31 protein-coding genes and 2 pseudogenes are annotated in these 41,462 nt (G+C 69.7%); 9 read left to right on the plus strand and 24 right to left on the minus strand.

Annotated elements, in window-relative coordinates; translation table 11 throughout:
* Positions 1-177 precede the first annotated feature (177 nt).
* The 5 genes from ACWD5Q_RS29990 to ACWD5Q_RS30010 all read left to right on the plus strand — a co-directional run bounded on the left by ACWD5Q_RS29990 (position 178) and on the right by ACWD5Q_RS30010 (position 5,204).
* A complete protein-coding gene (locus ACWD5Q_RS29990) occupies positions 178-1,173 on the plus strand; it encodes a polyphosphate kinase 2 family protein (RefSeq protein ID WP_451430203.1) in 996 nt (331 codons plus the stop codon).
* Positions 1,174-1,409: 236 nt separating this feature from the next.
* On the plus strand, positions 1,410-2,276 hold the full coding sequence (locus ACWD5Q_RS29995) for an alpha/beta fold hydrolase (RefSeq protein ID WP_451430204.1): 867 nt from the start codon (positions 1,410-1,412) through the stop codon (positions 2,274-2,276).
* 211 nt (positions 2,277-2,487) lie between these two features.
* On the plus strand, positions 2,488-3,093 hold the full coding sequence (locus tag ACWD5Q_RS30000) for a TetR/AcrR family transcriptional regulator (RefSeq protein WP_451430205.1): 606 nt from the start codon (positions 2,488-2,490) through the stop codon (positions 3,091-3,093).
* Between the two features lie 125 nt (positions 3,094-3,218).
* Positions 3,219-4,697, plus strand: coding sequence for an AlkA N-terminal domain-containing protein (locus tag ACWD5Q_RS30005; protein ID WP_451430206.1), 1,479 nt, complete (start codon positions 3,219-3,221; stop codon positions 4,695-4,697).
* A gap of 9 nt (positions 4,698-4,706) precedes the next feature.
* Positions 4,707-5,204, plus strand: coding sequence for a methylated-DNA--[protein]-cysteine S-methyltransferase (locus tag ACWD5Q_RS30010; protein WP_451430207.1), 498 nt, complete (start codon positions 4,707-4,709; stop codon positions 5,202-5,204).
* A 31-nt stretch (positions 5,205-5,235) separates the two neighbouring features.
* On the opposite strand, the gene ACWD5Q_RS30015 is transcribed toward ACWD5Q_RS30010, so the two are convergent.
* The 8 genes from ACWD5Q_RS30015 to ACWD5Q_RS30050 form a co-directional block, all read right to left on the minus strand.
* A complete protein-coding gene (locus ACWD5Q_RS30015) occupies positions 5,236-5,961 on the minus strand; it encodes an SIR2 family NAD-dependent protein deacylase (protein WP_451430208.1) in 726 nt (241 codons plus the stop codon).
* A gap of 77 nt (positions 5,962-6,038) precedes the next feature.
* A complete protein-coding gene (locus tag ACWD5Q_RS30020; RefSeq protein WP_451430209.1) occupies positions 6,039-6,947 on the minus strand; it encodes an alpha/beta hydrolase in 909 nt (302 codons plus the stop codon).
* 108 nt (positions 6,948-7,055) lie between these two features.
* Complete coding sequence (locus ACWD5Q_RS30025) at positions 7,056-7,538, minus strand: DUF6841 family protein (RefSeq protein WP_451430210.1); 483 nt, start codon at positions 7,536-7,538, stop codon at positions 7,056-7,058.
* Positions 7,535-8,374 (minus strand): MBL fold metallo-hydrolase, encoded by an 840-nt coding sequence (locus ACWD5Q_RS30030; RefSeq protein WP_451430211.1) that lies wholly within the window; start codon positions 8,372-8,374, stop codon positions 7,535-7,537. Before ACWD5Q_RS30030 ends, ACWD5Q_RS30025 begins: the two co-directional genes overlap by 4 nt.
* Before the next feature lie 82 nt (positions 8,375-8,456).
* A complete protein-coding gene (locus tag ACWD5Q_RS30035) occupies positions 8,457-9,368 on the minus strand; it encodes a zinc-dependent alcohol dehydrogenase family protein (RefSeq protein ID WP_451430212.1) in 912 nt (303 codons plus the stop codon).
* 375 nt (positions 9,369-9,743) lie between these two features.
* Positions 9,744-10,592, minus strand: a complete 849-nt coding sequence (locus ACWD5Q_RS30040; protein ID WP_451430213.1) for an MBL fold metallo-hydrolase — start codon at positions 10,590-10,592, stop codon at positions 9,744-9,746.
* 201 nt (positions 10,593-10,793) lie between these two features.
* Entirely contained in the window at positions 10,794-11,285 is a 492-nt protein-coding gene (locus ACWD5Q_RS30045; protein WP_451430214.1) for an NUDIX domain-containing protein, read from the minus strand.
* 108 nt (positions 11,286-11,393) lie between these two features.
* The gene (locus tag ACWD5Q_RS30050; protein WP_451430215.1) at positions 11,394-12,464 is read right to left on the minus strand and encodes an ADP-ribosylglycohydrolase family protein; all 1,071 of its coding nucleotides are present in this window, start codon (positions 12,462-12,464) and stop codon (positions 11,394-11,396) included.
* A gap of 195 nt (positions 12,465-12,659) precedes the next feature.
* Between ACWD5Q_RS30050 and ACWD5Q_RS30055 the strand changes: the two genes are divergently transcribed.
* Positions 12,660-13,778 (plus strand): glycerate kinase, encoded by a 1,119-nt coding sequence (locus ACWD5Q_RS30055; RefSeq protein WP_451430231.1) that lies wholly within the window; start codon positions 12,660-12,662, stop codon positions 13,776-13,778.
* 63 nt (positions 13,779-13,841) lie between these two features.
* Here the strand turns inward: ACWD5Q_RS30055 and pssA are convergent, their stop codons facing one another.
* From pssA to ACWD5Q_RS30100, 9 genes are all read right to left on the minus strand, one after another.
* Positions 13,842-14,663, minus strand: a complete 822-nt coding sequence (gene pssA / locus ACWD5Q_RS30060) for a CDP-diacylglycerol--serine O-phosphatidyltransferase (protein ID WP_451430232.1) — start codon at positions 14,661-14,663, stop codon at positions 13,842-13,844.
* Positions 14,664-14,685: 22 nt separating this feature from the next.
* The gene (locus ACWD5Q_RS30065; RefSeq protein ID WP_451430233.1) at positions 14,686-15,342 is read right to left on the minus strand and encodes a phosphatidylserine decarboxylase; all 657 of its coding nucleotides are present in this window, start codon (positions 15,340-15,342) and stop codon (positions 14,686-14,688) included.
* Positions 15,343-15,511: 169 nt separating this feature from the next.
* On the minus strand, positions 15,512-16,717 hold the full coding sequence (locus tag ACWD5Q_RS30070) for an acyl-CoA dehydrogenase family protein (protein ID WP_451430216.1): 1,206 nt from the start codon (positions 16,715-16,717) through the stop codon (positions 15,512-15,514).
* A 2-nt stretch (positions 16,718-16,719) separates the two neighbouring features.
* Complete coding sequence (locus ACWD5Q_RS30075; RefSeq protein WP_451430217.1) at positions 16,720-17,286, minus strand: MaoC family dehydratase; 567 nt, start codon at positions 17,284-17,286, stop codon at positions 16,720-16,722.
* 5 nt (positions 17,287-17,291) lie between these two features.
* Entirely contained in the window at positions 17,292-18,251 is a 960-nt protein-coding gene (locus tag ACWD5Q_RS30080; RefSeq protein ID WP_451430218.1) for an HpcH/HpaI aldolase/citrate lyase family protein, read from the minus strand.
* Positions 18,248-20,296, minus strand: a complete 2,049-nt coding sequence (locus ACWD5Q_RS30085; protein ID WP_451430219.1) for a protein meaA — start codon at positions 20,294-20,296, stop codon at positions 18,248-18,250. Before ACWD5Q_RS30085 ends, ACWD5Q_RS30080 begins: the two co-directional genes overlap by 4 nt.
* An 18-nt stretch (positions 20,297-20,314) precedes the next feature.
* Complete coding sequence (gene ccrA, locus ACWD5Q_RS30090; RefSeq protein ID WP_451430220.1) at positions 20,315-21,652, minus strand: crotonyl-CoA carboxylase/reductase; 1,338 nt, start codon at positions 21,650-21,652, stop codon at positions 20,315-20,317.
* 433 nt (positions 21,653-22,085) lie between these two features.
* Entirely contained in the window at positions 22,086-22,898 is an 813-nt protein-coding gene (locus ACWD5Q_RS30095; protein ID WP_451430221.1) for a TetR family transcriptional regulator, read from the minus strand.
* Between the two features lie 136 nt (positions 22,899-23,034).
* Positions 23,035-24,840 (minus strand): 3-hydroxyacyl-CoA dehydrogenase family protein, encoded by a 1,806-nt coding sequence (locus tag ACWD5Q_RS30100; RefSeq protein ID WP_451430222.1) that lies wholly within the window; start codon positions 24,838-24,840, stop codon positions 23,035-23,037.
* Between the two features lie 392 nt (positions 24,841-25,232).
* Between ACWD5Q_RS30100 and ACWD5Q_RS30105 the strand changes: the two genes are divergently transcribed.
* The gene (locus ACWD5Q_RS30105; protein ID WP_451430223.1) at positions 25,233-25,808 is read left to right on the plus strand and encodes an adenylosuccinate lyase; all 576 of its coding nucleotides are present in this window, start codon (positions 25,233-25,235) and stop codon (positions 25,806-25,808) included.
* A gap of 37 nt (positions 25,809-25,845) precedes the next feature.
* On the opposite strand, the gene ACWD5Q_RS30110 is transcribed toward ACWD5Q_RS30105, so the two are convergent.
* From ACWD5Q_RS30110 to ACWD5Q_RS30125, 4 genes and pseudogenes are all read right to left on the minus strand, one after another.
* Positions 25,846-26,379 carry an N-acetyltransferase family protein gene (locus ACWD5Q_RS30110; protein ID WP_451430224.1) on the minus strand — a complete coding sequence of 178 codons (534 nt, stop codon included), beginning with the start codon at positions 26,377-26,379 and terminating at the stop codon, positions 25,846-25,848.
* A gap of 40 nt (positions 26,380-26,419) precedes the next feature.
* On the minus strand, positions 26,420-26,818 hold the full coding sequence (locus tag ACWD5Q_RS30115) for a RidA family protein (RefSeq protein ID WP_451430225.1): 399 nt from the start codon (positions 26,816-26,818) through the stop codon (positions 26,420-26,422).
* A 55-nt stretch (positions 26,819-26,873) separates the two neighbouring features.
* Positions 26,874-28,451: an alpha/beta hydrolase gene (locus ACWD5Q_RS30120; RefSeq protein ID WP_451430226.1), complete on the minus strand. Its 1,578-nt coding sequence runs from the start codon at positions 28,449-28,451 to the stop codon at positions 26,874-26,876.
* 145 nt (positions 28,452-28,596) lie between these two features.
* A pseudogene (locus ACWD5Q_RS30125) lies at positions 28,597-29,528 on the minus strand (radical SAM protein); the annotation flags it as partial.
* A 369-nt stretch (positions 29,529-29,897) separates the two neighbouring features.
* On the opposite strand from ACWD5Q_RS30125, the gene ACWD5Q_RS30130 reads away from it, so the two are divergent.
* Positions 29,898-36,170, plus strand: coding sequence for an AAA family ATPase (locus ACWD5Q_RS30130; protein ID WP_451430227.1), 6,273 nt, complete (start codon positions 29,898-29,900; stop codon positions 36,168-36,170).
* Entirely contained in the window at positions 36,076-36,912 is an 837-nt protein-coding gene (locus ACWD5Q_RS30135) for a hypothetical protein (RefSeq protein ID WP_451430228.1), read from the plus strand. Before ACWD5Q_RS30130 ends, ACWD5Q_RS30135 begins: the two co-directional genes overlap by 95 nt.
* Before the next feature lie 240 nt (positions 36,913-37,152).
* Here the strand turns inward: ACWD5Q_RS30135 and ACWD5Q_RS30140 are convergent.
* The 3 genes and pseudogenes from ACWD5Q_RS30140 to ACWD5Q_RS30150 form a co-directional block, all read right to left on the minus strand.
* Positions 37,153-37,425: pseudogene (locus ACWD5Q_RS30140) on the minus strand (integrase core domain-containing protein); the annotation flags it as partial.
* Between the two features lie 434 nt (positions 37,426-37,859).
* Positions 37,860-39,509 (minus strand): zinc finger domain-containing protein, encoded by a 1,650-nt coding sequence (locus ACWD5Q_RS30145; protein ID WP_451430229.1) that lies wholly within the window; start codon positions 39,507-39,509, stop codon positions 37,860-37,862.
* An 874-nt stretch (positions 39,510-40,383) separates the two neighbouring features.
* On the minus strand, positions 40,384-41,331 hold the full coding sequence (locus ACWD5Q_RS30150) for a Shedu immune nuclease family protein (RefSeq protein WP_451430230.1): 948 nt from the start codon (positions 41,329-41,331) through the stop codon (positions 40,384-40,386).
* Positions 41,332-41,462 lie beyond the last annotated feature (131 nt).

The raw sequence follows: 41,462 nt of genomic DNA on the forward strand, positions 1-41,462 counted from the left end.
TATCAGGGGCTTCACGCATACCTGACGCCGGGTCACCACCCCGCGCACGCTGGGCGATCACGCACCGCAACCATCACGTTGCTGAGAAGACCTCACTGCCCTGATGAATGCTGCTGACGAGGCGAAATGGGCGCAGAGGGGGATCGGTGGACCGGGGGATGAAAGGAGAAGGGACGAATGGGCGATGGTGATGACAGAGCCGAGCGCATAGCAGAGTTCATCAGCCCTCTGAGGGTCGAGCCTGGAACCAAGGTGCGTCTGCCGAAGGATTTCGACCCTGGCTTCAAGGCGGGTATTCGTAAGAAGAAGGAGGGCGTCGAGCTGCTCCGCAGCGGTATCGAGCTGCTGGCCGACTATCAGCGCCGACTGGCGGCCCAGGACACCTACGGGGTCCTTGTGTGTCTGCAGTCACTGGATGCCGGTGGCAAGGACGGAACCATCCGTCATGTCATGAGCGGCGTCAACCCGCAGGGGGTGCGCGTGGTCAGCTTCAAGGTGCCCTCGGACGAGGAGCTCGACCATGACTACCTGTGGCGCCATGTCTGTCATCTGCCCCAGCGCGGAGAGATCGGCATCTTCAACCGCTCCCACTACGAAGAAGTGCTGGTGGTGCGCGTGCATCCGGAATACCTGCGACGCGAGAAGCTGCCTGACGCGGCAGGCGGCCCGACTGTGTGGGAGAGACGCTACCGAGAGATCAACGACTGGGAGCGCTACCTGACCGACAACGGTTTCAGGATCGTGAAGCTGTTCCTGAACCTGTCGTGGGAAGAGCAGCGTGTCCGTTTCCTGAAGCGGATAGACGTTCCCGAGCGGAACTGGAAGTTTTCGTCGGCCGACGTCCGCGAACGCGCCCGGTGGGACGACTACCAGCGGGCGTTCTCACAGATGCTGTCCGCCACCAGCACGGACTGGGCGCCCTGGTACGTGGTACCTGCCGATCACAAGTGGTTCGCACGCCTGTGCGCGAGTGCGGTACTGGCACACACCTTGATCGACATCGCCCCCCAGTACCCGCACGTCAGTGGGCAGACACGCCGCGAACTGGCCCAGGTCAGGCGAGAGCTGGAACACCAGGCACCCGAGGGAGCGCCTCCGGACCCCTGGGCGGCGGCAGCCGAGCCGACCAAGAAGCGCAAGAAGAAAGGGCGGGGCGCCGGCAGGAAGAGCTGAGCGGGCCAGGGGCCGAAGGATCCAGAGGGTCTTGAAGGACGGCGGGCCGGTCGGAGGCACGTAGCCGACATCGACGGGTCCTGGGACATGCCCACCAGCAGCAGCCGTCCCGCGTGGCCGGGGGCCGCGTCCGCCTGTTGAGCGGCACACGCGGATGCGGGTCTAAGCTGCTTGTTGAGCACAGCTCAATAAGCGGCATGGGTCCTGCCCGACCGCGCTGACCAGGAGGAATCCTCATGGCCGCACCCCGGCGCAGCTTGGAAGAACTGACGATCGACGTCGGTCCGTACCGATACGACGCCCTTGCCGCCGGTCCGCGCGACGGCGAGTTCGTCCTGCTTCTGCACGGCTGGCCCGAGTTCGCCAGCTCCTGGACCGAGGAGCTGCACGCTCTCGCCGAGTCCGGGTACCGGGCCGTCGCCGTCGACCAGCGCGGCTACTCGCCCGGAGCCCGCCCGACAGAGATCTCCGACTACTTCGTGGACCACCTGGTGGAGGACGCGCTGGCGTTCGCCGACGCGCAGGGCGCGGACCGGTTCCACCTTGTCGCCCACGACTGGGGCGGAATGGTCGCCTGGGCCCTGGCCACCGCCCACCCCGGGCGTCTGAGGTCCCTGACCGTGCTCGCCACCCCCCACCCCCGCGCACTGAACGGGGCTGCGGCGGCCGATGAGGGGCAGTATCACCGCCTCGACTACGTGCGCTTCTTCCGTCAGCCCGGCCACGTCGCCGAAGCGGCCCTGCTCGCCGACGGCGGGGCCCGGCTGCGCCGCGCCTATGACAACCGCATCCCGGAGCACCTGGTTGAGGACAACGTCCGCCGTCTGTCCGAGCCCGGGGCGCTCACTCCCACCCTGAACTGGTACCGCGCCGTCGACGACGATTTCACGGTCCCCGCCGGCCGCATCGCCGTCCCCACCCTGTACATCTGGGGAAGCGAGGACGGCGCCCTGGGCCGCGAAGCAGCACAGAACACCAAGGACTTCATCGACGCTCCGTACCGCTTCGAAATCCTCGAGGGGGCCAGCCACTGGCTGCCGGAGGAGGTGCCCGACCAGGTCATCCCTCTCATCCGGGAACACCTGGCGGCCCACAAACGGTGAGAGGAGCGACGAGCGCGTCTGGCAGCCGCCCCTTCAGGACATACCGACAGGACATCGGACGATGCCTGACCACCCGGTGATCGGGTCACCCGGGAGCGAGATTCCCCCGGGTGACCCGGCTGCGTTGCCTGTCGGGGCACCAGCCGGACCGCACCCCGCACGATGACCACAGCCGGTGATCATCCCGCCCACCCACTCCGGACCGGTGACCATGCCCGACAAACGAGCCACCCGTCTCCACCCCGAAGAACGCCGGGCGCAGCTGGTGAGCATCGGGCTGCAGATGCTCACCGAACAGTCCCTGGACGAGCTGTCCACCGATGAGGTCGCCCGCCGGGCAGGGATCTCCCGCGGCCTGCTCTTCCACTACTTCGCGAACAAACGGGAATTCCACCAGGCCATCGTCCGCACGGCGTGCGATGAGCTGATCGCCGCCACCGCCCCCGACCCCTCGCTGGATGCGGAAGCGTGGCTCGATGCCGCCATGACCGGCTTCGTCGATCACGTGCTGGGGAACCGCACCGGCTACCTCTCCCTCGTCCGAGGTGCCCCCGTCAACAACCCGGCGGTCCGGGACATCGTCGACGAGACCCGCAGAACACTTGCCGACCGAGTCCTGGAATACCACCGCCGTGCCGGCCTGCCCGACAGGCCCCACCTGGCCGCCATCGCTCAGGCATGGATGGCCTTCGCCGAGGAGGCAGCCGTCAGCTGGCCACTCCATGAACCCGGAATTCGTGAGGGACTCAACGACTTCCTCAAGCGCGGCCTCGTCGCCCTGCTCACCCTCCCCGTCGGCGGCGGTGCACCGGGATGATGCGCACCAGATCAACGGCCCGGCCCGACCCTGGTGCCCGGGGCGATCGGGAGAGCGGCAGGTCGGCCCACCTTCATGTCGGATTTCCGCCAGCCCGGCCCCCGTCCATGGCCGATGCTGGAGACATGCGGAACGGGATGCACACCGACAGGGAGCGCTGCGTACGCGCCGTCCAGTCCAAGGACGCGCGCTTCGACGGCTGGTTCTTCACCGCCGTCCTGACCACACGGATCTACTGCCGTCCCAGCTGCCCGGTCGTGCCGCCGAAACCGGAGAACATGACGTTCTACCCGAGCGCGGCCGCCTGCCAGCAGGCCGGATTCCGGGCGTGCAAGCGGTGCCGCCCCGACACCAGCCCCGGCTCGCCCGCCTGGAACGAGCGCGCCGACCTCGTCGCTCGCGCCATGCGGCTGATCGCCGACGGCGTCGTCGACCGCGAGGGGGTCCCCGGACTCGCCCGCCGCCTCGGCTACAGCACCCGCCAGATCGAGCGCCAGCTCCTCGCCGAGCTGGGCGCGGGACCCCTTGCCCTGGCCCGGGCCCAGCGCGCCCAGACCGCCCGGCTGCTCATCGAGACGACCCCCCTGCCGATGGCGGAGATCGCGTTCGCGGCCGGCTTCTCCTCGATCCGCACCTTCAACGACACCGTCCGCGAGGTCTTCGCCCTCTCCCCGGGCGAACTGCGCGGCCGTCTGCCCAGGAACACGGTGAGCGCCCCCGGAGCCCTGAGCCTGCGCCTGCCCTTCCGGGCCCCGCTCAACCCCGACAACCTCTTCGGTCACCTCGCCGCGACCGCCGTCCCCGGCGTGGAGGAGTGGCGCGACGGCGCCTACCGCCGCACGCTCCGGCTGCCGTTCGGGCACGGAATCGTGGCCCTGACCCCGCGGCCCGACCACATCGCGTGCCGTCTCACCCTCAGTGACCTGCGCGACCTGCCCGTCGCCATCAGCCGCTGCCGACGGATGCTCGACCTGGACGCCGACCCGGTCGCGATCGATGACCTGCTGCGTACGGATCCACTGCTCGCGCCGCTGGTCGACAAGGCGCCCGGCCGCCGGGTGCCGCGCACCGTCGACGAGGCCGAGTTCGCCGTACGGGCCGTGCTGGGCCAGCAGGTCTCCACGGCCGCCGCCCGCACCCACGCCGCCCGCCTGGTCACCGCGCACGGCGAACCGGTCGAGGACCCCGAGGGCGGCCTCACCCATCTCTTCCCGGCGCCCGAGGCACTGGCCGCGCTTGATCCGCAGTCGCTCGCGATGCCGCGCACCCGCCGCACCACGTTCACCACGCTGGTCCGTCAACTCGCCGACGGAACCCTCCACTTGGGTGTCGAGAGCGACTGGGAGGAGAGCCGGGCCCGGCTGCTCTCACTGCCCGGCTTCGGCCCCTGGACGGTCGATGTGATCGCGATGCGAGCCCTCGGCGACCCCGACGCGTTCCTGCCGACCGATCTCGGTATCCGGCGTGCCGCACAGGAGCTGGGCCTGCCGTCCACCCCGGCGGCGCTCACGGCCCGCGCGGCGGCCTGGCGGCCCTGGCGGGCGTACGCGGTCCAGTACCTGTGGGCGACCGACAGCCACCCGATCAACTTCCTCCCGGTGTAAGGACGTTCCATGAAGCAGCACACCGTCATCGACAGCCCGTACGGCCCGCTCACCCTCGTCGCCGACGACGGCGTGCTGTGCGGCCTGTACATGGCCGACCAGCGCCACCGCCCGCCCGAGGAGACCTTCGGCGACCGCGACGAGGCGCCCTTCGGCGAGGCGCCCTTCCGCGAGGCGGCCGACCAGCTTGCGGCCTACTTCGCGGGCGAGCTGAAGGAGTTCACCGTCGAACTGCGCCTGGACGGAACCCCGTTCCAGCGCAGCGTCTGGGAGCAGCTACGGCTGATCCCCTACGGCGAGACCCGCTCGTACGGTGAACTGGCCGACGCCCTCGGCAACCCGGGCGCCTCACGCGCGGTCGGACTCGCCAACGGCCGGAACCCCATCGGCATCATCGTGCCCTGCCATCGCGTCGTCGGCGCGAACGGCAGCCTGACCGGCTACGGCGGCGGCCTGGACCGTAAGCAGCGCCTGCTGGACTTCGAGAGCGGTACGGCCCTGTTCTGACGGGAGGGCGTTCCGCGACCGCTGCCCGTGTCTAAGCGGCCAGTGTGCCGAGCAGGGCCGGCAGTGCGGTGCCGATGGGGTCACGTACGATCTCGTCGGCCCGGTCGTCGTACGGTGTGGGGTCGGCGTTGACGATGATCAGCCGGGCGCCGTGGTCGGCGGCGAGGCCCGCGAGTCCGGCGGCGGGCTGGACCTGGAGGCTCGTACCGACGGCGATGAAGACCTGGCAGGCCTTGCTGATGGCGACCGCCTCACCGAGGACGACCGGGTCGAGGCGCTCCCCGAACATCACGGTCGCCGACTTCAGGATCCCGCCGCACTCCAGGCACGGCGGATCCTCCTCGCCGGCCTCGACCCGGGCGAGGGCGTCCTCCATCGGCCCGCGCGCGTGACACTTCGTACAGACGAAACTGCGCGCGGTGCCGTGCAGCTCCAGCACCTTGCGGGCGGGCAGGCCGGCGCGCTGGTGCAGCCCGTCCACGTTCTGTGTGATCACCCGGACCGGCACCCCGGACCGCTCCAGGTCGGCCACGGCCCTGTGCGCGGCGTTCGGCTCGGCCTTCAGCGTCCGGTTCTTGCGCCGCATCTGCCAGGAGCGCCGCCGGATCTCCGGATCGGCCATGTAGTACGCGTAGGTGACGAGCTTCTGGGCCTCCGGATCCCGTCGCCACAGCCCGCTGGGCCCGCGATAGTCAGGGATGCCGGAATCGGTGGAAACACCTGCGCCACTGAGGATGGCGACGAGAGGCCTGCTCATAGGCCGAGGGTAGGACGCCTGCCTGCTCAGGGCCAACGGATAAGGCTGCGCGCCGGTCCCTGAGCGGGCGTCGACTCTCATCCCGGTCCGGCCAGATGCTCGCGGAACCACTCGGTGGCGGCGGCACTCGTCGTGCCGAAGGCCGCGACGTAGGCGTCGAAGTGGTCACCGGCGTACATCGCCAGCCGCTTGGGCTGGAGGGCACGCTCATACGCGGCGAGGCCGAGGTCACTGAGCGTGATCGTGTCCGCCGTCGCCAGGACCATGAGCAGCGGCGTCGGGGAAACGCGCGCGACCCATGCCCCAGGCTCGTACATCTGTGCCTTGCGCGTGGACCGCAGCGTGATGTGGTCGGGTTCTTCGATGTCCGCGGGCAGGGGGAAACGGGCGTTGAACTCGTCCATGGCCGGGGAGTGGTAGGCGGCCTGCACCTGTGCATCGAGGCTGTTGAGGAGCTGATACTCGGGCTGACGACCTGCCAGTTGAGCGCGTTCGTCCTCGTCGAACCGCTCCTCGAGCGCCCGTTTCCGGTCGGGGGGCACCCGGCGGAGGCCCTGCTCGTAGCCGCTGATGGTCGGGACTTGTGCGACTGCGGCTTTGATCCGTCTGTCGGTTGCCGCCAGGACGATCGAGTGGCCGCCGCCATAGCTCGAACCCCAGATCCCGATCCGATGGACATCGACGTCGTCGAGGGTCTCCAGGAAGGAGACGGCCCGTCGCCAGTCCGCGAGCTGCTGCCAAGGGTCGATGTCGCCACGCGGCTCGCCACCGCTGAGACCGAAGCCACGGTGATCGTGGACAAGAACGACGAACCCCGCGCGACTGAAGCGTTCCGCATAGCCCTGCAAGCCACGGTATTTCACGCCGGCGAAGCCGTGCGCCATCGTGATCGCCGGAAAGGGGCCGTTGCCCGTGGGCGGGCGGAACACCCAGGCGTGCAGGCGTACGGCGTCTGCGGTGGGCACGAATACTTCCTCGAAGCTCATCAGCCGTTCACCTCGTGTGCGGCCGCGACCCTGGTCACGAAGGCGGTGAGGATGCGTGCCACGGCCGCGGGTTGCTCGACGTGGGGCCGGTGCCCGGCCCCCGGGACGTCACGCTCCTCCCGTCCGCCACACCGCATCCAGGGAATCGGCCGTCGTCGGCACGTACTGGATGCCGACGACCCGCCACCCCGCGAAATCCCGGGCCACCTCGAAATGAACGGCGAGCCGCTCGATTTCGCTGTCGTCCGAACGACGACGTGACCAGATCACGTCGATCGCCGCCCCGGCGTCGTGGTACACCGTCACCCTCCTGTCCGGCACGGCGGTGTAGGAATATCCCTGCGCCCGCAACGCGGTCTGGCTGCGCCCCAGCCAGCCGCTGACGGCGTCGCCGTCGAGGAGCCACGTCCGGGTCGCCGGCGTGCTGATGTGCAACGGCACGGCCCAGTAGTCCAGGATGAACTCCGGACCGCGGGAGATCGCACCGCTTCCCACTCCCACCCAGGTCGGCAGGTAGTCGTCGAAGAACCAGCGCGCGACCTCGGTGCGGACACCGTCGCCAGGGGCGCCGTCCACGTCACTGCCGTTCATGACAGGAGTGCCAGCGCGCTGTACCAGACCGGGCTCACATTGAGCCGATCCGGATAGAGCCGCAGCATCTGGTCGTAGAACTCACGCGGACTCGGTCTGTCCGCCAACAGGCGCTGTGCATCGAGCAGATAGTCGCGGGTCTGTTCCAGGATCGACGGGTCATCGGGCAGGTCTCTGTTCTTGTGTCCCGCGACGACCGCGCGCGGGCGCAGCGCCGCGACGGTGTCAAGTGCGGTGAGCCACTTCTCGATTCCGCCGCCGACGCTTTCCAGCAGGTACTGGTGAACGCCGTTGTACGCGACATCGCCGGCCACGACGAGGCCGATCGACGGCACGTGTAGGACGGTGGTGTCGTCGGTGTCGGTGTGGCCGGTCTCCACGGCCAGCAGGCGGTGGCCCTCCAGGTCGAACCCCTCCGCGGGAATCACCTGGTACACCACGGGACTGTCCGGAATGAGCCCGGGAAAGTCCGCATCCCATGTTTCTTCGCGCCCCTTGGTCGCCTGCTGGCGCATCAGCCGGATCGTGCCCTCGGTCGCGTACGGCACGGCGTCGCGGAAACGTCGCATCAGCAGATCGGTGCCGAACCAGTGGTCGCCGTGCCCATGGGTGGCGTAGATGTGAGCCAGTCGTCTGCCCGAGTGTTCGATCCAGTCGCCGACCGCGCGCACCTGTCCGAAGGTGAACGGCGGGTCGACCAGGACCGCGTCCGTCTCGCCCAGGATCAGCGTCGATGCCAGGGGCGAGGACACGATCGGGCCTCCGTCGGGCAACCGCATGGACCGTTGACGTCGCACCCCGTCGGAGACCAGCACCTCGTAGCGCAGCTCCGTCACGTCACACCTCCTGGTTCTCCGACCGCTCGGCGGGCAGGCGCCGGACGGGGACCAGACCCGGGTGAGACCGGACCGGTCCTCGCTATGCCCTTCCGGGTACGAGGAGCACCTTCCCCTGCCGGCCCTTCTGCTCCGCCTGGGCCACGGCGTCACCGATCTCGTCGAGAGCGTAGGTACGTCCGGGGGAGGTCTCGAGGACTCCCTCACGCATCAGCGTCACGATGTCCTCCCCCAACTGCTGCCGTTCCGCGTCGGTGAGCCGGGGCAGCCAGTAGCCGAGCCAGTAGACCTCCAGAATGCGGCGGCCCGCCAGAATGGTGCGAGGATCCTCACCGACCCGGATCGGCTCGCCCGTCAGTGAGCCGTACACCAGCATGCGTCCGTCCTCGTGGAGCGCCTTGAACATCTGGGTTCCGGTTTCTCCGACCACGGGATCGAGGGCGTACTTGACGCCTTCGGGCCCCACGATGTCGCGGACCTGTTCGTCGATCGGCCCCTCGGTGGACACGATGACGGCGTCGGCACCGAGGCGTTCCAGTTCGGCTGCCGATTCGCGTCTGCGGACGACGTTCACGGTGCGGATGCCCTCGCGTTGGGCCAGCCTGATGATCATGCGTCCCAGTTCGGACCCTGCCGCGGACTGGAGGAGCCACTCACCTCTGGGGACCGCCAGCACCCGGCGGACCATGAGGATCGCGGAGGCCGGATTGATGACGAAGGAGGCCACTTGCTCATCGGGGATCTCGTCGGGTACCGGGAACAGGTCACCCGCGGGGACGACGGCATACTCCGCCCAGTTTCCCCCGGTGCCATTGACCACCGACAGCCGCTGTCCGGTGGACACGTTCTTCACTCCCGGCCCGACGGCGTCCACGACTCCGACGCCTTCGAACCCGACCGGCGCGGGAAACCGGGCTTCGACGCCCGCGTAGTATCCCCGGACGTACAGGAGATCGGACGGGTTCACCGGAGTCGCCAGAATACGAACCCTCACGTGCCCGTCCTCAGGTTCAGGGAGGGGTACGTCGTCGGTTTCAAGAACCTCGGACGGCTCGCCATGGTGAGCGAATCGGATAGCTCTCATCAGCTCTCATTCCTCAACCACTCCCTGCGCGCCCCTCGCGCAGAGGGCACGACGATCCTGCCGGCAGATCTGCTTGCTGTTGAGGCCCGGAGTTTCGCGGAGATCGACGATCGAATTCCGTCGGATGCGTAAGGTTCGTCGGGGTTATCGCAGTTGCGGCACCGTGGCGGCGCCTGCAAGGCGGCCCTGTTCCGCGATCGTAACCCGCACATCTCGCCGGCGCATGCCGGAGGCGCCGGTCGGCAGCGCCGAAGCGGCAGTGCGTCGCTGGTCAACGTGCTCGGGTCAGCCTTTGGCGGACCTCGCCGAGCCCCAGAGCACACCCTGGTTGACCCGGGTCGCGTGGAGTTCCAGCATGCCGCGGTAGAGCTCCAGGGCGGTTGTGGTGCGCTCGGCGACCGTCTCGAAGTCGTGAAGGTACGTCCGGGTCTCGGCGATGGTCCGTGGGGAGTCGGGGGCGCCCGGGCGCTTGTGTCCTGCGACGACCGCCCGCGGGTCCAGCGCGGCGATGGTGTCCAGGGCGCGGAGCCAGGCTTGGCGGCCCTCGGGGGGCGATTCGGCGAGGTAGAGGTGGACATCGTTGTAGACGGCGTCGCCGGCCACGACCAAGCCGATGGACGGCACGTGCAGGCAGGTGGTGTCGTCGGTGTCGGTGTGCCCGAGTTCCACCACGACGAGTCCGTCGCCCTCCAACTCCAGCCGGTCGCCGGCCAGCGGCTCAGCCGTGACGAGCGGGTCGGGGATCTGGCCGGGGAAGCGCGTGTTCCAGAACGACGCGCCGAACTCCGGCGCCATGTGCTTCTTCATCTGTGCCACCACGGCCGGTGTGGCGACGGCACGGGCACGCGGGAAGCGTTCGAGCAGTGTTCCCAGCCCGAACCAGTGGTCACCGTGCCCATGGGTGACGAAGACCGTGGTGAGGTTCTTACCGCTCGCGGCGACCCAGTCCGCCAGGTGGCGGGCCTGCTCCCTGGTCAGCAGCGCGTCGACCAGCACCGCGTCGCGCTCGCCCGTGATCAGGGTCGCCGTGATCGGCGACCACATGCGGCGGGGCAGGCCGGGCGGCAGGTCCTCGAGCTCCGTGGGGATCGACCGTGCCGTGTGGACACTCCAGCTCAGCGATGTTCCGGGCATGTTCGCTTCCTCGGGCTCCTGGTCGTCACCGCGCGCCGCCGTCGGCACGCTGCTCCAGGTCCCTGAGTCCCCGAGTGCCTGCGGAGCACCCCCCTCAAACCCGTCCCGCGCGACTCCTTCGCACACGTGCGCACGTTCGAGACCTGGGACGGTCAACCGGTGAGGCTGCCGGGGCAACCGGCGCGGAGCCCGGAGCCCGGGTCAGCCGACGCGGTGGCCGTCCTCCAGTTCCGCCGTGTTCGAGCCCGCGTCGAGGACGTCGAGGCCGGCCAGGACGCGGCGGCCCAGCGCGCCCGGCATATGGTCGATGATCTTCTCGCGCGAGACGAGGCGCCAGGACAGCAACTCCTCCTCCTGGAGGCGGATCGCCTTGAGGTCCTCCTCGCCGAGGACTCCGCCGTCGTAGAGATACGCCACCAGCGGCGGCCGTGCCGTCCCGGGCACCCAGTCCACGGCGATCAGCCGGCCCGGCTCCACATCGAGGCCGATCTCCTCCAGCGTCTCGCGACGCGCGCCCTGGCGCGGGGTCTCGCCGTCGTCCGACTCGATCGTGCCGCCCGGAAGCGCCCAGCCCTCACGGTAGTTGGGCTCGACGAGCAGGACCCGCCCGGCGGTGTCGCGGAACAGGACGGCGGCTCCCGCGAGGACACGGGGCAGGCCTGCGATGTACGTGGCGAAGTCTGGAGTGGTCACTCAGGAAGAGTAACCAGCCGCCGGGCCGCCCCTTCGGCACGTGGTCCGCCGGTCCCGCCGGCCCGCGGGCGGACGGGGGGGCCGCCGGAGACCGGGCAGCGGTACGGCTCACGGGGCGTCGGCCTCCGCCAGCCGTAGCGTCCGGTCCGCCAGTTCGCTGATACGGACGCCGTCGAAGCCGAAGACGGCGCTGCGGACCGTGTCCTCCAAGGGGTCCTTCCACTGCGCCGGGATCGCCTGAGCGCCCCTGAGGACGCCCGCGACCGAACCCGCGGTGGCGCCGTTGGAGTCGGTGTCCAGGCCGCTGCGGACGGTCAGCGCGATGGTCCGGGTGAAGTCGCCGTCGCCGTACAGGAGTCCGGCGGTGATGACCGCCGCGTTCGGGACGGTGTGGAGCCAGCCGAGCCCGGCCGTCTCCGCCATGACCGTGTCGAGCGTCTCCTCCCAGCTCAGCCGGGCCTCGTGCAGCGAGATAACCCGGCGTACGGTGCGGGCGAGGCGGCTGCTCGCGGGGATCAGCTCCAGCGCCGAGTCCAGGGCGCGGCGGACCGTGGGCGCGGTGAACGCCGCCGAGATCAGCGCGGCCGCGAACATCGCGCCGTAGACCCCGTTGCCGCTGTGCGACAGAACGGCGTCCCGGCGGGCCAGCGCGGCGGCCCGGCGCGGGGCACCCGGGCTGGTCCAGCCGTGGATGTCGGCGCGGATCAGCGCGCCGATCCACTCCTGGTAGGGGTTGTCGTACGTGGCCGTGAGCGGCGGCTTGAGACCGCCCGCGAGATTGCGGTACGCGGCCCGCTCGGCGGTGAACGTCTGCAGATACGGCAACCGCAGCAGCCACAGGGCGCCCACCTGCTCGGTGGTGAAGCCGAAGCCGTGCGTCTCCAGCAGGTCGAGGCCGAGGATCGCGTAGTCGACGTCGTCGTCGCGGCAACTGCCGTGGACGCGTCCGCGTACGCACTGGCGCCACTCGGGGCGCAGTTCCAGGCGGTCGGTCTCGGTGGCGGGCTCGGGGAGGTAGTCGGTGAGCGGCAGGGCGGAGGCCTCCCGCAGATAGCGGTCGATGCGCTCATGCGTCCACAGGTCGCCCCGCTCGACCGGCTTGCCGAGCATGTTGCCCGAGATCCGGCCCAGCCAGCCCCCGAGGATCCGGTCGGCGAGCTCGGTGCCCACATGGGTCATGGTTTCTGTCTACCCGATTCCTCCGGTGTTGTGCCGGGTTCCGCGAGCCGGACGGGGCATGGCGGTGGCGGTGTGCTCCGGTTAGGGTCGCAGCGGCGCGACTGCCTTGACGTGCGCAAGGCCTGAAGAGCAAGGGGAGTGCAGGTGGCGGACGCTGCAGTGAACGACACCCGGACGGCGCAGCGGACCCAGCGGGTGCTCATCGCCGCGGACAAGTTCAAGGGGTCGCTGACGGCCGTGCAGGTCGCGGCGCGGGTGACCACGGGGCTGCGCAGAGCCGTGCCGGGCCTCGAGGTCGAGGCGCTGCCCGTGGCCGACGGGGGCGACGGGACCGTGGACGCGGCCGTGGCGGCCGGGTTCGAGCGGCGTGAGGTACGGGTCGCAGGCCCCCTCGGCCAGGAGGTGACGGCGGCGTTCGCGCTGCGCGGTGACACCGCGGTCGTGGAGATGGCCGAGGCGAGCGGGCTCCAGCGGCTGCCCGCCGGGGTCTTCGCGCCGCTGACCGCGTCCACGTACGGCTCCGGGGAGCTGCTGCGGGCCGCGCTAGACGCCGGGGCGCGGACGATCGTGTTCGGGGTCGGCGGGAGCGCGACGACGGACGGGGGCGCGGGGATGCTGTCCGCGCTCGGGGCGCGGTTCCTGGACGCGGAGGGAGCGCCGGTGGCGCCGGGCGGCGGCGGACTGGCGCGGCTCGCGCGCGCCGATCTGTCGGGCCTGGATTCCAGGCTGTCCTCGGTGGACCTGGTGCTCGCCAGCGACGTGGACAACCCGCTGACCGGTCCGAAGGGGGCACCCGCGGTCTACGGTCCGCAGAAGGGCGCCTCACCGGCCGACGTGGAGGCCCTGGACAGGGCGCTCGCGCACTACGCGAAGATGCTGGAGGGGGCGATCGGTCCGGGTGCGGCGCAGTACGCGGCGTCGCCGGGCGCGGGCGCCGCGGGCGGCATCGGGTACGGCGCGCTGGTCCTCGGGGCGCGTTTCCGGCCCGGTATCGAGGTCATGCTGGAGGTCCTGGGCTTCGCGCCGGCGCTGGCGCGGGCCTCCCTGGTGATCACGGGTGAGGGCTCGCTGGACGAGCAGACGCTGCACGGGAAGGCTCCGGCGGGGGTCGCCGCGGCGGCCCGTGAGGCCGGCACGGAGGTCGTGGCGGTGTGCGGGCGGCTGGCCCTGCCGCCGGAGGCGCTGGGGCGGGCCGGGATCCGCCGCGCGTATCCGCTGACGGAGGCCGAACCGGACCTCGCGCGGTGCATCGCGGACGCGGGGCCGATCCTGGAGCGGGTGGCGGAACGGATCGCCCGGGACTTCTTGGCCTGAACCCGCATACGCGAAGGGTCCCCGAACCGGATGGTTCGGGGACCCTTCGGGGTCGTGCGGCCGTTACGGCAACTGCGTGGCGCGCGCCTCACGGCGGTTGTCGCGGAAGTTGTTCACCCGGCGCGCCGTCGCGAAGAGCGGGATCACCGCGCCCATGACCAGCTGCAGCGCGCAGCCCGTCTGGAGGAGCAGCTGGCCGCTCGGGGCGTCGAAGGCCCAGGCCGCCAGGAGGCCCATCGACAGGACGATCCAGGCCAGCATCGCCCCCGCGAGCGGACCCCGCGGCTTCGGGTACTCCACCCGGCTCACCATCAGCCACGCGGTGCCGAGGATCGCCAGCAGGGTGGCGAAGAACGGCAGCTCCAGGAGGACGATCGAGACCACCGTCAGCGCGCCGAAGGGTGAGGGCATGCCCTGGAACATGCCGTCCTTCATCGTCACGCAGGAGAACCTCGCGAGCCTGAGCACCACCGCGAGCAGCACCACGATCGCTCCGACCGCGGCCACCCGCTGGTGTGCGTCGTCCGCCACCATGCCGTAGACCAGGACGAAGTACGCCGGGGCCAGACCGAAGCTGATCAGGTCCGAGAGGTTGTCCAGCTCGGCGCCCATGGGCGACGAACGGAGCTTACGGGCGACCAGGCCGTCGAACAGGTCGAAGACCGCCGCGCAGAGCATCAGGATCACGGCCGTGGCGGCGCTGTGCCGGGCCATGCCCGTCGACTCGTCGTTGCCCGTCAGGTGCGGGATCAGGATGCCGGTGGTGGTGAAGTACACCGCCATGAAGCCGCACGTCGCGTTGCCGAGGGTGAGGGTGTCCGCTATCGAGAGGCGCAGGGAGAGAGGCATCTCCTCCGCGTCGTCGGCCTCGTCGGCCTCCGGCACCCAGCCGGCCTTGGTATCGGAATCAATCACGGTCAAGACGAGTCACCCCAGCCACGGTCTTCTGGCCGACCTCGACCGCGACCTCCACGCCCTGTGGCAGGTAGAGGTCGACACGCGAGCCGAAGCGGATCAGACCGATACGGTCGCCCTGGTCGACCTTCGTGCCCTGCGGGATGTAGGGCACGATGCGACGGGCCACCGCGCCGGCGATCTGGATCATCTCGATGTCGCCGAGTTCGGTGTCGAAATGCCAGACTACGCGCTCGTTGTTCTCGCTCTCCTTGTTGAAAGCGGGAACAAAACCGCCCGGGATGTGCTCGACCGAGGTGACCGTGCCGGCGAGCGGCGCCCGGTTCACATGGACGTTGAGCGGACTCATGAAGATCGCGACGCGGGTGCGGCCGTCCTTCCACGGCATGATGCTCTGCACCACACCGTCGGCGGGCGAGATGACCAGGCCCTGGGCGATCTCGCGCTCCGGGTCGCGGAAGAACCACAGCATGCCGGCCGCGAGTGCGGTGGCGGGTACGGCCACGGCCTTGGCCGTGCCGGAACGGCGCGCCCGGGCCAGACTGAGTGCTGCGGTGGCAAGAGTCGGGAGAAGCCACGGCGATGCTCCGCGCGCGAGGCGTACGCCGGCCAGGCTGTCGCGTGGTGCAGAGGTTTGGCTGTGGGGCATGGATGACCTTCGTAGCGGATGATGCCGCGCTTCGACGGGGGACGGCGGCTTTTCGGCGATCGTACCGGGCGTGGACCGCAACTCGGCAAGCCAGGAAGCCGAGTCGGTGGTAGAGAGCGTTGACGGGGTGTGATCTTCTTCGCGAAGAAAACACCCCGTAGACGGACAACTAGCCTTGCAGTCGATACTCTTCGAGCAGTCGGCGGCCGATGATCATTTTCTGGATTTCGGCGGTACCTTCACCGATCAGTAGCATCGGGGCCTCGCGGTAGAGGCGCTCGATCTCGTACTCCTTGGAGAAGCCGTAGCCACCGTGGATGCGGAAGGCATCCTCCACGACTTCCTTGCAGTACTCGGAGGCGAGATACTTCGCCATGCCCGCCTCGAGGTCGTTTCGCTGACCTGAGTCCTTTTTGCGAGCTGCGTTCACCATCATGGCATGTGCGGCCTCGACCTTGGTGGCCATTTCCGCCAGTTTGAACTGGATGGCCTGGTGCTGGGCGATCGGCTTGCCGAAGGTGTGCCGCTGCTGCGCGTACGACACACCCAGCTCGAAGGCGCGCTGAGCGACACCGCAGCCACGCGCCGCTACATTCACCCGGCCGACCTCGACGCCGTCCATCATTTGGTAAAACCCTCGGCCGGTGACCCCGCCGAGCACCCGATTGGCCGGAATGCGCAGACCGTCCATGATGAGTTCCGTGGTGTCGACACCCTTGTAACCCATCTTGTCGATCTTCCCGGGGATGGTGAGGCCCGGGCGGACCTCGCCGAAGCCGGGCTCCTTCTCGACCAGGAAGGTCGTCATCGACTTGTGCGGTGCGGTGCCCTCGGGGTGTCCTTCGTCACTCCGGACGAGCACGGCCACGAGCGAGGACGTGCCGCCGTTCGTCAGCCACATCTTCTGGCCGGTCAGGACGTACTCGTCGCCGTCCTTGACCGCCTTGGACGTGATCGCCGACACATCGGAGCCGAGCGCGGGCTCGGACATCGAGAAGGCGCCGCGGATCTCACCGAGGGCCATCCTCGGCAGGAAGTGGTCCTTCTGCTCCTGTGTGCCGTGCTGCTTGAGCATGTACGCCACGATGAAGTGCGTGTTGATGATGCCGGAGACCGACATCCAGCCGCGGGCGATCTCCTCCACGCACAGGGCGTACGTCAGGAGCGACTCGCCCAGGCCCCCGTACTCCTCGGGGATCATCAGACCGAACAGGCCCAGCTCCTTGAGGCCGTCGACGATCTGCTGCGGGTACTCGTCGCGGTGCTCCAGCTCGGTCGCGACCGGGATGATCTCCTTGTCCACGAAGTCGCGGACGGTGGAGAGGATCTCCTCCTGGACGTCCGTGAGGCCGTGGGTCTGGGCGAGACGGCTCATCTCTACCTCTCCTGCTGCTTCAGCCCGGAACCCGGGGTGTCGCCCCGCGGGGGCGTCGTCTGAGGGTGGGGGGAGACGGACGGGCGGGCGGGCTGCTCGCCGCCGCGCTCCTTGATGTACGTCTCGGTCGGCACCATCACCTTGCGGCGGAACACGCACACCAGCGTGCCGTCCTGCTTGTAGCCCTTGGTCTCGACATGGACGATGCCGCGGTCGTTCTTCGACTTCGACGGCCACTTGTCGAGCACGGTCGTCTCGCCGTAGACCGTGTCGCCGTGGAAGGTCGGCGCCACGTGCTTGAGCGACTCGATCTCCAGGTTGGCGATCGCCTTGCCGGAGACGTCCGGGACGGACATGCCGAGCAGCAGCGAGTAGATGTAATTGCCCACGACGACGTTCTTGCCGAAGTCCGTCGTCTTCTCCGCATAGTTCGCGTCCATGTGGAGCGGGTGGTGGTTCATGGTCAGAAGGCAGAACAGGTGGTCGTCGTACTCGGTGACCGTCTTGCCGGGCCAGTGCTTGTACGTCGCCCCGACCTCGAACTCCTCGTAGGTCCGTCCGAACTGCATGGCCCTCACGCCTCCGGGGTCTCGAACGCGCTGGCGCGCCGCAGGCCGGCCGCCCGGCCCTTGCCCGCGATGACCAGCGCCATCTTGCGGCTCGCCTCGTCGATCATCTCGTCGCCGAGCATCGCGGAGCCCTTCTTGCCGCCGGCCTCGGACGTGTAGTAGTCGTACGCGTCCAGGATCAGCTCGGCGTGGTCGTAATCCTCCTGAGAGGGCGAGAACACCTCGTTGGCGGCGTCCACCTGACCCGGGTGGAGCACCCACTTGCCGTCGAAGCCGAGCGCGGCGGCGCGGCCGGCGACCTCGCGGAAGCCGTCCACGTTGCGGATCTGCAGGTAGGGGCCGTCGATCGCCTGGAGGTTGTTGGCGCGGGCGGCCATCAGGATCTTCATCAGGATGTAGTGGTAGGCGTCCGCCGGGTAGCCGGGCGGCTGCTCGCCCACGACCAGCGACTTCATGTTGATCGACGCCATGAAGTCGGCCGGGCCGAAGATGATCGTCTCGATGCGCGGGGAGGCCTGCGCGATCTCGTTGACGTTGTTGAGGCCCTGCGCGTTCTCGATCTGCGCCTCGATGCCGATGCGGCCGACCTCGAAGCCCATCGTCTTCTCGATCTGGGTCAGCAGCAGGTCGAGCGCGACGACCTGCTGGGCGTTCTGCACCTTCGGCAGCATGATGCAGTCGAGGTTCGGGCCCGCGCCCTCGACCACCGTGACGACGTCGCGGTACGTCCACTCGGTCGTCCAGTCGTTCACCCGCACGACCCGTGTCTTGCCCGTCCAGTCGCCCTCGTTGAGGAACTTGACGATGGTGTGCCGCGCCCCGGGCTTCGCGAGCGGCGCGCACGCGTCCTCCAGGTCCAGGAAGACCTGGTCGGCGGGGAGGCCCTGCGCCTTCTCCAGGAAGCGGGGGTTGCTTCCCGGGACCGCCAGACAGGAGCGGCGGGGACGCAGACGGTTGACTGTCATGCGGGGACCTCCAGGGGGTCGAGCTTGTTGGCTGTGCGGATCTCGTCGACGATACGGCCGATGATCCCGGTGATGTCGAAGTCCTTCGGGGTGAAGACCGCGGCCACTCCGGCGGCCCTGAGCTGTTCGGCGTCGGCGTTCGGGATGATCCCGCCGGCGATGACCGGGATGTCGGCCGCGCCGGCCTCCCGGAGCCGCTCCAGCACGTCCGGCACCAGTTGGGTGTGCGAGCCGGAGAGGATCGACAGCCCGACCGCGTGCACGTCCTCCGCGAGGGCGGCGTCCACGATCTGTTCGGGCGTCAGCCGGATGCCCTGGTAGACCACCTCGAACCCGGCGTCGCGGGCCCGCACGGCGATCTGCTCGGCGCCGTTGGAGTGCCCGTCCAGGCCCGGCTTGCCCACCAGGAAGCGGAGCTTGCCGACACCGAGGTCCCGGGCCGTCGCCTCCACCCTGCGGCGCACCTGGGCGAGCGCGGTCCCCTCCTCGGCGGCCACCGCGACCGGCGCCGACGACACGCCGGTCGGCGCGCGGAACTCGCCGAACACCTCGCGCAGGGCCCCGGCCCACTCACCGGTCGTGACACCGGCGCGGGCGCAGTCCAGGGTGGCCTCCATGAGGTTCTCGGTGCCCTGGGCCGCCTCCTTCAGCCGCTCCAGCGCCTTGCAGGGGCGCGGGTGGTTGAACGGCGGCTGGTAGCGGGTGTCCCGCCACGTCCGCAGCGAGGCGACGACGCGGGCCTCGACCGCCGGGTCGACCGTCTGGATCGCGGTGTCCAGGTCGGCCGTGAGCGGGTTCGGCTCGGTGGTCTCGAAGATGTTGACGCCGATGATCTTCTCCTGGCCGGACTCGATCCGGGCCCGGCGCTCGGCGTGGGACGCCACGAGCCGCGACTTGAGGTAGCCCGACTCGACGGCGGCCATGGCGCCGCCCATCTCCTGGATCCGCTCGATCTCGGCGAGGGACTCCTCGACCAGCCCGTTCACCGTGGCCTCGATGACCTTGGAGCCCTCGAAGATGTCGTCGTACTCCAGCAGATCGCTCTCGTGCGCGAGCACCTGCTGGATGCGCAGCGACCACTGCTGGTCCCAGGGCCGGGGCAGGCCCAGCGCCTCGTTCCAGGCCGGGAGCTGCACGGCACGCGCGCGTGCGTCCTTGGAGAGGGTCACGGCCAGCATCTCCAGCACGATCCGCTGGACGTTGTTCTCCGGCTGCGCCTCCGTCAGCCCCAGGGAGTTGACCTGGACGCCGTAGCGGAAGCGACGGTGCTTGGGATCCTCGATGCCGTACCGCTCACGCGTGATCGTGTCCCAGATCCGCCCGAACGCCCGCATCTTGCACATCTCCTCGACGAAGCGGACGCCCGCGTTCACGAAGAAGGAGATACGGCCGACGACATCGCCCATGCGCTCCTGCGGCACCTGGCCGCCGTCGCGCACCGCGTCGAGGACGGCGATCGCCGTGGACATCGCGTACGCGATCTCCTGCACCGGCGTGGCGCCCGCCTCCTGCAGGTGGTAGCTGCAGATGTTGATCGGGTTCCACTTGGGGATGTGGGAGACCGTGTACGCGATCATGTCCGTCGTCAGCCGGAGCGAGGGCCCGGGCGGGAAGACATGCGTACCGCGCGACAGGTACTCCTTGACGATGTCGTTCTGGGTCGTGCCCTGGAGCTGGGTGATGTCCGCCCCCTGCTCCTCCGCGACGACCTGGTAGAGCGCCAGCAGCCACATGGCCGTGGCGTTGATGGTCATCGAGGTGTTCATCTGCTCCAGGGGTATGTCCTGGAACAGCCGGCGCATGTCACCGAGATGCGCGACCGGGACCCCGACCCGGCCGACCTCGCCGCGGGCGAGGACGTGGTCGGCGTCGTAGCCGGTCTGTGTCGGCAGGTCGAATGCCACCGACAGGCCGGTCTGGCCCTTGGCGAGGTTGCGCCGGTACAGCTCGTTGGACGCCTCGGCCGTGGAGTGACCGGCATACGTGCGCATGAGCCACGGCCGGTCCTTCTGCCTCCGGGACTCGGAGGGCTGACGCTCGGTCATCTGTTACCTCCGTCGCCCTCAGATGTTCCGGAAGCGGTTGATGGCGTCGATGTGCCGGGCGCGCAGTTCCTCGTCGCGCACGCCCAGGCCCTCCTCGGGGGCGAGGCACAGGACGCCGACCTTGCCCTGGTGGAGGTTGCGGTGCACGTCGTAGGCGGCCTGGCCGGTCTCCTGGAGCGGGTAGACCCTGGAGAGCGTCGGGTGGATCTTGCCCTTCGCGACGAGCCGGTTGGCCTCCCAGGCCTCGCGGTAGTTGGCGAAGTGGGAGCCGATGATCTTCTTCAGCGACATCCACAGGTAGCGGTTGTCGTACTCGTGGTTGTAGCCCGAGGTCGAGGCGCAGGTGACGATCGTGCCGCCCTTGCGCGTGACGTACACCGAGGCACCGAAGGTCTCGCGGCCCGGGTGCTCGAACACGATGTCGACGTCCTCGCCGCCGGTCAGCTCGCGGATGCGCTTGCCGAAGCGCTTCCACTCCTTCGGGTCCTGGGTGTGCTCGTCCTTCCAGAACCGGTAGTCCTCGGCGTTGCGGTCGATGATCGCCTCGGCGCCCATCGAGCGGCAGATCTCCGCCTTGGCCGGCGAGGAGACGACACAGACCGGGTTGGCGCCGCCCGCGAGCGCGAACTGGGTCGCGTACGAGCCGAGACCGCCGCTCGCGCCCCAGATCAGCACGTTGTCGCCCTGCTTCATCTGGGCGCCGTTGCGGGAGACCAGTTGCCGGTAGGCGGTGGAGTTGACCAGGCCGGGCGCGGCGGCCTCCTCCCAGCTGAGGTGGCCGGGCTTGGGCATGAGCTGGTTGGACTTCACCAGCGCGACCTCCGCGAGGCCGCCGAAGTTGGTCTCGAAGCCCCAGATCCGCTGCTCCGGGTCGAGCATCGTGTCGTTGTGGCCGTCGGAGGACTCCAGTTCGACCGACAGGCAGTGCGCGACGACCTCGTCGCCCGGATTCCAGGCGTTCACGCCGGGGCCGGTGCGCAGGACCACGCCCGCGAGGTCGGACCCGATGATGTGGTACGGCAGGTCGTGGCGCCGGGTGAGTTCGGAGAGCTTGCCGTAGCGCTCCAGGAAACCGAAGGTCGGCAGCGGCTCGAAGATCGAGGTCCACACCGAGTTGTAGTTGACCGAGGAGGCCATCACGGCCACGAGGGCCTCGCCCGGTCCCAGCTCGGGCAGCGGGACATCGTCGATGTGCAGCGACTTGCGGGGATCCTTGTCGCGGGTGCTGAGCCCGGCGAACATCTCCGTCTCGTCCTTGTGCACGGTGACCGCGCGGTACGACTCGGGGAGCGGCAGAGCGGCGAAGTCGGCGGACGTGGCCGTCCCCGACTGAATCGCGTCCAGGATGTCCTTCACGGTATTGCCTCCGGCGAAAGAGCGTCTTGAGGGGCGACGCTGAGGGTTACGTCGGTGCTGCTGCTGGTGTGAGGGGTGCCGTCGGTTCGGCGCAGTGGTGCGGTGGCAGCGCTTTGTGGCGCGAGAGGGTGCCTGTGACGCAGGCGTCCGGGCGCACTCGCCTGGGAGAGGCTTGCGGGGACAGCCGGCGTACGAAAGGTCTCTGCACGCCGGCCGCCCGGACAACACCAACGTATGGCACGGCGTGTCACCCCGCAAGGCACTGGGTGCCAGATATCGATCTCAGATGAAATCTTTACGTAACAAATGAGCGATGATCGATCAAAGTTACCGACGAGTATGGGCAGGGCGGGCAAAAGGAACGGACCGGTGGCGGCATCAGGTGCCGCCACCGGTCCGTGGTGCGTCCGGCTGGGGAGGGGCTGACGAACGGCTAGGAGTGCTCCTTGAGCGCCTGCTCGATGGTCCGCATGACCTCGTCGAGCGGCGCGTCGGTCCTGGCCACCGCCACCAGCACCTCGCCCTGCGCGGTCACGGCGGCCGGAGCGGTCCGGGGCGCGGACCCCCGGCCGGCCCCGATCCCGGTGCCGAACGTCCTGCGCACGATCGCGAAGGCATGGTCGAGCTGGGCCTCGACGTCCCCCTGGCCGCCGGCCCGCAGCCAGCGCCGCAGGACGTGGTTGTGGGCGGTGACGACCGCCGACGCGGCGACCTCCGCCAGCAGCGGATCGTCGTTCGCGTCGTCGTCGTGCGCGTGCTCGTCGAAGTGGCCCAGCAGATAGCGGGTGAACAGGCGCTCGTAGCGGGCCACCGAGGCGATCTCCGCCTCCCGCAGGGTCGGCACCTCGCGGGTCAGCTTGTAGCGCTGGACGGAGATCTCCGGCTGGGCCGCGTACATCTTCATGACTTCCTTGATGCCCCGGCACACGGTGTCCAGCGGGTGCTCGTGCGCGGGCGCGGCGTTGAGCACCGCCTCCGCGCGGACCAGGGTGTCGTCGTGGTCGGGGAAGATGGCCTCTTCCTTGGAGCGGAAGTGGCGGAAGAAGGTGCGCCGGGCGACCCCGGCGGCCGCCGCGATCTCGTCGACGGTGGTCGCTTCGTACCCTTTCGCGGCGAACAGCTCCATCGCCGCGGCCGCCAGTTCTCGGCGCATCTTGAGCCGCTGGGCGGCGGCGCGGCTGCCTGCGGCACTCTCCGGTGCGTCGGGCGTAGCTGGTGTACGTGAGGACCTGGCGGGCTGGGGCATGACCCGAACGTACTGCATGTGCCCAGGATGGCGCGCATGCCCCGGGTTCCCCCCGCCCCGCGCGGGCGGGGGGTCGGCCTGGGGATCGAGCAGTCCGCCCCAGTCGGCGCCGCCTTCGAACCAGTCGCCGGGCCCGTCAGCGCTTGGCATATTCGCGGAAGCCGCGGCCGGTCTTGCGGCCGAGGCAGCCCGCGGCCACCAGGTGCTCCAGGAGCGGCGCCGGCGCCAGACCCGGGTCGCGGAACTCGCGGTGCAGAACCTTCTCGATGGCGAGCGAGACATCGAGACCGACCACGTCGAGCAGTTCGAACGGCCCCATCGGGTAGCCGCCGCCCAGCTTCATCGCCGCGTCGATGTCGTCGAGGGACGCATAGTGCTCCTGCACCATCTTCACCGCGTTGTTGAGGTACGGGAACAGCAGCGCGTTCACGATGAATCCGGCGCGGTCGCCGCAGTCCACCGGGTGCTTCTTGACCGTCGCGCACAGCTCGCGGACCGTCGCGTGCACATCGTCCGCGGTCAGCACCGTACGGACCACCTCGACCAGCTTCATGGCCGGCGCCGGGTTGAAGAAGTGCATGCCGATCACGTCCTGCGGGCGCGAGGTGGCGCGGGCGCAGGCGACGACGGGCAGCGAGGAGGTGGTGGTCGCGAGGATCGCGCCGGGCTTGCAGACCTTGTCGAACGTGGCGAACAACTGCCGCTTGACCTCCAGGTCCTCGGCGATCGCCTCCAGGGCCAGGTCGACGTCGGCGAAGTCGTCGTAGGAGCCCGTCGGCCGGATCAGGTCGAGCGTCTGCGCGGCCGCCTCGGCCGTCATCCGGCCCTTGTCGACCGAGCGCGCCAGCGACTTGCCGATCCGGGCCTTCGCGGCCCGCGCCTTCTCCTCGGTGCGGGCGGCGAGGACCACCTCGTACCCGGCCTTGGCGAAGACCTCGACGATCCCGGACGCCATGGTGCCGGAGCCGGCGACACCGACCGAGCGGACCAGACGGCCCGAAGCCTGGCCGGCGTCCTTCAGGGGCGTCTGCGCGTCGCGCACGACGGTCGGGCTGCCGGGCGCCTCGTAGGTGTAGAAGCCGCGCCCCGACTTGCGGCCGGTCAGGCCCGCCTCGCTGAGCTGCTTGAGGATCGGCGCGGGCGCGTGCAGCCGGTCGTGGGAGGCCGCGTACATGGCCTCCAGCACCGTGCGGGCGGTGTCGACGCCGATCAGGTCGAGCAGGGCGAGCGGGCCCATGGGCAGGCCGCAGCCCAGCCGCATCGCGGCGTCGATGTCCTCGCGGGAGGCGTACCGGGCCTCGTACATCGCGGCGGCCTGGTTGAGGTAGCCGAACAGCAGCCCGTCGGCGACGAATCCGGGCCGGTCGCCGACCGCGACCGGCTCCTTGCCCAGGTCGAGGGCGAGGTCCGTGACCGCGGTGACGGCGGCGGGCGCGGTCAGCACGGAGGAGACGACCTCCACCAGCTTCATGGCCGGCGCCGGGTTGAAGAAGTGCAGTCCGAGGACCCGCTCGGGGTGGGCCGTGTCGGCCGCGAGCCGGGTGACGGAGAGGGCGTTGGTGCCGGTGGCGAGGATGGCGTCCGGGCGCACGATGCCGTCGAGAGCGCGGAAGACCTGCTGCTTGATCTCGTACGACTCCGGGACCACCTCGATGACCAGGTCGGCGTCCGCCGCCGCGCTCAGGTCGGTGAAGGTGCGGAAGCGGGCGAGGGCGTCCTCGCGCTCCGGCTCGGTCAGCCGGCCGCGGCTCACGGCGCGGGCGGTGGCGGCGGCCAGGGCGCCGACGGCCTTCGTGGCCGCGGCCTCGCTGATGTCGACGCCGACGACCTCGCGGCCGGTCCGGGTCAGCACCTCGGCGATGCCGGTGCCCATGGTGCCGAGACCGATCACGGCAATGGTCTTGAGCGGGGACAGAGGGGTGTCGGACAGGGGAGTGGCCATCGCGGGACTCCAGGAATGAGGTGACGACTGAGGGAGCGCGGCTGGATACGCCAAGGGGCGCACACAGTGCGGAGAGCGCGGTGTCTGCCGGGCCGAGAAGCGCACACGCCCGGCTGTGTCCGCGGACGCGCACACGTCCGGGAACGGTGATCCGACCGGCCCTGTCCCGGAGCCGGGTCGTACTGCGGTACGCGATGTACCGAACCGACCGGCGCCTCCCCGGCCCTGACGGCGTGGGAGGTGCCTCCTGCGGTGGTTGCGTCACCAAACCACCACAAGCCGCGAGTGGGTAACTCGCTCGATTGAGCTTAACCCGCGGGTAACGAGCGCGCCACCCCTCGACTTTGTGATGTGGGTCCTCAGGTACGTCCGCCGCCCCTACGCTCGGCTTCATGGACGAAGCGTTGCGATCACTCACGGAGCGTGTACGGGCCGAGGCCGGCTCCTCGCCCGGGTACGGGCGGCTCGTCGCCACGGACGGCCTCGACGCGCTGGCCGCCGTATTGACCGAGCCCGGACAGCCGCTGTGGGCCCGGGAGCTGGCGGCCTTCCGGCTGGCGGTCGCCGGGGACCGCAGGGCGTTCGAGACGCTGGTCCTCCTGCTCAACCACCGCGATCCCCCGCGGTGCGCGTCGGCCGCCCACGCCCTGGCCCGGCTCGGCGACCCACGCACCGCCCGCGCGGCGGCGGCCCTCGCCACCAACGAACTCCGTGTCGCCTACGCGCTCCACCCCGTACGCCTGCTCGTCGAACTGCGCGCCCCCGAGTCCGTGCCCGCGCTGATCACCACCCTGCGGCGCAGACTGCGGCCGCACGACCCGTACCGGAAGGTGGCGCTCGCGTGTGTCGAGGGACTCGGCGAGCTGGGCGACGCCCGGGCCGGATCCGTGCTGAACGAGGCCCTCGCCCATCCGGCGCTCGCCCAGGCCGCGGTGCACGCACTCGCCCGCATCCCCGCGCGGCGCTGAACCTCAGCCGGGCAGCGGCAGTGCGGCCGTGCGGCCGTCAGACCGGCAACGGCAGTGGCGCCGCGTACCGCACCTCGGGTACGGCCACCCCGTGCGCCTCGAACGCCTCCGCGGTGCCGTCGGCCCGGAATCCGGCCCGCTCGTAGAAGTGCCGTGCGCGGGCGTTGTCCTTGAGCACCCACAGACACATCCGCGGGTGGCCGGCCGCGGCGCTCCGGTGGACCGCCTCCGTGAGCAGGGCCCGGCCGATGCCGCCCCCGAGCAGGCCGGGGGCCACGTAGAGCGCGTACAACTCGGCGTCCGCGGTGCGGACTTCGCCCTCCCGGTACGGTCCGTGCGCGGCCCAGCCGACCGTCTCGCCCTCCTCCTCGGCGACCAGGTTCACCACCCGGCCGTCGCCCTCCGCGAGACGGGCGCGGCGCCGCTCGGTGTCGGCGTCCACGTCGAGGGCGTCGAGATACGACTGGGGGAGCAGCCCCCGATAGGCGCTCCGCCAGCCGCCGACACGGATCTCGCTCACGCGTCGGCAGTCGGCGGACGTCATGTCGCGGATTCGCAGTCGGCCGTCCATGGCGGGACCGTAGACGGGCGTGGCCGCGCCGGGCCACGGGTTATTCCGGCAGCACCGCGAACGCCTCGATCTCCATGAGGAACTCGGGGCCCACCAGCGCCGCCACCTGCACCGCCGACGAGGCGGGCAGACGGTCGTCGGGTATGTGATGGGCGCGGGCCACACGGATCGCCGGCAGGTACGCCATGTCCGTGACGAAGTAGGTCAGTTTGATCACGTCGTCGAACGAGGCCCCGGCGGCGGCCAGGCAGCGGCTCAGATTCGCGAAGACCTGATGGGCCTGTGCCGCCGGATCGCCCTCGCCGACGAGCCCTCCGTGCTCGTCCAGCGCGAGCTGGCCGGAGACCGCGACGAAGCGTCCGGTGCCCATGACGACATGCGTGTACGCGGCGGCGGGGGCGACCCCGTCGGGGGCGGGGATCCTGGTCAGCTCACTCATGGGTCCATGGTGGACCACGGGTGTGACAACGCCCCCGACGGGCCGGACGGACCGCTCAGCCGCGGAAGCCGAGCAGGCCGTGCAGCGTCGAACCCCGTTCGGAGGCGCCGGCCCCCTTGGCCGCCGTCGGCTCCGGATCGGGCAACGTGGGGCACACCGCGTCGATCCCGCCACCGCCACGCGGCACCGTGCCGTCGGTGAGATACGCCGCGAGGTACCGGTCGAGGCAGGAGTTCCCGCTCAGCGAGATGCCGTGGTTGCCGCCGCCCTGCTCCACCACCAGGCTGGAGCCGCGCAGCAGATGATGGACCGTCACTCCGCCGTGGTAGGGGGTGGCGGCGTCGTCGGTCGCCTGGAACAGCAGCGTCGGCGGCAGCGCGTCGTTGGCCACGTTCACCGGCCGCAGCGCGGCCGTCGGCCAGAAGGCGCACGGCGCGTTGTACCAGGTGTTGTTCCAGGCCATGAACGGCGCCTTGTCGTACACCGCCCAGGTGTCCTTGCGCCACTGCTCCCAGCCGCGCGGCCAGGAGGTGTCACGGCACTGCACCGCGGCGTAGATGCTGTAGCCGTTGTCGCCCGAGGCGCCGACCTCGCCCAGAGTCCGGTAGGCGTCGACCAGCGGCCCGGGGTTCCCGTCGTTCGCATAGGCCGCGAACGCGGTGGCCAGACGCGGCCAGTAGCCGTTGTAGTAGCCGCCCGGCATGTAGGTGTCCTCCAGCTCGGAGGCGCCCACCGTGTTCTGGGCGGGACTCTTGGCCAGCGCCGCCCGCATCGCGTACCACTTGGCCTCGACCACGGCCGGATCGGTGCCCAGCCGGTAGGTGCTGTCGTGCCGGGCGACCCACGCCAGGAACGCCAGATGACGGTCGTTGAACGCGTAGTCCTGCTGGATGTTGTCGTCGTACCAGACGCCCGTGGGGTCGACGATGGAGTCGAGCACCAGATGGCGCACCCGCTGCGGGAAGAGCTTCGCGTAGACGGCGCCCAGGTAGGTGCCGTAGGAGTAGCCGAAGTAGCTCACCTTCTCGGCCCCGAGCGCCTGCCGGATCGTGTCCAGGTCTTGGGCGGCGCTGACCGTGTTGATGTAGGGCAGCACGCCCGCGTACTTCAGGGCACAGTCCCGGGCGAAGCCGGCGGCGCGGTCGAGGTTGGCCGACTCCAGCGCAGGGGTGCTGGGCACCGAGTCCGGGCGCACCGGGTCGAAGTGGCCGGGGCGGCAGTTCAGGGCCGGCTCGCTCTTTCCCACCCCCCGCGGGTCGAAGCCGATGACGTCGTACTGCGCCGCCACCGCCTTGGGCAGTGCGGACGCGACGAAGGCGGCGAGCTTCAGACCGCTGCCGCCGGGACCGCCCGGGTTGACCAGCAGCGGCCCCTGAGATGTCTTCGCGGTGTGCGGGACGCGCGACAGCGCCACCGTGATCTGTCGTCCGCGCGGGTTGGCGTAGTCGAGCGGCACCGTCACGGACGCGCACTGGAGCGTCGGATGCGTGGCGGTGGCGCAGTTCTTCCAAGTGGGTTCGGCCGCTTGCACGGTGTCCGCGGCGCGTGGCGGGCTCGCGTCGGCCGGGACCGCGGTGAGCATCCCGGCCATCATGACGGCGGCACCGCACAGCACGGCTGCGCCTTTTCTCATCTCAGTCCTCCCAGGACGGAGGGGGTGGACCACGGCTGTCAGGTCCTCGCCGCATGGTCCCGGAAAGGACAGCCCGGAAGGGCATGTTCTGGCGCCACTTGACCCGATTGGGTAGCGGGAAGCCCTCGGATGCCCGGCGACGCGGTCACAGGAGGGAGAGTTGGGTCGGCCCGGTCATGGCCTGCTCGGCCAGGGCGGGCCCGGTCGGCGTGGGGACGGGCGTCGGGGGCTCGGGTCGCCGGATCCTGCGCGGCAGCCCCGCGGGCGTGGGCCCGATGCCGTACTCCCGTGCCAGTTCGTGCACCTGACGGGTGATCCGGCGCTGGTACCACTTCGGGGCGTACGCGCCCTCCGCGTACAACCGCTCGTAACGGCGTACGAGCCAGGGGTGCCGGTGCTCCAGCCAGGCCATGAACCACTCGCGGGCGCCCGGGCGCAGATGCAGTACCAGCGGGGTCACCGAGGTGGCCCCGGCGGCGGCGATCGCCCGTACGGTGGTGCGCAGTTGGGCCGGGTCGTCGCCGAGGAAGGGGATCACCGGGGCCATCAGCACACCGCAGTCGATGCCGTGCTCGCTCAGGGTGCGCACCACGTCCAGACGGCGCTCCGGTGCCGGGGTGCCCGGTTCGACGGTGCGCCACAGCTCCTGGTCGACGAAGCCGACGGAGACGGAGATACCGACGTCGGTGACCTCCGACGCCTGCTTGAGCAGGTCGAGGTCGCGCAGGATCAGGGTGCCCTTGGTGAGGATGGAGAACGGGTTCGCGTGGTCGCGCAGGGCCGAGATGATGCCCGGCATCAGCCGGTAGCGGCCCTCGGCGCGCTGGTAGCAGTCGACGTTGGTGCCCATCGCGATGTGCTCGCCGTGCCAGCGGCGCGAACCGAGGTGGGCGCGCAACAGCTCCGGGGCGTTGACCTTCACCACGATCTGGGTGTCGAAGCCGAGTCCCGTGTCGAGGTCCAGGTAGCTGTGCGTCTTGCGGGCGAAGCAGTACACGCAACTCTTGCGCGTCTCTCAGAGCCCTGAGGATGTCGATCTCCTCGAAAACGAGGAGAAGTCCATTCCTGCGGTCCCCGACGATCGCTTCGTCCGATTGCTCGGTGATCCCGGACATGGTGAACAGCAGAGCCATAACAGTGCCGTCGAGACGGCCCAGGCAGCTGCGGACCGCATCTACGACCCGGGGGGACATGAGGACGCACGCGGCGTCGATCTGACCCTGCGAGTCCGGGGCGGTCTGCTGCCAGTGACGCAGCTCCTCTCTCAGGTCGCGGTGGTGGTGAGCGGACCCCACCTCTGCTTCTCGCCGCTGTTGTGCCCGGCGTCCGCCGTGCGCTCCCGGTCATGGCTGATCCGTGTCAGCTTCGGCTGCTCTTGTTGCGTCCGGGTTGCGGTCTGACCGGAGTAGGTTGTGGCGTGTCGTCGGTGGTGCGGGAGGAGTGCGGGTGGGCGCGACCGAATCCAATGCTGGGGATGATTTCCACTTCTGGTGGACGGCTGGGCGGGCTCTTGAGCTCGTTTCCCCTGGCACGGAGCTTGGGCTTGTCACGGTCGAGGGCCTTGCTGTTGTCGACGACCCGGACGAGCACTACGAGACGGTCGATGTCGCGGAGTATTTCGGAGGGCGTGACGTAGCGAGCGCGGACCGGATTGTGCTGTCGCAGTTGAAGTACAGCACCCGGCACGCGGGGACTGCGTGGACGGCTGCCCGCCTGTGCCAGAAGCGGGTCAAGAAGGCGGAGGGGAAGCCGGACTCGGAACGGTCGGTGATCGCTGATCTCGTGGCCGCGTACACGCGTCTTCGGGACGACCGTGGTGACCAGGCACTGGGCAAGGCCCGGATTGCGCTGGTGAGCAACTGTCCCGGAGATCCCCTGCTGCTGGAGAGCGTGCGAGCAGCGGCGCAGTGGACGGCCGGGCAGACCGCCCCGACCAGGGCGGCTTTGAAGGCCGCCCTTCCGCCCGACCAGGGCGCAGTGATCGGCACGCTGGCCGACACCATCGGGCAGCGTCTGAAGAGCGCTGAGTTCTGCCGCTTCCTGCAGCTCCTGGACCTGTCGACGACCGGGACGATGGACCGGACCGGGCTCGCGCGGGCGGTGAAGTCGGGAGCGAGCGTGCTGACGCCCGGGCACGGCCTGGACTCGGCGAACCGGCTCTTCGACCTGGTCCGTCAGCAGGCGTTGCCGGGTTCGAGCCGGGGCGGCGTCACCGCCCAGGATGTGCTGGCGACGCTGGGTGTCGCCGATCTGCTCGACCTCTATCCGGCGCCGTCACGCCTGGAGCCGCTCCAGAACCCGCTGCCGACGGTGGGCGCCGAGGCCATCGCCGCGGCGGTCACGGCCGACATCGGCAGGCTGACCGTCGCGCACGGTGACGCAGGCGTCGGGAAGACCACGGCGATGAGGCAGATCGGGGACCACCTTCCGGACGGCTCGCAGGTGGTGCTGTTCGACTGCTACGGGGCGGGCGAGTACCTCAGCGCGGGGGAGGAACGGCACACCCCCAGACGGTTCGTCACCCAGGTCGTGAACGAGGTGGCGCAGCGTTGCGGCACCCCTTTGCTGGTGCAGGCCCCGGCCGACGAAGGGGAACTGTGGCGCAGGCTGAGCCGCACACTCGAGCAGGCCGTCACGACTCTTCCCGACGGCGCGGTGCTGGTCTTGGCGGTGGACGCGGCGGACAACAGCGCGGTCGCAGCCAGGGAGCGCGACGAGCGGAGCTTCCTTACGGACCTGGTCCGGCTGTCGCTGCCTGGACGTGTGTCCGTGGTCCTGTCCGCGCGATCCCACCGCGTCCCTTCACTCGGGGCCGACGGCGCCGCGCAGGTGCTGCTGCCGCCGTTCAGGGCCGAGACGTCGGCCGCGCATCTGCGCCGCTACCAGCCCGGCGCCGTCGACGAGGAGTGCCTGGACTTCCACGGTCGTAGCGGCGGCAATCCCAGGGCGCAGAACTACACCCTGGAGCAGGCCCGCACCGAAGCATGGGACATGGCGACGCTGCTGGAGAAGAGCGAGCGGACTCCTCAGCAGATGTTTGAGGTGCTGCTCGCGTCGGGGCTGCAGGCCGGCGGCTCGGATGCGGGCGGAGAGAGGTGGCTCGCGTTTCTGCTGGCGTTGGCCCGCCCGGTCAGCATGGCCACCCTGGCGACCGCGCTGGATGTGCCCATCGAAAAGGTGACCGCGTTCGCGAAGGGACTGGCTCCCGGCATCAGGCTCGTCGGGGAGCGGATCCAGTTCCGAGACGAGGACTTCGAGACGTTCGTCCGCGGCCGCGTGGACGACGAGGCGGTCGTCGAGGCGCACGGCCGCCTGGCCGACCTGTTCCTTGAGCAGCGTGCGACCAGCGCGGACGCCGCGGCGCATATCGCCACCCATCTCTACCTGGCGAAGCGGCTGACGGAACTGGTCGGCCTGGTCCTGACCGAGGACTCCCCGGCCGGGATCGCCGATGGATTCCGCCGCGAACAGGTCCAGATGGAGCGGTTGCGCCTGGCCGCGCTGGCGGTTGCCGAGACCGGATCGGCGTCAGACGCGGTCCGGCTTGCCGCGCGGGGATGCGACACCGCATCGCGCTCCAAAAGCCTGTCGGAGCTGGTCGACTCCCACATGGATCTGGTGGCCCAGTATGCCGACGTGGACCTGCTACAGGCCTACGCCCCCCGGCACGGCGATACCCAGTGGCTGGGCCCGGTGTGGATGCGGCTCGCGGGCGTGCTGTCACGTGACCCGCAGCGGGAGGCCGAGACGAGGAACGCCCTGGACAAGGCCGGTGCCTGGGTGCGGCGCTGGATGGATTCCCAGGACAAGGAAGGAAGATCCTGGAAGGTCGACGCCGACGACGTAGCGGCCGCCGCGGAGGCACGCTACCGGCTCGATGGCATGCAGGCCGCGATCCGCATGCTGCGGCTGTGGCGGCCAGCCTCCTTCGTCACGGAGGTGACGGAACGTCTCGCGGCCAGGCTCGCCGGGGAACTGGACGCCCAGGAGGCATACAACGCCCTGACCCAGCACCGCGTGCCTGCGTATGCCCAGGCGCCGGTGCTGGCCCATCTCGGCAGCGCGGCGTCTCCGCCTCCCACGAAATGGGTGGACGAGGTCACGGCCGCCCTCACCCGTGTGCCGGCCACTGAGCCTCACCCGCCATGGCACCGGAAGCTCCTCGATGTCGCCCTGCGCTTCGGTGACCGTCAATCCGCGCTGGCCCTGGCCGAGCATTGGGCAGGTGAACTCCCCGCATTCCAGTGGGCGTTCAACTCACCGTCGGGCCCGGCAACGATCACCCTCTACAGCCACGCCGCGTCTGCCGCCCTGAGCGACACCCAGACGGACGCCGAACAACTGCTCCCCGCCTCCCTGCAACCACCCGCTCAGGGCACCGGCCACAACTACGACCCGCACACCGGCGAACGCGAAGGCTGGGTGAAGCGGGTCGACCCGCTGATCACCGCTGACCTACTCCACGTTCGGGCCGTCCTGGGCCAGGCCCAAGCCGGTGAGGTGGAGGCGTTTTGCACGGCTGGTCTGCAGACGCGCACCAAACTCACCACATACCGCTGGTTCACCTATGACCGAGAGTTCCGCGCCTGGGCGACAATGGTGGCCTACGCCGCCATCGAGACGGGTGCCCCCGCGGGCATCATCGACCACTTGGCAGACGCGGCCCCCGGGCTGCTGCGCGATGGGGCACCCACCCTGTGGCTGGACCTGGCGGACATGCTGGCCGAGCGCGGAGCCCATCCGAACACGGCAGCCGACCTGTGCCTCAAGGCAGCCCAGGCCGCGCGCGACGACGGGTATGACGCCGCGGAGCGCCTGGAGCTTCTGGCCCGGAGCGCTGCTATCGCGGGCACCCTGCACGCGGACCTCGGCCGAAACCTGTTCGACCAGGCCGTCGACGCGGCCGCCGGCATCAACGACGAGTCTGCCCGGCTGCTCAGCGTCTACGCCGACCTGGCGCAGCGCGCCGACCTGTCCGCGCCGGACCGCGCCCTAACAGCCTCACGTCTGGTCGCGGCCGTGGAAGCCGTCACCCCGCACGTCACCGACGCCGGTGTCATCCCGTACGAGGAGGTGCTGAAGACCACGGCCGGCCTCGACTGCTGCCTGGGTCTGGCCACGGCGAGCCGCTGGGACGACGAGGACCGCATCGCACTCGCACGGGCCTTGCCGGCCGCACTCGAAGGGGCTGTCGCCGCGGGAGCGCTGCCTGGCGGGCAAGCACTCGCCCTCGACCACTTGATCGACGACGACGCTCGGCGCCTCGCCTTCCAGATCACCGTGGCACGGCATCTCGCCTCCGCAGGGTCGGCGAGTCGCCGTGCGACCGCGCGGACAGCTTTGGTCCGCGCCGCCACCTGGCTGCGGCTCCGAGTCCCCGTCCGATCACAAACCCGGCTCGCTTCGCAGCTGCTCAGTGCGGCTCGGTCCCTCGACCAGGCTGCGGCCGTCCAACCAGAACTCGAACCGGTCATCGCTCTGACTCCGCAGGGCCGAGCCGATGAATCAGAGGGGGTCTCGGCCACCCGGATCGGGGACACCGAGGCCTTCCCCGGCGAGGGGGCGCCCGCGGCGTCGGTGTCCGAGGCCAGTTGGCGCACGCTCGCCCCGGATATCGAAGCCATGGGAACAGCTGCGCCGTACGGTGACGCGCTGGTGCAGCACCTCACCCGTGTCGTTGAAGCCGCGCCGATGACCGAGCGCTTGTCTGCCCTCGACGCAGCCGTGCCCCTGGCCTCCACCAACGCGCCGGCCGTGATCGAGGCCCTGGCCGGCCTCGTCGAGCAGTGGCGGACATGGCCGGGCGTCGAAACGTGGGCCACGACCACTGTGACCGCCCTCCTCGCAGAGCATCTGCCTGACCTGGTCTGGACGTACGATCCCCCACGCCTGGCAGGGCAGTTGCGCAGCCTCGGCGACGACGCCACGATCCGCAGCGCGATCATGCGCGCACTGCCGCGTGCGCAGACGCGCCTGACCGCCTTCGGCTGGCAGACCGTCGCCGTCGTGCTCGGTCGCCTGTGCGAACCCGCTGCCGCAGCTGACGCCCTCACCGGCCTTCTATCCCCGTACCCTGCCATCACCCCGGCACATCACGAGCCGGGCGAGAGGGACGACAGTCCGCTGCCCGCACTGCTGTGGAGCGCCTTCGGCCATCCCCGGCGTGAGATCCGGTGGCGGGCTGCGCACGCGACGAGGGAACTGCTCAGCCACCAAGACCACGCCACGGCACGGCCGCTGGCCGCGGCCCTTGTCGCCTGCTTGGACCGCGCCGATGCCGCCCCCTACCGGGCACCGGCCCTGCACTTCTACCGGCTCTCGGCTGTCACGGGTCTGCTCACCGCCCTGCACCGGGTCGCCCGTGACAAGCCTGCGCTGATGCGAGAGCACCTCGCGGCCTTCGTCCGGCACGCCACCAGCGCCGACCTACCGCACGCGCAGATCCGCGAACTCGCGCGACGTACCGCCCTTGCCCTGGCGGCTCCTGACGACCCTTCCCGTGACCAGCTCGAGGCCGTGAACAGCCCCGATCGCTGCAGCATCGACCGGACCCTCAATCACGAGCACAGCGGCGGCCTCAGCGATGCCGACGGCCGCTACCGCTTCGATGCGATCGACACCGTCCCCTACTGGTTCCGGCCGCTCGCAATGGCCTTTAACCTCCCCGCCGACAGGATCGCACGCAAGGCCGAGACCTGGATCCTGGACAAGTGGGGCCTGAGCGAGAAGGACTGGTGGACCGACACGCGTGAACTCCGCAGCGAGCGGGTCTCGGCCCGCATGGGCCACCGCCACGGCTCCATCCCACCGGAGGAGAGTCTGCGGCTCTACTTGGAGTACCACTCCATGCTGGCCGCGGCCGGCGAACTCGTCGACGAGCGCCATCCCCTGCTGATCGAGAAATGGACCGAGAACGAGAATCCCTGGGACGAGTGGCTGGCTCGGCACGTGCTGCCCGATGGACCATGGCTGGCCGACCTCAGCGAGCCCGCGCCCGCACAGCCCTACGTGTTCCTCGGTTCCGGCCCGGACGACAGCGCCTGGGCCGCCCCCCAGCTCACGGACAGCGAGGAGATCTTCGGCCTGGTGCACGACGACCTGCCCCCGTCCGTGCTCGTCGCCGCCTCCATGAACACCACGTGGGCAGGCGGCTCCGAGAACGTCTACGTCGCCTCGGCACTCGTGCGCCCTGACCGCGCAGAGGACCTCCAACGAGCCCTGGCCGCAGCGACGGAGCCCTGGGACTGGAAACTCCCCGACGAGGACGAAACCGCGCACGAGGTCGACCACGGGCTCTTCGAGCTTCGCGGCTGGCTGCGCGACCCCGCCTCACGACCCGAGAACCTCGACGAGCACGACCCCTACGCACAGGAGCTGCGCGCCGAAGGCCCTTTGCCCGGACACGCCTTCCGACGGCAGACCCACGCACACCCGGACCAGGACGGCGTCCGGCTCCTCGCAGCAGACCAGACCGTTCTCGCCCAGTGGACGCAGTGGTCGGACGGCGACCCTGACGACAGCCGCGCAGGCAGGACAACCAACGGATCACGCGTCCACGTGACCCGCGACGCGCTCCTGAAGTACCTCTCGACCACTGGATACAGCTTCATCGTGGAGGTCCAAATTGGACGACGCCGCAACAGAACAGCTGCCCGACCCGACGACCGCCGAAGCTGGCTCTACCTCATCCACGCAGACGGCCGGGCAACAGTGCACTGATCCGCTCGCCGACCTCGGCGAGCGGATCCTCGCGGAACTCGGTGAAGAACGCACCAACAACACGCTCATCCGCTGGCTCAGCCATCACACCGCCCGGCTTATGCAGGCCGCCGACGATGCCGCCCGCGCCGGCGACGTCGGCGCTCCCGCACGGGCGGAGGAGGCCAGGACCGCCATCCTGCAACTGTGGCAGGCCCGTGCCGCCTGGCCCGAAGGCTGGCCACCGCCAAGGGCCGCCGCCTTGGCCAAGACCCTGGCCGGCATCCCCGAGGTGTCGGCGGACACCTGGCCCGGCCAGTCAATTCCCGCACGCCTCAGCGTCGTGCACCAGGTGATCCTCGCCGCGTTCACTGACGATGCCGCGGCGAGCGCTCCCGACGGCAACGAGGAGGCCTGGCTCAATGCCTCCGGGGAACACCTCACGGACGCCGAGACCCTGATCCTGCGGCGAGCCGCCGACGCATTGCAGCACATCGAAGCCCTCGGCAAACTGGCAACACTCATTGAGCAGTTCAACGCCACGAAGACCGGCGAACCGAGCGGTCCGCCCGCGGACGAGGTCATGCAGCACCCCCTGGTACGGCTCGCCGACACCTACCGAAAGATCATCATCGACCGCGTCGCACGAACAGCCCCTCCCGCACAAGCCGACCGAGCGGCCGACCCGGCGCACGGCACCGATGAACCAGCTGAACAGACGAACGTCGGCGAGTCGACTGCCGACGACGGTGGCAATCCCTGAGCAGCGGCAGGCCCTGGGCGCCGAGCAGTTGCCCGGCGGCCTGCATCACGTGGCCGCGCTGCACCGCCACAGGCTCTCGGCGCGAGCCGTCCCAACACCCACAGGAGACGGGAAGTAGAGCCAGACGGTCCGCCATGGACACTTCCTCAGCCCACCAGGACTTTGAAGAAGCAGAGCGGCTGAGCACCGCCGTGGGGTCCTGGCCGACGGGGGCTTCCACTGAAGCGTGGACACCGTTTGCTATGCGGCAGCGGCCAGCGTAACTGATCGCCGTTCGAAGGCGATCGGGCTGATCTGACCGAGGGCGGAGTGCCTCCTTCTCGTGTTGTACCGAGTGATCCATCGGAACACCGCAAGGCGAGCTTCACGGGTTCTTGGCCAGTGTTTTCTTCTCTGCAGGGTCTCCCGTTTCAGGCTTGATCCTTCGCTCGACAGTAGCGAGCCGTGGACAGCCGACCTACTGGAGAACACCCTGGTGCGACCGCGGACCAGCGCCGCCGACGCAAATCCGGCCACCTAGCCGAGCGCCCAGACCGTCCGCACCGTCCTGCACGAGGCGCCCGGCTCCTTGACCACGACCAACCGGGACCGGGAGACACTCGGGACCCTGGTCCAACATCTGGCCGAAATGGGAGACCAACCCCGCCGGAGTAAGGCGGATGCAGTACGGGACGGGCTGGCGCCCCGCCAACAGGTCTTGCAGCTCACCGCCCACCCCACAACTCTGTCCGAACGGGGCGGCCCCTTCGACCTCTTTCAATGCCGGGTCAACCCCCTCGGGACAACTCGTCGAGACCGAATAGGCCTGAGCACGGCCGGGCAGCAGTGCCACCAGCAGCAACTCGACCAGCCCACCGAGCCAGGGCCGCCCGCCCCCCTTCGGGCGGCCCCCCGTGCACCTCTGGCTCAAGCTGCGTCTTCCGCGGATGCATGGTGCGGTCGTCCTGTCACCTCTTCGGTGGGGGCTTTCGGAGTCGCGTGTTCTCCTTGGCCAGTTCGACTCGTTTGCGGTGCGGCCCGGCCGGGCTTGCACAGGGCGCGTTGTAGCCTCTGCCGCAGTCCGGGCAAGTGACGTCGTACACCCGCCACGGCCGTGGGATTGCCTTCTGTTTGGCCTTCCGTGCGTCCACGATGGGCTGCAGCCGTTCCGGGTGGGGGAACGTACGTGCCTTGCCGGCGTCGCTGTCGTCGACCAGGAGGCAGGACTTTCCCTGGTCCGCGCCGCAGCGCGGACAGTTCCTCCCCGTCCAGTACCGGCGCGCCACCGTGTTGTGCAGCGACGGCTGTAGGCCGTCCGCCGCGCGCTGACGCCAGACGGCAGCACGTCGTGTCTGGTCCGCAGAGAGGCGATCCCCTGCCTTGTCCGCGGCCCGGATGAGAGCCTCCACCTGGGACTGGACGTCCCGTGTGTACGCGTCGTGCCCGCGCAGGGCTTTGAGCAGGTTCCGGACACGGCCGACGGCTTCCACTACGGCCCGTTCAGTGGCAGCCTCCGCCTCCGCCACCTTCAGTACGCCCCGGTCAAGGCTGGCGTAGAAGGTGGCCGCGCGCTCCGCAGCAGCCTCCTCAGCCGCCGTTCGACCATGCGACGCCGTAGCGTTGACGCGGATCAGCAGCCTGCGGACGTCGCCGGGCTTGCCGAAGGCCACCGCTCGCTCCAGGCGGGCGAACAGCTGGCGCCGGGCTTCGTCCTGCTCCTCCAGCCATATGTGCGCGTGGCGCACGGCGGCCTCCAACTGGCCCTGGACTTCTGCGCTTACCCCGGTCAGTTCGGCGATCTCACCGCACACCTGCGTCACGATGACCACGGATTCGATCCGGCGCGCGTACAGCAGTCGGCGCAGCATTCCCTGCGCCCGGCCGTCCGGCTCCGGTACTTTCCGCGGCTTGCCGGGCGACCACCTCGACGGGCCTGGGGTGCTGTGGGACTGGACGATGCGTTCGACTGCCGGCGTGGAGAGGCCGCGTTCCGTCATCTCGCACTCGTCCAGGCCGAACCATTCGGTGGGCCTCGCGAACGCCTCCGTGCCGATCGTTACCCGGCGGGCGGTGCCCTCGCTGTCGAGGCGGATGCGATGCACGTACCAGCGGCTGATCAGAATGTCCCGGTCCACTGGCACCGACACCCCGAGCACCGGTTCCCGCTCGCCGTCCCACACCGGAGCGACGGTCTGGTCCAGGTGTACGCGCAGCCCCCGGTCCTTGAACTGGATGTCTACGACGGAGCCGACCGGGACACCACCGGGACGGCTGAAGTCGAAGCTGGCCCGCTCGCCCCGGTCATGCAGCCATGCGGCGGCGGCCGCCTTCACGTACAGATGGTCGGCGCTGGCCACGCCCCGCGATCGGCGCCGACATTCGTGGAGTTGCCCGTCGGGGTCCGGGCGGTGGGCGAAGTGGCAGGCCCTGTCGGTATACAGCTTGGTGGTGAGCCGTCCGCCGCAGCCTCCGAGCAGCAGCCCGCACCAGAAGGTGTCGTGCTCGTGCCGACGGCGGAAGGCATCCAGTTCGAACGCCTCCAGGGGCAGCAGCAGCGGCTCCTCCGAGTCCGCACTGCCCAGGACCGCCGTCTGGATCTGCCGCCTGTCACCCTGCACGAAGTCGACCTTTCCTCGCGACTCGTCCTGGCAACTCATTTTGTCAGCAGCAGCGTTGGCATTACAGACGACCGACGTGCACACACGTCCGTCGCACCGCGGTGCGAGAGCCGTGCTGGCCGTCGGCCTTTTCGATCTCTGCCTTCCGCGGCGTTGAGGGGTTGAGCCGCGCCACAGGAGCGGGTGCAACTGTGAGCCGGAGACCGCCGAGTACGACCGGCTCCGCGGCGCCGTCGGCGCCGTCATTGCAGCGCCAGTGGCCGACGAGATTGCGCACATCCGTACGATCAACACCGCGACGGGGGCCGACGACGTCGGCGAGAGCGGCGCGACCGCCGTGTTGGACGCACCGTGGGCCTGGCAGCGGTCCCAGCTTCCTGTTCCTGTCGCGGATGTTGCCCCTCGCGTGAAGGCCGGTCATCGGAATCCCGTTGGGGCTAGCCCGCCGCCCACGAGGACAGCTCACGCCCTACTGCCCGGCGGGCACGCCACCCCATCAGCGGTCTGGCCTCCCGGCCGACCAGCAGGGGCACGGTCTGACCTCAGAAGTCACGTGCTTCAGGCGATGAAAGTGCTCACCTGCTGGCGGCTACGGCACCGAGTCTCTACGACCCGGCAAGTCCCATTAGGCGATGCCGAGTAGGTCGAGCGGCCTGTTGAAGGGGTCGTGGCCGCCGCGGTCCGGGCTCTGGGCCTGAGCTGGGGGTGCTTCAGTCGAGCTACGGCTGACGGCGAGCGGTCCCCGCGTGATCGAGGTCAACGGTCGGCCGGCGGGTCGCCCGAGACGCTCGCTGACGGCTGGCGAGGGGGAGCAGCCAGCCGGGATGTTCGGACTGGCTGCTCTCAGCTCGGGAGTTTCCCGCTCGGTCGTGCTTCATCTGTCCTGCACGATGAAGCAGGCCCGTTCGTAGAGCTCGTCGAACGTGATGACTTCGACATCCTGGATGGATCGCCTGTACTGCTCGAAGGAAGTCATCTTCTCGGGGTTCGCCGCGCCGCCGTCGGTGAACTCGTTGAGGCTTCCGATCACGAGCACCTGTCGCGGGCGGACGGTGGAGACCTCGATGCCGGTCGGGGCACCGTCGTCCCGGAACTGCCTATGCAGTTGACCGCTGACCAGTTGTTGGGCCTTGTAGGCGGTCTTCTGTACCTGTGCCACGGCGCCGACGACTTCCTTGGAGACCTGATAGACGTCCGGCGCCCGGTACGGTGCGCTGGCCAGCAGGGATGTCAGATGGGTCTTGATCTCGCAGAACAGCAGGCTGCTGATGAAGCCCCTGGAACGCATGACGGCGTCACTGCGCTTTCCTGCCCCCGCGAAGATGTTCGCGCCGGTCGTGATGCGCTCCAGCTTGCCGTCGTCGTAGGGGCCACAGGCAACGAAGGTGAGACCGTATCCGAAGATCCAGGAATTCTTTTCGAAGAAGCCCTGCCAGACCGCTTCCGGTCCGGCCACCTGAGCGCGCTCCTGCTGGAAGAACTCCGGGTCGTTCAACAACCGTTCGAACCTTTGGAGTTGGGCTTTGCGGTTGCTGATCAGTCGGATGTCCTCTTCCGTGAGGGCGCCGCCGACGGCGGCTCTGACGGCTTCGAGGAGTGTTGTGCGGTCCTGGTCGGCCAGGAGGCGAGCCAACTCTGCTTCGTCGCCGACGACCAGCCGCAGGCTGCTGTCAGGGATGTCCAGCCCGACGCAGCTTTCGAGGAAGCGGATGACCTTCCAGAAGCTCTCGTGGGCATCACTTGCGTCGACGAGTGCCTTGACGATCTGAGCTTGAGATAAAACCTCTGGGCTCGTCCAAGAAGGCGTTCGAGTCCCCCACATGGGCAAATGCCTGACGAGGTGACGGCTACGTCGTCATCCTCGGGTTGTGACACCAACGAAGAGCGACGTAGCCGTCGCCCCCAGTGTGCCCGATGGTGGCGGCCGCCATGCGGCGCTGCGTGAACTCAAGG

Source organism: Streptomyces sp. NPDC002513, assembly GCF_053595355.1.

Excerpts from the sequence above, each read along its gene's own strand:
- ACWD5Q_RS30015 (WP_451430208.1), bottom strand. The coding sequence starts at position 5,961 with ATGAGCAGGCCTCTCGTCGCCATCCTCAGTGGCGCAGGTGTTTCCACC.
- ACWD5Q_RS29990 (WP_451430203.1), top strand. The coding sequence starts at position 178 with ATGGGCGATGGTGATGACAGAGCCGAGCGCATAGCAGAGTTCATCAGC.
- ACWD5Q_RS30100 (WP_451430222.1), bottom strand. The coding sequence starts at position 24,840 with ATGGCCACTCCCCTGTCCGACACCCCTCTGTCCCCGCTCAAGACCATT.
- ACWD5Q_RS30010 (WP_451430207.1), top strand. The coding sequence starts at position 4,707 with ATGAAGCAGCACACCGTCATCGACAGCCCGTACGGCCCGCTCACCCTC.
- ACWD5Q_RS30085 (WP_451430219.1), bottom strand. The coding sequence starts at position 20,296 with ATGACCGAGCGTCAGCCCTCCGAGTCCCGGAGGCAGAAGGACCGGCCG.
- ACWD5Q_RS30075 (WP_451430217.1), bottom strand. The coding sequence starts at position 17,286 with ATGCAGTTCGGACGGACCTACGAGGAGTTCGAGGTCGGGGCGACGTAC.
- ACWD5Q_RS30080 (WP_451430218.1), bottom strand. The coding sequence starts at position 18,251 with ATGACAGTCAACCGTCTGCGTCCCCGCCGCTCCTGTCTGGCGGTCCCG.
- ACWD5Q_RS30025 (WP_451430210.1), bottom strand. The coding sequence starts at position 7,538 with ATGAACGGCAGTGACGTGGACGGCGCCCCTGGCGACGGTGTCCGCACC.
- ACWD5Q_RS30050 (WP_451430215.1), bottom strand. The coding sequence starts at position 12,464 with ATGACCCATGTGGGCACCGAGCTCGCCGACCGGATCCTCGGGGGCTGG.
- ACWD5Q_RS30005 (WP_451430206.1), top strand. The coding sequence starts at position 3,219 with ATGCGGAACGGGATGCACACCGACAGGGAGCGCTGCGTACGCGCCGTC.
- ACWD5Q_RS30105 (WP_451430223.1), top strand. The coding sequence starts at position 25,233 with ATGGACGAAGCGTTGCGATCACTCACGGAGCGTGTACGGGCCGAGGCC.
- ACWD5Q_RS30000 (WP_451430205.1), top strand. The coding sequence starts at position 2,488 with ATGCCCGACAAACGAGCCACCCGTCTCCACCCCGAAGAACGCCGGGCG.
- ACWD5Q_RS30110 (WP_451430224.1), bottom strand. The coding sequence starts at position 26,379 with ATGGACGGCCGACTGCGAATCCGCGACATGACGTCCGCCGACTGCCGA.
- ACWD5Q_RS30115 (WP_451430225.1), bottom strand. The coding sequence starts at position 26,818 with ATGAGTGAGCTGACCAGGATCCCCGCCCCCGACGGGGTCGCCCCCGCC.
- ACWD5Q_RS30095 (WP_451430221.1), bottom strand. The coding sequence starts at position 22,898 with ATGCCCCAGCCCGCCAGGTCCTCACGTACACCAGCTACGCCCGACGCA.
- ACWD5Q_RS30120 (WP_451430226.1), bottom strand. The coding sequence starts at position 28,451 with ATGAGAAAAGGCGCAGCCGTGCTGTGCGGTGCCGCCGTCATGATGGCC.
- ACWD5Q_RS30065 (WP_451430233.1), bottom strand. The coding sequence starts at position 15,342 with ATGCCCCACAGCCAAACCTCTGCACCACGCGACAGCCTGGCCGGCGTA.
- ACWD5Q_RS30040 (WP_451430213.1), bottom strand. The coding sequence starts at position 10,592 with ATGCCCGGAACATCGCTGAGCTGGAGTGTCCACACGGCACGGTCGATC.
- ACWD5Q_RS29995 (WP_451430204.1), top strand. The coding sequence starts at position 1,410 with ATGGCCGCACCCCGGCGCAGCTTGGAAGAACTGACGATCGACGTCGGT.
- ACWD5Q_RS30150 (WP_451430230.1), bottom strand. The coding sequence starts at position 41,331 with ATGTGGGGGACTCGAACGCCTTCTTGGACGAGCCCAGAGGTTTTATCT.
- ACWD5Q_RS30070 (WP_451430216.1), bottom strand. The coding sequence starts at position 16,717 with ATGAGCCGTCTCGCCCAGACCCACGGCCTCACGGACGTCCAGGAGGAG.
- ACWD5Q_RS30020 (WP_451430209.1), bottom strand. The coding sequence starts at position 6,947 with ATGAGCTTCGAGGAAGTATTCGTGCCCACCGCAGACGCCGTACGCCTG.